Source organism: Sphingopyxis sp. A083, from assembly GCF_001468495.1.
Classification (GTDB): domain Bacteria; phylum Pseudomonadota; class Alphaproteobacteria; order Sphingomonadales; family Sphingomonadaceae; genus Sphingopyxis; species Sphingopyxis terrae.
In genome coordinates, this window is record NZ_LNSK01000002.1 from 623,575 (window position 1) to 667,886 (window position 44,312).

Annotated in this window: 52 protein-coding genes (1 of these 52 running past the window's edge); 13 read left to right on the forward strand and 39 right to left on the reverse strand. The window is 65.9% G+C overall.

Features of this window, described 5'->3' with window-relative positions; translation table 11 throughout:
- The 7 genes from folP to glmM form a co-directional block, all read right to left on the reverse strand.
- Positions 1-888 carry the 5' portion of a dihydropteroate synthase gene (folP, locus tag ATE59_RS07120; RefSeq protein WP_058811750.1) on the reverse strand. Its footprint begins 243 nt before the window's first position, so the window shows 888 of its 1,131 coding nt (coding positions 1-888); its start codon is at positions 886-888; its stop codon lies beyond the left edge, outside the window.
- Between the two features lie 107 nt (positions 889-995).
- Positions 996-2,135: a site-specific DNA-methyltransferase gene (locus tag ATE59_RS07125; protein ID WP_058811753.1), complete on the reverse strand. Its 1,140-nt coding sequence runs from the start codon at positions 2,133-2,135 to the stop codon at positions 996-998.
- Positions 2,136-2,372: 237 nt separating this feature from the next.
- A complete protein-coding gene (locus ATE59_RS07130; RefSeq protein ID WP_058811754.1) occupies positions 2,373-3,266 on the reverse strand; it encodes an oxidoreductase in 894 nt (297 codons plus the stop codon).
- A gap of 16 nt (positions 3,267-3,282) precedes the next feature.
- Positions 3,283-3,840, reverse strand: coding sequence for a ribonuclease HII (locus ATE59_RS07135; protein WP_058811756.1), 558 nt, complete (start codon positions 3,838-3,840; stop codon positions 3,283-3,285).
- On the reverse strand, positions 3,837-4,979 hold the full coding sequence (thiD, locus tag ATE59_RS07140; protein ID WP_058811758.1) for a bifunctional hydroxymethylpyrimidine kinase/phosphomethylpyrimidine kinase: 1,143 nt from the start codon (positions 4,977-4,979) through the stop codon (positions 3,837-3,839). Before thiD ends, ATE59_RS07135 begins: the two co-directional genes overlap by 4 nt.
- Positions 4,976-5,200, reverse strand: coding sequence for a DUF1272 domain-containing protein (locus ATE59_RS07145; RefSeq protein ID WP_003051183.1), 225 nt, complete (start codon positions 5,198-5,200; stop codon positions 4,976-4,978). Before ATE59_RS07145 ends, thiD begins: the two co-directional genes overlap by 4 nt.
- A gap of 126 nt (positions 5,201-5,326) precedes the next feature.
- On the reverse strand, positions 5,327-6,667 hold the full coding sequence (gene glmM / locus ATE59_RS07150; protein WP_058811760.1) for a phosphoglucosamine mutase: 1,341 nt from the start codon (positions 6,665-6,667) through the stop codon (positions 5,327-5,329).
- 107 nt (positions 6,668-6,774) lie between these two features.
- On the opposite strand from glmM, the gene ATE59_RS07155 reads away from it, so the two are divergent.
- Both ATE59_RS07155 and ATE59_RS07160 read left to right on the forward strand, forming a co-directional pair.
- Positions 6,775-8,022: a dicarboxylate/amino acid:cation symporter gene (locus ATE59_RS07155; protein ID WP_058811762.1), complete on the forward strand. Its 1,248-nt coding sequence runs from the start codon at positions 6,775-6,777 to the stop codon at positions 8,020-8,022.
- A complete protein-coding gene (locus ATE59_RS07160; protein ID WP_058811764.1) occupies positions 8,019-9,014 on the forward strand; it encodes an aldo/keto reductase in 996 nt (331 codons plus the stop codon). Before ATE59_RS07155 ends, ATE59_RS07160 begins: the two co-directional genes overlap by 4 nt.
- A 164-nt stretch (positions 9,015-9,178) precedes the next feature.
- On the opposite strand, the gene ATE59_RS07165 is transcribed toward ATE59_RS07160, so the two are convergent.
- The 5 genes from ATE59_RS07165 to petA all read right to left on the reverse strand — a co-directional run bounded on the left by ATE59_RS07165 (position 9,179) and on the right by petA (position 13,183).
- The gene (locus ATE59_RS07165) at positions 9,179-9,829 is read right to left on the reverse strand and encodes a DUF4304 domain-containing protein (protein WP_058811766.1); all 651 of its coding nucleotides are present in this window, start codon (positions 9,827-9,829) and stop codon (positions 9,179-9,181) included.
- A 63-nt stretch (positions 9,830-9,892) separates the two neighbouring features.
- Positions 9,893-10,447: an adenine phosphoribosyltransferase gene (locus tag ATE59_RS07170; RefSeq protein ID WP_058811768.1), complete on the reverse strand. Its 555-nt coding sequence runs from the start codon at positions 10,445-10,447 to the stop codon at positions 9,893-9,895.
- Between the two features lie 37 nt (positions 10,448-10,484).
- Positions 10,485-11,297, reverse strand: coding sequence for a cytochrome c1 (locus tag ATE59_RS07175; RefSeq protein WP_003050484.1), 813 nt, complete (start codon positions 11,295-11,297; stop codon positions 10,485-10,487).
- A 31-nt stretch (positions 11,298-11,328) separates the two neighbouring features.
- A complete protein-coding gene (locus tag ATE59_RS07180; protein ID WP_003050481.1) occupies positions 11,329-12,612 on the reverse strand; it encodes a cytochrome b in 1,284 nt (427 codons plus the stop codon).
- A gap of 13 nt (positions 12,613-12,625) precedes the next feature.
- Positions 12,626-13,183 carry a ubiquinol-cytochrome c reductase iron-sulfur subunit gene (gene petA / locus ATE59_RS07185; RefSeq protein WP_003050479.1) on the reverse strand — a complete coding sequence of 186 codons (558 nt, stop codon included), beginning with the start codon at positions 13,181-13,183 and terminating at the stop codon, positions 12,626-12,628.
- A gap of 214 nt (positions 13,184-13,397) precedes the next feature.
- On the opposite strand from petA, the gene ATE59_RS07190 reads away from it, so the two are divergent.
- Both ATE59_RS07190 and hemF read left to right on the forward strand, forming a co-directional pair.
- Entirely contained in the window at positions 13,398-13,856 is a 459-nt protein-coding gene (locus ATE59_RS07190) for a tRNA (cytidine(34)-2'-O)-methyltransferase (protein WP_058811770.1), read from the forward strand.
- Positions 13,853-14,713: an oxygen-dependent coproporphyrinogen oxidase gene (hemF, locus tag ATE59_RS07195; RefSeq protein ID WP_058811772.1), complete on the forward strand. Its 861-nt coding sequence runs from the start codon at positions 13,853-13,855 to the stop codon at positions 14,711-14,713. Before ATE59_RS07190 ends, hemF begins: the two co-directional genes overlap by 4 nt.
- 60 nt (positions 14,714-14,773) lie before the next feature.
- Here hemF and ATE59_RS07200 read toward each other — a convergent pair whose 3' ends face one another.
- The gene (locus ATE59_RS07200; RefSeq protein WP_156001385.1) at positions 14,774-15,634 is read right to left on the reverse strand and encodes a hypothetical protein; all 861 of its coding nucleotides are present in this window, start codon (positions 15,632-15,634) and stop codon (positions 14,774-14,776) included.
- A 25-nt stretch (positions 15,635-15,659) separates the two neighbouring features.
- Positions 15,660-16,403, reverse strand: coding sequence for a glycerophosphoryl diester phosphodiesterase membrane domain-containing protein (locus ATE59_RS07205; RefSeq protein WP_058811773.1), 744 nt, complete (start codon positions 16,401-16,403; stop codon positions 15,660-15,662).
- 128 nt (positions 16,404-16,531) lie between these two features.
- On the opposite strand from ATE59_RS07205, the gene lipB reads away from it, so the two are divergent.
- Positions 16,532-17,185, forward strand: a complete 654-nt coding sequence (lipB, locus tag ATE59_RS07210) for a lipoyl(octanoyl) transferase LipB (RefSeq protein WP_058811775.1) — start codon at positions 16,532-16,534, stop codon at positions 17,183-17,185.
- A 9-nt stretch (positions 17,186-17,194) separates the two neighbouring features.
- Entirely contained in the window at positions 17,195-17,521 is a 327-nt protein-coding gene (locus tag ATE59_RS07215) for a hypothetical protein (RefSeq protein ID WP_058811777.1), read from the forward strand.
- 23 nt (positions 17,522-17,544) lie between these two features.
- Here the strand turns inward: ATE59_RS07215 and queE are convergent, their stop codons facing one another.
- The 6 genes from queE to ATE59_RS07245 all read right to left on the reverse strand — a co-directional run bounded on the left by queE (position 17,545) and on the right by ATE59_RS07245 (position 22,625).
- Positions 17,545-18,177 carry a 7-carboxy-7-deazaguanine synthase gene (gene queE, locus ATE59_RS07220; protein ID WP_058811779.1) on the reverse strand — a complete coding sequence of 211 codons (633 nt, stop codon included), beginning with the start codon at positions 18,175-18,177 and terminating at the stop codon, positions 17,545-17,547.
- Between the two features lie 3 nt (positions 18,178-18,180).
- Positions 18,181-18,873: a 7-cyano-7-deazaguanine synthase QueC gene (gene queC / locus ATE59_RS07225; RefSeq protein ID WP_058811909.1), complete on the reverse strand. Its 693-nt coding sequence runs from the start codon at positions 18,871-18,873 to the stop codon at positions 18,181-18,183.
- Between the two features lie 185 nt (positions 18,874-19,058).
- Positions 19,059-19,430 carry a hypothetical protein gene (locus tag ATE59_RS07230; RefSeq protein ID WP_231292945.1) on the reverse strand — a complete coding sequence of 124 codons (372 nt, stop codon included), beginning with the start codon at positions 19,428-19,430 and terminating at the stop codon, positions 19,059-19,061.
- A gap of 161 nt (positions 19,431-19,591) precedes the next feature.
- A complete protein-coding gene (hslO, locus tag ATE59_RS07235; RefSeq protein ID WP_003050451.1) occupies positions 19,592-20,506 on the reverse strand; it encodes an Hsp33 family molecular chaperone HslO in 915 nt (304 codons plus the stop codon).
- A complete protein-coding gene (gene argF / locus ATE59_RS07240; protein ID WP_058811781.1) occupies positions 20,503-21,441 on the reverse strand; it encodes an ornithine carbamoyltransferase in 939 nt (312 codons plus the stop codon). Before argF ends, hslO begins: the two co-directional genes overlap by 4 nt.
- Positions 21,438-22,625, reverse strand: a complete 1,188-nt coding sequence (locus ATE59_RS07245) for an aspartate aminotransferase family protein (RefSeq protein ID WP_058811782.1) — start codon at positions 22,623-22,625, stop codon at positions 21,438-21,440. Before ATE59_RS07245 ends, argF begins: the two co-directional genes overlap by 4 nt.
- Positions 22,626-22,797: 172 nt before the next feature.
- Here ATE59_RS07245 and ATE59_RS07250 point away from each other — a divergent pair, with 172 nt between their 5' ends.
- Together ATE59_RS07250 and ATE59_RS07255 are read left to right on the forward strand one after the other, a co-directional pair.
- Positions 22,798-23,226 carry a hypothetical protein gene (locus ATE59_RS07250; RefSeq protein ID WP_156416728.1) on the forward strand — a complete coding sequence of 143 codons (429 nt, stop codon included), beginning with the start codon at positions 22,798-22,800 and terminating at the stop codon, positions 23,224-23,226.
- A complete protein-coding gene (locus ATE59_RS07255) occupies positions 23,223-24,146 on the forward strand; it encodes a cation diffusion facilitator family transporter (RefSeq protein ID WP_058811786.1) in 924 nt (307 codons plus the stop codon). The genes ATE59_RS07250 and ATE59_RS07255 overlap by 4 nt, the downstream gene beginning before the upstream one ends.
- On the opposite strand, the gene ATE59_RS07260 is transcribed toward ATE59_RS07255, so the two are convergent.
- Positions 24,147-25,133: an LLM class flavin-dependent oxidoreductase gene (locus tag ATE59_RS07260; RefSeq protein WP_058811788.1), complete on the reverse strand. Its 987-nt coding sequence runs from the start codon at positions 25,131-25,133 to the stop codon at positions 24,147-24,149. It abuts the gene before it with no gap.
- A 122-nt stretch (positions 25,134-25,255) separates the two neighbouring features.
- Positions 25,256-25,708: an Lrp/AsnC family transcriptional regulator gene (locus ATE59_RS07265; RefSeq protein ID WP_058811790.1), complete on the reverse strand. Its 453-nt coding sequence runs from the start codon at positions 25,706-25,708 to the stop codon at positions 25,256-25,258.
- A gap of 74 nt (positions 25,709-25,782) precedes the next feature.
- Here ATE59_RS07265 and ATE59_RS07270 point away from each other — a divergent pair, with 74 nt between their 5' ends.
- Complete coding sequence (locus ATE59_RS07270; protein ID WP_058811792.1) at positions 25,783-26,373, forward strand: LysE family translocator; 591 nt, start codon at positions 25,783-25,785, stop codon at positions 26,371-26,373.
- 68 nt (positions 26,374-26,441) lie between these two features.
- Positions 26,442-27,458, forward strand: coding sequence for an aldo/keto reductase (locus ATE59_RS07275; RefSeq protein WP_058811794.1), 1,017 nt, complete (start codon positions 26,442-26,444; stop codon positions 27,456-27,458).
- A gap of 124 nt (positions 27,459-27,582) precedes the next feature.
- Here ATE59_RS07275 and ATE59_RS07280 read toward each other — a convergent pair whose 3' ends face one another.
- The gene (locus tag ATE59_RS07280) at positions 27,583-28,452 is read right to left on the reverse strand and encodes a dienelactone hydrolase family protein (RefSeq protein WP_058811795.1); all 870 of its coding nucleotides are present in this window, start codon (positions 28,450-28,452) and stop codon (positions 27,583-27,585) included.
- Between the two features lie 135 nt (positions 28,453-28,587).
- Positions 28,588-29,259, reverse strand: coding sequence for an HAD family hydrolase (locus ATE59_RS07285; protein ID WP_082657343.1), 672 nt, complete (start codon positions 29,257-29,259; stop codon positions 28,588-28,590).
- Positions 29,260-29,321: 62 nt separating this feature from the next.
- Here ATE59_RS07285 and ATE59_RS07290 point away from each other — a divergent pair, with 62 nt between their 5' ends.
- Positions 29,322-29,510 (forward strand): hypothetical protein, encoded by a 189-nt coding sequence (locus ATE59_RS07290; RefSeq protein WP_058811798.1) that lies wholly within the window; start codon positions 29,322-29,324, stop codon positions 29,508-29,510.
- A gap of 10 nt (positions 29,511-29,520) precedes the next feature.
- Here the strand turns inward: ATE59_RS07290 and ATE59_RS07295 are convergent, their stop codons facing one another.
- Genes ATE59_RS07295 through glmU form a run of 7 tightly spaced genes read right to left on the reverse strand, consistent with a single transcriptional unit; the run spans position 29,521 to position 35,215 of the window.
- The gene (locus ATE59_RS07295; RefSeq protein ID WP_058811800.1) at positions 29,521-29,934 is read right to left on the reverse strand and encodes a GFA family protein; all 414 of its coding nucleotides are present in this window, start codon (positions 29,932-29,934) and stop codon (positions 29,521-29,523) included.
- Complete coding sequence (locus ATE59_RS07300) at positions 29,931-30,902, reverse strand: cobaltochelatase CobT-related protein (protein ID WP_082657334.1); 972 nt, start codon at positions 30,900-30,902, stop codon at positions 29,931-29,933. The genes ATE59_RS07295 and ATE59_RS07300 overlap by 4 nt, the downstream gene beginning before the upstream one ends.
- 3 nt (positions 30,903-30,905) lie before the next feature.
- On the reverse strand, positions 30,906-32,729 hold the full coding sequence (glmS, locus tag ATE59_RS07310) for a glutamine--fructose-6-phosphate transaminase (isomerizing) (protein ID WP_003050415.1): 1,824 nt from the start codon (positions 32,727-32,729) through the stop codon (positions 30,906-30,908).
- A 17-nt stretch (positions 32,730-32,746) separates the two neighbouring features.
- Positions 32,747-33,127, reverse strand: a complete 381-nt coding sequence (locus ATE59_RS07315; protein ID WP_003050413.1) for a type II toxin-antitoxin system VapC family toxin — start codon at positions 33,125-33,127, stop codon at positions 32,747-32,749.
- Positions 33,124-33,498: a ribbon-helix-helix protein, CopG family gene (locus tag ATE59_RS07320; RefSeq protein WP_058811806.1), complete on the reverse strand. Its 375-nt coding sequence runs from the start codon at positions 33,496-33,498 to the stop codon at positions 33,124-33,126. The genes ATE59_RS07315 and ATE59_RS07320 overlap by 4 nt, the downstream gene beginning before the upstream one ends.
- Positions 33,499-33,536: 38 nt before the next feature.
- Entirely contained in the window at positions 33,537-33,851 is a 315-nt protein-coding gene (locus ATE59_RS07325) for a hypothetical protein (RefSeq protein ID WP_058811808.1), read from the reverse strand.
- Positions 33,848-35,215: a bifunctional UDP-N-acetylglucosamine diphosphorylase/glucosamine-1-phosphate N-acetyltransferase GlmU gene (glmU, locus tag ATE59_RS07330; protein WP_058811810.1), complete on the reverse strand. Its 1,368-nt coding sequence runs from the start codon at positions 35,213-35,215 to the stop codon at positions 33,848-33,850. The genes ATE59_RS07325 and glmU overlap by 4 nt, the downstream gene beginning before the upstream one ends.
- A 48-nt stretch (positions 35,216-35,263) precedes the next feature.
- Here glmU and ATE59_RS07335 point away from each other — a divergent pair, with 48 nt between their 5' ends.
- A complete protein-coding gene (locus ATE59_RS07335) occupies positions 35,264-35,926 on the forward strand; it encodes an HAD-IA family hydrolase (RefSeq protein ID WP_058811910.1) in 663 nt (220 codons plus the stop codon).
- Here ATE59_RS07335 and ATE59_RS07340 read toward each other — a convergent pair.
- Genes ATE59_RS07340 through ATE59_RS07375 form a run of 8 tightly spaced genes read right to left on the reverse strand, consistent with a single transcriptional unit; the run spans position 35,923 to position 43,481 of the window.
- Positions 35,923-36,936, reverse strand: a complete 1,014-nt coding sequence (locus ATE59_RS07340; protein ID WP_058811812.1) for a nucleotidyltransferase domain-containing protein — start codon at positions 36,934-36,936, stop codon at positions 35,923-35,925. The genes ATE59_RS07335 and ATE59_RS07340 overlap by 4 nt on opposite strands.
- Positions 36,933-37,799, reverse strand: a complete 867-nt coding sequence (locus ATE59_RS07345; RefSeq protein WP_058811814.1) for an HprK-related kinase A — start codon at positions 37,797-37,799, stop codon at positions 36,933-36,935. Before ATE59_RS07345 ends, ATE59_RS07340 begins: the two co-directional genes overlap by 4 nt.
- Positions 37,796-38,083: an HPr-rel-A system PqqD family peptide chaperone gene (locus tag ATE59_RS07350; protein WP_058811816.1), complete on the reverse strand. Its 288-nt coding sequence runs from the start codon at positions 38,081-38,083 to the stop codon at positions 37,796-37,798. The genes ATE59_RS07345 and ATE59_RS07350 overlap by 4 nt, the downstream gene beginning before the upstream one ends.
- Complete coding sequence (locus ATE59_RS07355; RefSeq protein WP_003050400.1) at positions 38,073-38,522, reverse strand: MarR family winged helix-turn-helix transcriptional regulator; 450 nt, start codon at positions 38,520-38,522, stop codon at positions 38,073-38,075. Before ATE59_RS07355 ends, ATE59_RS07350 begins: the two co-directional genes overlap by 11 nt.
- Positions 38,523-38,560: 38 nt before the next feature.
- The gene (locus ATE59_RS07360; protein ID WP_058811818.1) at positions 38,561-40,618 is read right to left on the reverse strand and encodes a TonB-dependent receptor; all 2,058 of its coding nucleotides are present in this window, start codon (positions 40,616-40,618) and stop codon (positions 38,561-38,563) included.
- Positions 40,615-41,247: a maleylacetoacetate isomerase gene (maiA, locus tag ATE59_RS07365; protein ID WP_058811820.1), complete on the reverse strand. Its 633-nt coding sequence runs from the start codon at positions 41,245-41,247 to the stop codon at positions 40,615-40,617. Before maiA ends, ATE59_RS07360 begins: the two co-directional genes overlap by 4 nt.
- A 9-nt stretch (positions 41,248-41,256) precedes the next feature.
- Complete coding sequence (locus tag ATE59_RS07370) at positions 41,257-42,282, reverse strand: SO2930 family diheme c-type cytochrome (protein WP_058811822.1); 1,026 nt, start codon at positions 42,280-42,282, stop codon at positions 41,257-41,259.
- Positions 42,279-43,481: a parallel beta-helix domain-containing protein gene (locus tag ATE59_RS07375; RefSeq protein ID WP_058811824.1), complete on the reverse strand. Its 1,203-nt coding sequence runs from the start codon at positions 43,479-43,481 to the stop codon at positions 42,279-42,281. The genes ATE59_RS07370 and ATE59_RS07375 overlap by 4 nt, the downstream gene beginning before the upstream one ends.
- Positions 43,482-43,592: 111 nt before the next feature.
- Between ATE59_RS07375 and ATE59_RS07380 the strand changes: the two genes are divergently transcribed.
- Positions 43,593-44,123, forward strand: a complete 531-nt coding sequence (locus ATE59_RS07380; protein ID WP_058811826.1) for a DinB family protein — start codon at positions 43,593-43,595, stop codon at positions 44,121-44,123.
- Positions 44,124-44,312: the final 189 nt, after the last annotated feature.

The window sequence follows — 44,312 nt, forward strand, 5'->3', positions numbered from 1 at the left end:
CAGCGCCAGATTGTCGGCGACCCCCTTGCCGAAGCCGATGCCCGGATCGACGATGATCTTTGCGGGGTCGATGCCCGCCGCGATGCAGTCCGCGACACGCTCGGCGAGCATGTCGTAAACATCGAACAGGACATGCGCGTAGGTGCCGCCTTCGTGCGGATCGCTCTTTGCCGATGGCGCGTGCATCAGCACGATGGCGCAGCCGGCGCGCGCCACGACCTCCATCGCACGGTCGTCGTAGCGCAGCGCCGAAATATCGTTGACGATCGTCGCCCCGGCGGCGAGCGCCGCCTCCATGACCGCCGCCTTGCGCGTGTCGATCGACACCGCGGTTCCCCCGCGCGCAAGCGCCGCGACGACATTTTCGACGCGCTTGACCTCATCGCCTTCCCAGACCAGCGGCGCGCCAGGCCGGGTCGATTCCCCCCCGACATCGACGATCGCCGCCCCTGCCGAGGCCATGGCGAAGCCGGCCTCGATCGCCGCTGCCTCGTCGACCGTCTTGCCGCCGTCGGAAAAGCTGTCGGGCGTGACGTTGAGGATGCCCATGATCTGCGGCTCGCCGAGCCTTACCGTGCGCGCGCCCAGCGTGAGCGCGCCGCGCGGTCGTTGGGTCGCGGCCCGCTGCGCGCGCGCTGCCTCGGCGAGCCGGCTGGGCATCGCGGCAATCCAGTCGTCGAGTTCGGCCACCGGCACCACCGCCGAGCGGATTATGTCATTGTCGCGCAGGCTGACATGCCAGGCGGCGAACCAGATCATCGCGTCGGCGAGGCGCAGGCAATGGTCGTCGAGTTCGTGCGGACGATCGACGAAGCAGGTCGGGCGGAGGTAGACGCGCGCATCCTCCCATGTCGTACCGAAGTCCGGCTTGGTGAGTGGAACGAACATGCAATCCCTTTCCCGTCGCCCCCGCGGAGGCGGGGCCGTAGTCGGCTTGTCGCGGCGCGGCAAGGAGATCTGGCCAACGGCCCCCGCGTTCGCGGGGACGACCAGGCTTATGCCTCGTTCGCGAGCAACCAGTCCTGCCGCACCGTGTCGATCACGCGCAATTCCTTGCCCGTATCGACGTGCCAAAATGTCCAGCCGTTGCAGCTCGGCGCGCCCTGCACGCCCGCGCCGACCTTGTGGATCGACCCCGCGGGTTGCCCCTCGCATTCCAGACTGCCGTCGACACGCACCACCGCCTTCCAGCGGCGCTTCGTATCGGTGAGCGTCGTTCCCGGTGCAATCATGCCGCATTCGACCAGCGTGCCGAAGGCGACGCGCGTTGCGGCCTTGGGCGCCATCATCGTCCGCACCGTGCTTTCGTCGAGCGGCAGCGCCATTTCGATGCGCTCCTTTGCCGCTTCGATATAGCCGTCCTCGCGTTCGATGCCGATGAAGCGGCGGCCAAGGCGCTTGGCGACCGCGCCGGTGGTTCCGGTGCCGAAGAACGGGTCGAGGATCACGTCGCCGGGGTTCGAGCAGGCGAGCAGGATGCGATACAACAGCGCCTCGGGCTTCTGCGTCGGGTGCACTTTCGTGCCGCCCTTCTTGAGCCGTTCCTGACCGCCGCAGATGGGGATCAGCCAGTCGGAGCGCATCTGAAGTTCGTCGTTGAGCGTCTTCATCGCGCGATAATTGAAGGTGTAGCGCGACTTTTCGCCCATCGAGGCCCAGATCAGCGTCTCGTGCGCATTGGTAAAGCGCGTGCCCTTGAAATTGGGCATCGGGTTCGCCTTGCGCCACACGATATCGTTCAGGATCCAATAGCCATTGTCCTGAAGCGCGGTGCCGACGCGGAAGATGTTGTGATAGCTGCCGATCACCCAGATGCTGCCATTGGGTTTCAGGATGCGCTTCGCTTCCTTGAGCCACGCATGGGTGAAACGGTCATAAGCCGCGAGACTGTCGAACTTGTCCCAATCATCGTCGACGGCGTCGACCTGGCTGCCGTCGGGACGATGCAGATCGCCGCCGAGCTGGAGGTTATAGGGCGGGTCGGCGAAGATCATGTCGACCGATGCCGCCGGCAGGCTGCGCATCATGGCGATGCAGTCGCCTTGCAGGATGCTGTCCAGCGGCAGATCGAGCGGGGCCGCTTTCGGCGTCCGCTGTTTTGCGGCCGGCGCCTTGACCCGTTCCATAACACCCATGTTTCGCCCCTGTCCTTGTCCGAAAGAAGCCCCTGATGAGTCCGGCGGAGTCCGCCGTCAAGCGCAGGATTCTAGGGATTCCGCCTCTCGAAATGGTTAATGCGTCGAGAACGAAAGGAGTCTGCCACGACATATGGAGTCTCGCGCGACTCGGGGACTCAACCACTGGTGGTGTGGCCGTCAGGACTCAGCGGCGAATTTTTTTCGATTTGGCGCCCAACCAAGTGCCATTCGGGTTCAAATTCCCGGATCGACCCCGGTGAGGTCGACCGAACGCTCCCACAATTCGCGCCCCAGCTTCGGGTCGCGCGCCGCCTTGGTCGCGCGCGCGGGTCCCGACGCGCCGCTGATCTCGCCCAGCCCCTGCGGTCCCAGATAGTCGCCGCCCTGCACATGGGCGCCCGTTGCCGCCTGCAAGGTCGGCCAGGCGCCCTGCGCCGCGCTGTTGAAAAACGGCGTGGCCAGCGGCGTCATCGACCGCAGCGGCCACGGCAGATGGCGTGTCAGCTCGGTGAGCGCGACACCCGGATGCGCGCCGATCGCCTGTGTCGCCCGCCCCGCCGCGCCCAGCCGGCGATCGAGCTCGAACATATAGGACAGATTGGCGAGCTTGCTCGCCTGATAGCGCGACCAGCCATGATAGCCGCGCCGGGCATCGAGATCGCTGAAGTCGATCGTGCCGCTCTTGTGCGCCAGGCTGGCGGTGACGACGATCCGGTCGTCGACATGACCATGTATCAAGCCGGTAAAGGCAAAAGTACCGAGGTGATTGACCCCGAACTGCAATTCGAAGCCCTGCGCGGTCAGCGACCGCGGCGGGATCATTACGCCCGCATTGTTGACGAGGACGTCGATGCGCGGTCCGGCGCGTACCGCGGCCGCCGCCTCGCGAACCTGATCGAGATCGGCGAGATCGAGCCGCACGAAGGACAGGTCGGCGCCGGGAACATCGTCCGCGATGCGCGTCATTGCCGCCTCGGCGCGCGCTGCGTCGCGGCAGGCAAGCACCACCGCCGCTCCGCGCGCCGCCAGGATGCGCGCGACTTCGAAACCGATGCCGGCATTGGCGCCGGTGACGAGGAAGCGGCGACCGGTCTGCGCGGATACATGCTCTGCCGTAAATCCGCTCATCGCCCTCTCCCGTCCGTCAGATCAGCGTCAGCTGTGCGACCGGCGCAAAGCTCGCGCGGTGGAGCGGTGTCGGCCCCAATTGCCGCAGCGCCGCCAGATGCTGCGCGGTGCCATAGCCCATATTCGTCTCCCAGCCAAAACCGGGAAAGCGGCGCGCCGCATCAGCCATGAAGCGGTCGCGATGCTCCTTGGCGATGATGCTCGCCGCCGAAATACAAGGGTGCAGCGCATCGCCGTCGACGATCGCCTGCGCGCGCCAGCGCCATCTGGGCAGGCGATTGCCGTCGACCAGCACCTCGCCGGGCTCGACCCCCAGTGCCTCGACCGCGCGCGTCATCGCAAGGAAAGTCGCCTGCAAAATATTGATGCTGTCGATCTCGGTCACGCTCGCTTCGCCGACGCCCCAGCGGCAACGCGCCTTGATTTCGATCTCCAGCGCGGCACGGCGCTTCGCGCTCAATTTCTTGCTGTCGTCGAGGCCGTCGATCCCGTCGTCGCACAGGATCACCGCTGCCGCGACCACCGGACCCGCGAGCGGTCCGCGCCCCGCCTCGTCGACGCCGACGACGATCATATCCGCCACGGCGGATAACGCCGGTATTCACCCGCCTGATAGAGGCACAGACGATTGCCCGCGGGATCGGTCAACCGCGCCTCGCGCCAGCCCCATTCCTCGTCGCGCGGCATCTGGTCGAAGCGCACCCCGCGCCGCGCGAGATAGGCGACCCAGGCGTCGAGCGCGCCGCTTTCCAGATAGGTGGTCGTTCCGCCCGCGTCGCCGTCGCCGACATGAATCGAGAGGGTGACGCCGTTCGCCGCCTCGAAGCGGGCATAGCCATTTGCGCTGCTATCGACGATCTGGGTCAGCCCCATTTGTTTGTAGAAGGCCACCGAAGCCGCATAATCGGTCGCGGGCAAGGTGAGCTGGTTGAGTGCGGGGCCGGTGAACAGCCCGTCGTTCCGCACCCCCTGCTGCCCCATCGGCCCATGCCCCTCGCCCAATCCAGGTGCATCCATCAGCGCCAACCGCACAAAGTCGCGTGCGCGCGCCACCGCGGGCTCGAGCGGCATACCCTGCGCCAGCCCGGTCGCGATCGCGCTGGCAAGCGTGCAGCCGGTACCGTGGGTGTTCATCGTCGCGATACGCGGGGCTTCCCAGCGCGCCACTTCGCCCGCATCGGCTTCGATCAGCCGGTCGACCACGGTGTCGCCTTCGCCATGCCCGCCCTTGGCGAGCAGCGCGCAGCCATGCGCCAGCACCGCCGCCTCGCCGCCGAGCGCCGCCAGTTCGCCAAGATTGGGCGTCGCCACCGCCGCCCGGTCCAGCAGCGTCTCGAACGCGCGGATCGTGTCGGCGTCAGCAAGCACCGATCCGCTGGTCGCGACCATGACCGGGTCGAACACCACCGCGGCGCCGGCCATGTCGGGCCGGCGAAGCCGTTCGGCGACCGCCGCCGCGGTTGCCGCGCTGCCGATCATGCCGATCTTCACCGCGTCGACGCCGATGTCGGCGACGACGCTGTCGATCTGCATCAACACCATCTCGGCCGGGACAGCGTGGACGCCCTGCACACCCATCGTGTTCTGCGCTGTAATCGCGGTGATCGCGGTCATCGCATGGCCGCCGAGCATGGTGACGGTCTTGATATCCGCCTGAATGCCCGCACCGCCGCCGCTATCGGAGCCGGCGATAATCAGAACGCGTGCGGTCAACGCTTGAACTTTCTCTCCGTCGAAGCGGGGAATTTCGCCAGCGCGGCGCCTTCGCGCAGCGGACGGTCGAGCAGGTCGCCGCCGCAATTGGGGCAGCGTTCGTCGAGCTTGTCGGCGCAGGTCGCGCAAAAGGTGCATTCGAACGAGCAGATGAAGGCGCCGTGGATGTCCGCGGGCAAATCACGGCCGCAGCGTTCGCAATCGGGTCGCATTTCAAGCATGTATATATTCCTTAAAAACCGTTCGCCCCAAGCTTGTCGGAGGGGGCCGTTCTTCCTGCTCCGCTCATAGAGAAGAGAATGGTGCTTCGACAAGTTCAGCACGAACGGGATGAGACTATTCGGTTGTCAATTCGCCGCCGCCGCGCGCACCGCGTCGCAGATCATGTCGACCACCTGTTCAACCTCACCCGCATCGTCGCCTTCGGCCATGACGCGGATGACGGGTTCGGTGCCCGAGGCCCGGATGACAAGGCGGCCGCGGCCGTCGAGCATGGTTTCACCCTCGGCGATCGCCGCCTGCACCGTCGGCGCGTCGAGCGGCTTGCCGCCGGCAAAGCGCACATTCTTCAAAAGCTGCGGGACCGGGTCGAATTGGTGGAGCAGTTCGCTCGCCGGTCGTCCGGCGCGGACGAGTTCGGCAAGCAATTGAAGCGCGGCGAGCGTCCCGTCGCCCGTCGTCGCGTGGTCCGACAGGATCATGTGCCCCGACTGCTCGCCGCCGACATTGAAACCGCCCGCCTTCATGCGTTCGAGGACATAACGGTCGCCGACCTTGGTCCGCTCGAGCCGCAGACCTTCGCCCTCCAGAAAGCGTTCGAGGCCGAGGTTTGACATCACCGTCGCGACGACGCCGCCGCCTTTCAGCCGTCCCTGCCGCGCCCAGCTCGCCCCGATCAGCGCCATGATCTGATCGCCGTCGACGATGTTGCCCTTTTCGTCGACGACGATCAACCGGTCGGCGTCGCCGTCGAGCGCGACCCCGATGTCGGCGCCGCTCGCCACCACCGTTTCCTGAAGCAGCGCCGGTGCGGTCGATCCGCAACGGTCGTTGATGTTGGTGCCATTGGGTTCGACGCCGATCGCGATCACGTCGGCGCCCAGTTCCCAGAATACGGTCGGCGCGCTGTTGTAGGCGGCGCCATTGGCGCAATCGAGCACCAGCTTCAGCCCGTCGAAGCGAACCGAGCCGGGCAGGCTCTGCTTCACCGCGTGAATATAGCGCCCGCGCGCGTCCTCGATCCGTTTGGCACGGCCGATATGCGCGGGTTCGGCAAGCGCCGGCGCCGCTTCGAGCAACGCCTCGATCTGCATTTCATCGGCATCGGACAGCTTGTAGCCATCGGGCCCGAACAGTTTGATGCCATTGTCGTGGAAGGGATTGTGGCTGGCAGAGATCATCACGCCCAGATCGGCGCGCATCGACTGCGTCAGCATCGCCACTGCAGGCGTCGGCATCGGGCCGACCTGTACCACGTCCATGCCGACGCTGGTGAATCCCGCGACCAGCGCATTTTCGAGCATATAGCCCGACAGGCGCGTATCCTTGCCGATCACGACGCGGTGCTTGTGCCCGCCGCGCAGGAAATGCGCGCCCGCCGCCATGCCGACGCGCATCGCCACTTCGGCGGTCATCGGCACCTTGTTGGTCAGGCCCCGGATCCCGTCGGTTCCGAAAAACTTGCGCATGCCGTCTCCGCTTCCTAATCCTCGGGGTTCACGCTCGCCCACCCCGGCAGTCCGGACGGCACTAAGTCACCCATATTTGCTTGGCAAGCAGGCCGGAGGTTTTGAACTTGAAATCGGCATGGATCATCCTGTCGTCGCTGGTTGCGGGCATGCTGCTCGGCATCCTGCTCGACATGGCCGCCCCGGCGGCGGGCACCGCATCGCTTCCCTATGTCGAAACCGTCGGCCTGTTGTGGCTGAAGGCGCTGACGATGACGATCATCCCGCTGATCGTCGCGCTGCTCATCACCGGCATCACCGCAACCGCCGATGCCGCGCGCGCGGGAACGCTTGCGGCGCGGTCGGTCGGCATCTTCATGGTGTCGATCTTCCTCACCGGCCTGATGTCGCTGCTCGTCACGCCGCTGCTGCTCCGCCTGTTTCCGCTGTCGCAGGGCGCCGCGGCGGCGCTGCGCGGCGGGCTCGGCGGCGCGACCGAAGCGCCGCCCTCGCCGACCTTTTCGGATTTCATCCTCGGCCTGATCCCCGCCAACCCGATCGCCGCGGCGGCGGAGACGACGGTCCTGCCGCTGATCGTCTTTACCACCATCTTCGCTTTCGCGATGACGCGCATCGCCCCCGACGCGCGCGCCAGCCTGTCGGGCCTGTTCAAGGCGTTGGGCGACACGATGCTCGTCGTCATCGGCTGGGTGCTTGCGCTCGCCCCGATCGGGGTGTTCGCGCTCGGCTATGCGCTGGCGATCAAGGCCGGGCTCGCAGCATTCGGCGGCCTTCTCCACTATGTGCTGATCGTCTCCGGCGTTGGCGTCTGCTGTATTCTCCTCGGCCTCGCGCTCGCCTGGCTGGTCGTCGGCGTCGCACCGGCGCGTTTCGTCCGGGCGATGGTGCCCACGCTCGCCGTCGCGCTGTCGACGCAAAGCTCGCTCGCCAGCCTGCCCGCGATGCTCCGCGCGACCGAGGATCTGGGCGTCGATCCCAAAAAGGCCGATATCGTGCTGCCGCTTGCGGTCGCGCTTTTCCGCTTCACCAGCCCGGCGATGAACCTGGCGGTGGTCGTCTATATCGCCTGGCTGTTCGGCCTGACGCTGTCGCCCTGGACGATGGCGGTCGGCCTTGCCGTCGCGATGGCCGCGGCGCTGAGTTCGGTCAGCCTGCCCGGATCGATCAGCTATGTGACCTCGATCGCGCCGATCGCGGTGTCGATGGGGGTGCCCGTCGCGCCGCTGGGGCTGCTCGTCGCGGTCGAGACCTTTCCCGACATATTCCGGACATTGGGCAATGTTATCGCCGACGTCGCCGCGACCAAATATGCCGCCGACGGCGTTCGCGACGAACCAGAAGGAGAAGCAGCATGAAATATCGCAAGCTCGGCCACGGCCTCGAAGTCTCGGCGATCGGCGTCGGCTGTATGCCGATGATCAAGGGCGGCAATATCCTCTATGGCGAAGCCGCCGATATGGACGAGGCGACGCGAACGATCCACCGCGCGATCGACATGGGTGTCACCTTCTTCGACACCGCGCAAATCTATGGCCCGTTCACCAATGAGGAACTGCTCGGCGAAGCCATCAAGGGCAAGCGCGACGGTCTTGTCATCGCGACCAAGTTCGGCTTCCGCTTCGACGGCAAGCAGATCGTCGGCGTCGATGGCAGCCCCGACAATGCGCGCCGCGCCTGCGAAGGATCGCTCCAGCGCCTCGGCATCGACACCATCGATCTCTTCTATCAGCACCGCGTCGACCCCTCGGTGCCGATCGAGGAAACCGTCGGCGGGATGATGGAGCTGGTCAAGGAAGGCAAGGTGCGCCACATCGCGCTATCCGAAGCCGGCCCCGAAACGCTGCGCCGCGCCGCAAAGGCCGCGCCGATCACCGCCTTGCAGAGCGAATATTCGATCTGGGAGCGCGACGTGGAGGATGAAATCCTGCCGGTCTGCCGCGAATTCGGCATCGGCTTCGTCCCCTATTCGCCGCTCGGCCGCGGATTTCTGGCAGGCGCGGTGCGCAGCCGCGACGAGCTGCCCGAGCATGACTGGCGCCGCAACGACCCGCGCTATTCGGAGGAAAATCTGCCTGCCAACCTGCGCATCGTCGATGCGATCGGCGCGGTCGCCGACCGGCACGGCGTGTCGAAGGCGCAGGTCGCACTCGCGTGGCTGCTCGCGCAGGGCGACGACATCGTCCCCATTCCCGGCACCAAGCGCCGCGCCACGATGGAAGACAGCATGGCCGCCGCCGACCTGACCCTCAGCGCCGACGATATCGCGGCAATCGACGCCGCCGCGCCGAAGGGCGGCACCAGCGGCCCGCGCTACGGCGAACAGGGAATGCGGATGGTGCGGCTTTAGGGTTTCGGGTTTCGGCCGGAACAAGTCCCGTCGCCCCCGCGCAGGCGGGGGCCGCTGTCGGTTTACGCAGCGCCGCAGAGAAAAGGCCGATTGCGGCCCCCGCCTGCGCGGGGGCGACGTTCTGAAGCAACGTCCGCTAACGACCGATTGCGGTCATTGGGCCGTCAAAGCTGTGACGCGTCCCACGGCGACAGCCGTAAAGTTTCTCTTTGTTGCGCGATCGTCGAAGCCGCTGCCTGCCTTAACGTTGCCGCGTCCGATGCGAGGTTGGACATACGCTCGGCCTTTAGATGAAGCATCGATGTTTGATCCCCGGAGCCATTCAACACACGCCCGAACATTTCGGCTGCTTCATCGTTACGTCCGACTAGCCCTGCTGCGACCCCGGCGTTGTAGAGCATCCAACTTGGGTGCGTCGGTGCCTGTCGCGCTTCGGTCCGCGCCTGTTCCAGGAGAATCTCGGCCGCATCGGGTAGGGAACTAAACATTGCCGCAAGTCGCCGTGCTTCATCGGCCGCTCTGTCGGCGAGGCGCGCGACTGCCACCGCAAATTGTTCGTCCGATAAGTATTCCTCGAAGCCTTCCAAGCGTCCGCCGAAGTCGAAGCTGATCGGCGCAACGTCCATCCAAAGCCAGTGTGCTCCGACGTTAAGATAGCTGCCCTTGCTCCAAGAGCTTGGCTGGAACTCGACAACAGTGAGCCACCAAGAATGATCGAAGAACCATAAGCGCGATTGCCCTTTGCGCTGAAAGCCTAAGGGTCTCAGCGCCGCTTTTGCAGCGTTGGCAATGATCTTGTCGTGTGGGCCCGGCATTCGTCCTCCGCGCCAAAACCTATTCGCGCTTTCGTCCGTTTCCCACCCCAAAACCGCCGTGCCTCAGTCGCCGTCGAAGGCGATCAGCGTTTCGCACGCAAGGCCCGCGGCTTCGAGGCGCTGCGAGCCGCCGAGGTCGGGAAGGTCGATGACGAACAGCGCTGCGGCGACGTCGGCGCCGACGCTGCGCATCAATTCGGCGGTCGCGAGAATGGTCCCGCCGGTGGCGAGCAGATCATCGACCAGCACGACGCGGTGGCCTTCGGTGACGGCCCCTTCGTGCAGTTCGAGCCGGTCGGTGCCATATTCCAGTTCATAGTCGACGCCGATGGTCACGCCGGGCAGCTTGCCGGCTTTGCGCACCGGCACCAGCCCGATACCGAGCGCGGTTGCCATCGCCGCGCCGAACAGAAAACCGCGCGCCTCGACCGCCACGATCAGGTCGGGGCGATAGCGGGCGGCGCGGCCTGCCAGACGGCGGACGCTTTCGGAAAAGCCCGCCGCGTCGCCGATCAAGGTCGTGATGTCGCGAAACTGGATCCCGGGTTTCGGGAAATCGGGGATCGTGCGCACGAGCTCCGACAGGTCAAGGTCGGGACGCGGCGGAAGGGCGATCATCGTCGACCGCCCTTCGCTATGCCCGCGTCCCCGATCCTCAATGTTCCTTGCCGGCCCAGATGTTCCGGTACGACAGATAAGCAAGGATGGTGAAGATCAGAAGGTAAAGGAACACGGCCCAGCCGGTCCACACGCGCTTCACCAGCTTGGGTTCGGCCGTCCACACGAGGAAGGCGGTCACGTCCTTCGCCATGCTCTTGAGGTCGTTCGGCGAACCGTCGGCGAACGTCACCTGACCATCGGCCAGCGGCGGTGCCATCGCGAGGTTGAGGTTCGCGAAATAGGGGTTGTAGTGCAGACCGGTCGCCGGCTGCAGTTCCTTCGGCAGGTTCGCCGGCGGGTTCTGGAAGCCGGTGATCAGCGAATAGACGTAATTCTTGCCGTCTTCGCGCGCCTTGGTGATCAGCGAAAGATCGGGCGGCAGCGCATTATTGTTCGCCGCGCGCGCCGCGGTTTCGTTCGCATAGGGCGCCGGGAAGTGATCCGACGGCAGGCCGGTGCGCGTCGCCGGTTCGCCCGTATCGGGGTTGATCGACGGGATATTGTCATAGCTTTTGGCGAAGCTCTTCACCTGACCCTCGGTATAGCCGAGTTCGGCGATGTCGCGGAACGCGACGAGGTTCAGGCTGTGACAGGCCGAGCACACTTCCTTGTACACCTGCATCCCGCGCTGCAGCTGGGCCTTGTCCCAATGCGGGAACATGCCGTCGCTGGCGAGCGCGAGGTGGCGCGGGTGCTTGTGGAATTCATGCACCGCGTTGGGCTCGTTCGAGAGCGGCGTGGTGAAGATCGCGCACAGCAGCGCCAGGATGAAACCCAGGCCGACGAGAAATCCGAGCGGACGAACCATGGCTGTATCAGCTCCTATAAAAGTCCGGCGCTCAGGCCGTTGCCGGGGCCGACGACGCGTCGGCATTCTTGGCGAGGACCGCCTCGGTGATCGAATTCGGCATCGGAAGCGGCCGTTCGATCCGCGAGATGATCGGCAGGATGATCAGGAAGTGCGCGAAATAATAGGCCGCGCACAGCTGGCTGAGGATCACATAGGGCTGCTCCGCCGGGCTCTTGCCGCAATAGCCCAGGATGAACACGTCGACGACGAGGATCCAGAAGAAGATGCGGTTGAGCGGACGATAGTTCGACGACTTCACCGGCGAGCTGTCGAGCCACGGCAGGAAGAACAGCAGCGCGATCGCCGCGAACATCGCGATGACGCCCCACAGCTTCGCATCGATCCACAGGAAGTTGAAGGTGAAGGCGCGCAGGATCGCGTAGAACGGCCAGAAATACCATTCGGGAACGATGTGCGCCGGCGTCGAAAGCGGGTTCGCCGGGATATAATTGTCCGGGTGACCGAGCAGGTTCGGGCTGAAGAAGGTCAGCGCGACGAAGATCATCAGGAACACGCCAAGGCCGAAACCGTCCTTCGCAGTGTAATAGGGGTGGAACGGGACGGTGTCCTGTTCGTCCTTCACCTCGATACCGGTCGGGTTCGACGACCCCGGGATATGCAGCGCCCAGATGTGCAGGATGATGACACCCGCGATCACGAAGGGCAGCAGATAGTGGAGCGAGAAGAAGCGGTTGAGCGCGGCGTTGTCCGGCGCAAAACCGCCGAGCAGCCAGACGCGGATCGGATCGCCCACGGCGGGTATCGCCGAGAAGAAGCCGGTGATCACCTGCGCCCCCCAGAAGCTCATCTGGCCCCAGGGAAGGACGTAGCCCATGAAGGCGGTCGCCATCATCAGGAGGAAGATCACGACGCCGAGCAGCCACACCATTTCGCGCGGCGCCTTGTACGAACCGTAATAAAGGCCGCGGAAGATGTGCAGATAGACGACGATGAAGAACATGCTCGCGCCGTTCATATGCGCATAGCGCAGGAACCAGCCGGCGTTCACGTCGCGCATGATATGCTCGACCGAGTTGAACGCGACGCCCGCATTGGCGGCATAATGCATCGCCAGCACGATGCCGGTGATGATCTGGATCGCCAGCGCGGCCCCGGCGAGAACGCCGAAGTTCCAGAAATAGTTGAGATTGCGTGGCACCGGATAGCCGGCCCCGATCGCATTATAGACGAGACGCGGCAGCGGCAGCTTCGCGTCGAGCCACTTCATCAGCGGCTGCTGGGGTTCATAGTTCTTGGCCCAGGGAAAGCTCATCTTATCTCGCTCCTCAGCCGATCGTCACGACGGTGTCGCTGTTGAATTCATAAGGCGGCACGAACAGATTCTTCGGCGCCGGGCCTTTGCGGATACGCGCCGCGGTGTCGTAGTGCGAACCGTGGCACGGGCAGAAATAGCCGCCATAATCGCCGCGCGGCTCGCCCTCGGCGGCGCCGAGCGGCACGCAGCCGAGGTGGGTGCAGACGCCCAGCGTGATCAGCCAGTTTTCCTTGCCGGGCTTGGTGCGCTCGTCGAGCGTCTGCGGATCGCGCAGGTCGCTCAGCGGCACCTTCTTCGCCTCGGCGATTTCGACGGGCGTCAGGTTGCGGACGAACACCGGCTGCTTGCGCCAGCTCGTCTTGATCGCCTGACCCGACTGGATCGCGGAAATGTCGATTTCGGTCGACGACAGCGCCAGCACGTCCGCCGACGGATTCATCTGGTTCACCAGCGGCAAAACGACGGTGGCCGCACCAACACCCGCGAAGCTGACCGCCGCGATATTGATGAAGTCCCGGCGCCGCACGCCATCCTCGATGCCGGCGTTGAGATTGGATTCACTGGCCATTCGATTGCCCTTGCGCTGGGTGAACTGACAATGGTTCTCGGAAAACTGGCCACCCCGTTTTACGCGCGCAAAGCGTCGCAAATCCCGGCGGCCCCTCCGGGAATTGCGGGCCTGATAGCCGCACACAACAGCCTTGCCAACAGGCAATTTCCGCTTTGTGACCGCTATGTTGCCCCCTCTCGATTCCGCAGGCGCGCGAAGCTAAGGCGGAGCGATGCAAATCGCCCTGTTTCAGCCCGACATCGCCGGTAACGTCGGCACCATCCTGCGCACCGCGGCCTGCTTCGGGGTTCCGGCGCACATCATCGAACCGTGCGGCTTTCCTTTTTCCGACCAGGCGCTGCGCCGCGCCGGAATGGATTATGCCGCGCGCGCCAATGTGCGGCGCCACGCCGACTGGGCGGGCTTCGGCGACTGGAACCGGGCCGACGGCGGGCGGCTGGTGCTGATGACCACCGCGGGCGCGACCGCCCTGCCCGATTTCGTGTTTCAGGAGGGCGACGTGCTGCTGCTCGGCGCGGAGTCGTCGGGCGTTCCCGCGCATGTCCATGCCGCCGCGGCGGCGCGGGTCGCGATTCCGATGCGGTCGGGCTTTCGGTCCTTGAATGTCGCGGTCGCGGCTGGCATCGCGCTGGCCGAGGCACTCCGGCAGACGAAAGGCTTTGCGTCATGATTTCGCTCGATCCCCAGCAACAGGCGGCGCGCGACTGGTTCGAGTCGCTGCGCGACCGGATATGCGCCGCGTTCGAGGCAATCGAGGCCGAGGCGGGCAGCGACGCGCGTTTCGCCTATACGCCGTGGGACCGCGAGGCCGAAGGTATTGCGGCGGGCGAAGGCGGCGGCGGCGTGCGCGGGGTGATGACCGGCCGGGTTTTCGAAAAGGTCGGGGTCAATGTCTCGACCGTCGCGGGCGAGTTCGCGCCCGATTTCGCCCAGTCGATCAACGGCGCCGAAAGCGACCCGCGCTTCTTCGCCACCGGCATCAGCCTCGTCGCGCATATGGCCAATCCGCATGTTCCGGCGGTGCATATGAACACCCGCTTCCTCACGACGACGAAGCGCTGGTTCGGCGGCGGCGCCGACCTCAACCCGCCCATCCCCTATGCCGAGGACACCGACGCCTTTCATGCGCGGCTGCGCGCCGCCTGCGCGCCCTTCGGTCCCGATGCCTATGCCCGCTATTCGAAATGGGCGGAGGATTATTTCTATATTCCGCATCGCGGCGTCCATCGCGGCGTCGGGGGGATATTCTACGACCATCTCGAATCCGCCGACGATGCGGGCTTCGACCGCAACTTCGAATTCACCCGCGCCGTGGGCGAGGCCTTCCTCGACATCTTCCCGCAGATCGTGCGCCGCCGGATGAACCAGCCCTTCACCGAAGCCGAGCGCGAGGAGCAGCTCGTGTGGCGCGGCCGCTACGCCGAATTCAACCTCGTCTACGATCGCGGCACGCTGTTCGGGCTCAAGACCGGCGGCAATATCGACGCGATCCTGATGAGCCTGCCGCCGCTCGCCAAGTGGAGCTGACGAAAAAGGGGCGCCGCGTCGGCCGCGGGCGCCCCTGATTCTTGCGATATTGACCGTCGATCAGGCGAAAACGCTGCCTGCATCGACGGGCCCGAGCGCGCGGTAGATGCCCGCCGGAATCCCGACCTGCAGATAGGCGACGGGAATGCTCATCACGATGCTGCCGACGATCAGCCCGACCATCGATCCCGCGCCCGGCATCCCGCCGCTCGCAAAGACCGAAAAGCCGACCACCGCGCCAAGGATCATCGCAATCACCAGGAAGGCGATGCCCAGCAGGATGAAATAGGCAAAGATCTTCCACTGCGCCGCGCCGGTGATCCGCCACGATTCGGACAGGCCGGTCAGGACATTGAAGGTTCGCTTGTCGGCCATGATCGGCCCGGTGCAGCACAGCCGCGCCGCGAGCCAGACGATGAACAGCAGGAACAGCGGCACCAGGATCAGCATCGCGAAGCCCATGCCCGCCAGCGCCGATTCGCTCGGCTGGCGGCCGCTGAGCAGCGCCGGCGCAAAGGCACCGCCGAAGAGCAGAAAGCCGATGATCCCAATCACGAACAGGATCGCCGCCGTGAAAAGGAGCACGGGCAGCGCGGCCACCAGCCCATAGCTCAGCGCACCGCCGACATTTTCCTGACCGTCGCTGAAGCCCAGTCGCCACGAAGCGAAATAGCTACCGGTCTGGAGGATGTAATTGACCAGGCCGAGCAGGATCGCAAAACCGCTGAACGCGGCGAAAGCCCCTGCCCCGCTCGTCATCCGCGCCGGATCGAAGGCGGCCATGCCGCCGCCGAGCGCGAGTTGCAGGATCAGCGGCACCGCAATGCCGACGCCGATCAGCGCGATGGCATGCTCGGCGGCGCGGCCGCTGAAAAAGCTGGTCGCATAGGACCAGGCCTGACTGATGCTGATATTATTCACATCCATTCTCCCCTGTTGGACATGGTCAGGCGAAGATATCCCCCGCCTGGGTTGTCGCCAGCTGCCGATAGGCGGCCGCCGAAATCGCGATCGAGATCATCGTCGCGACGAGCCCGAAGCCCGCTTCGACCAGCCCGCCGAGCATCTTGCCCACGCTGCCCGCGCCGCCGATCATGCCGACCAGCCCGCCCACCAGCGATGCCGCGATGATGACGACCAGCGTGACGAGAAACAGGAAGAGGAAAATGCGCCAGCCATTGCCGCGCGTCATCTGCCAGCTTGTCGCGATCACCTCGACCGGATTGCGGATCGCGCGGTCGGCGACCAGCGGCGCGACGAAAGCGAGCCGCCCGATCAGATAAAGCCCCGGAATGATGAGCAGCAGAAAGCCGACGCCCAGCATCAGGCCGGTCAATATCTGCACCGCCAAAATGGTGAGCAGCATCGACGCGGCAAAACCCAGTGCCTCGCCGACGCTGGTGCTCGACCGCGACAGCCACAGCCGCATGATCGCCACCGTCCCGAACATCGTGAACAGCGCAACGCCGATCTGATACGGCAGCATCTGCAGGATATTCTGTTGCATCGCGGCGGTCAGCTGGTCGATCGTCGCTTCGGCGGGCGGCTCGATCGGCGCCGGGCCGAACCAGGCCACCGCAAGCGCCGGCAGGAACAGGAAAACCGCCGCGATGGTACCGGTGAGCGGGCGGTGCGCCTTCAGAAGCTGAATGGCATCGTCCCACGCCGCGCCCATGTCGAATTTTGCCATTGATACCCCGTCATTTATCGCTTCGGATTGGCGTCGAACCTGACCGGCTTCGCGCCCAAAGTCCAGCCCCGTTCGGCGCGGATGCCGCCCCCTTGCGCTTCGCGCCCGCGCGGGGCAGAAGCCGCGCGATGTCCGCGCTTCCGCCTCCCGAATGGACCGTTTCGCCCGGCCTTGTCGATTATCCCGCCGCGCTTGCCGATATGGAGGCGCGCGCCGCCGCGATCCACGCAGGCACGGCGGGCGAGCGCATCTGGCTGCTCGAACATCCGCCCCTCTATACCGCCGGGACGAGCGCCGACCCCGCCGAGCTGCTCGACCCGCGCTTTCCGGTCTATGACGCGGGTCGCGGCGGGCGCTACACCTATCATGGCCCCGGCCAGCGCGTCGGCTATGTCCAGCTCGACCTTGCGCAGCGCGGGCGCGACGTACGCGCCTATGTCCATGCACTCGAAGGTTGGGTGATCGACGCGCTCGCGCGGCTCGGCGTCGCGGCGCGCCGCGCCGAAGGGCGGATCGGCATCTGGACCGATGACCGCGACGGCCGTGAGGCCAAGATCGGCGCGATCGGCGTCCGCGTCCGGCGCTGGGTGACGCTCCACGGCTTTTCGCTCAACGTCGCGCCCGACATGACGCATTTCGGCGGCATCGTGCCGTGCGGTATCGCCGAATTTCCGGTGACGAGCCTGGCGGAACTTGGCCGTCCCGCCGATTTCGCCGCTGTCGACGCCGCGCTCGCCGATGCCCTTCCGGCCTTTCTCGACAAGATCGCGGCCAGCGATTAGGACCGGCACATGACGCGGATCATCCTCACCTCGCTCCTCGCCCTGTCGCTCGCCGCCTGCGGAGGCAGCGAAGGCAGCAAGACCACGACCAAGCTCGACGCGGTCGAGGTCGAACCCGGCACGATCAGCGACTCGATGATCGTCCTCGACGATGCAGCAAGCGATGGCACCGCGGTCGACAGCAGCGTACCGGGCGACGTTTCGAAAAAGGCCGACAGCAAGGCCGACGAGGAAAGCGCCGACAGCAGCAGCGATAGCGCGCCCGCGGATCAGAGCGACAATCCCGACGCCGTCCCCGCTCCGGCGGCAAAGAAGGCCCAAGTCGACAGCCAGTAGGGCGGTAGCCGCAGCCTCTTCGCTCAGCGCAGCCCCAGCGTCTTGTGCGTCTGCAGCGACAGACGCCAGCGCGGATCGCGCATCACCAGATCGATACAGTGCCGGACATTGTCCGCGGCATTGGCATCGTCGAGCGGCTGGATCAGCCGGTGCGCGAAATCGAGTTCCGCCAGCCGTTCGACATCGCTCCCCGGCTGCGGCCACACCAGCTTGAGTTCGTCGCCGCTTGTCTGGACCAGCTCGCTGCCCGCCTTGGGGCTGATGCAGATCCAGTCGATCAGCCGCGGCACCGGCAGCGTGCCGTTGCTTTCGATCGCGACGGTGAAGCCCTCGCCATGCAGCGCCTCGATCAGCGCATCGTCGACCTGCAACATCGGCTCGCCGCCGGTCAGCACGACATAGCGGTCATCTTGCGCCGCCCCCCATGCTTCGCCAATCCGCTCCGCCAGCGCCGCGGCATCGGCATATTTGCCGCCCAGCGTCCCGTCGGTGCCGACGAAATCGGTATCGCAGAATTTGCAGATCGCCTTGGCGCGGTCCTGCTCGCGCCCCGTCCACAGGTTGCAGCCCGCAAAGCGGCAGAAGACAGCGCGACGTCCGGCCTGCGCGCCCTCGCCCTGCAGCGTCAGGAATATTTCCTTGACCGCATAGGCCATGGGTCAGGCCCCGACGGCGTAGCGCGTCGGGTCGGCGAGCCCGGCGTCGGCGAAGCCCTTGCGGCGCAGGCGGCAACTGTCGCACAGCCCGCAATGCAGCCCCTCGGGCGTCGGGTCGTAACAGGACCAGCTCATCCCCGCATCCATGCCGAGCCGCGCCGCCTCGGCCGCGATGTCGGCCTTGGTCATATGCTGCAGCGGCGCGTGGATCGTGAAATCGACCCCCTTGTCGCCGTCGCGCGTCGCGAGCTGCGCGAGATGCTGGAAGCCCGCGATGAATTCGGGGCGGCAATCGGGATAGCCCGAATAATCGAGCGCGTTGACGCCGATGAAGATGTCCTGCGACCGCCGCGCTTCGGCGAGGCCAAGCGTCAGCGACAGGAAGATCAGGTTGCGCGCGGGAACATAGGTGACGGGAATATCCTCGCCCACGCCGTCCTTGGGCACATCGATGTCGGCGGTCAGCGCCGACCCGCCGAAGCGCCGCAGATCGAGCGGCAGCACGATATGCTCGGCCGCGCCCACCGCCGTCGCAATCCGCGCCGCCGAGTCCAGCTCGACGCGGTGCCGCTGGTTGTAATCGACGGTCAGCGCGACAATCCGCGCCCCCGCCTCGCGCGCCAGTCCTGCGCAAACCATCGAGTCCAGACCGCCCGACAGAAGGACGATCACCGCTTTTCCGGAAAGATCCTGCATCGCCGCGCGATACGCCCGCGTCGCGCTTCGCGCAAGACCGCGATTTGTGCGGCGCACCAAAGAAAATGGGCCGCGCGTCGTTCGACGGGCGGCCCAGTGCGGCATGAATGCCGTTAGGGAGAAGGACACACATCGGCGTGTCGCAATCCCCCTTCTAGTGAAGGATGGTTAACAAAGGGTTTGCTTCAGCAGCCGCCGGCGCGGCGCGCCTCGATCGCCTGCGAGAAGGGCTTGCCGTCGGCGATCCCCTGCGTGTCGATCTGGACGAGCCGGTTCGTTTCGCTGCGGATCGTGGTGCGGCCATGCCCGGCGCCGGGGCAGGTATAATGCACCGTCACCGATGTCGGCGTATCCTCGATCACATAGCGCGAGCAGGTCGCGCGCGGATGATAGACCTGGATCAGGCGGCGCGCATCGCCCAGACATACGGTCTGGAGCACCGCATCCTTGCCGCGCTCGCGCAGCTGCCAACTGCCCTTTTCCAGCCGGTCGAGCATGGCCAGCGTCGGCGCCTGCGCAGGCACCGCGCTCGCCGCTCCGGTCAGGGCAAGCGCCATCGCCGATATGCGAAACATGGGAGAGAAGATCGTCATTTGCACCTTGTCCACCGGCCGTTCCGTGTGGAACGGCAACGACCCCTGCACATCACCTAATCATCAAACCCGCGTATTTCAACCATTCAGCGCACGCCTGCCTCGCTTCATCGACGGCCCGTGCGTCAGTGGCGCGTCGCGATCTCGTCGAGCGGGACGGGGAACAGCCGCGAACAAAAGGCACAATCGACCTGGATGATCCCGTCGTCGTCGGCCATTTCCTGCCGTTCGGCTTCGGGAAACTGTGCCAGAACCCGCGCATAATGGTCGATGTTGCAGCGACAGCCGCGCGACACCGCCACGCCGGGTTCGACGCGCACTTCCTCTTCGTGGAACAGCCGCCACGCCAACGTTTCGAGCGAGGCCGCGGCGTCGGTCAGTTCCTCGTCCTTCAGCGTCGCCGCAATCGTGCGCGCATGTTCCCATTCGGGATGATCGGCGCGCGCTTCGATCCGGTCGCGCCCGACCTCGCCGTCGGGCAGATGCTGCAGCAGCAAACCCCCGGCGACGCAGCCCAGCTCCGCGTCGTGCCGCGCGCAAAGCCGGACGAGGCTCGGTATCTGTTCGGACTGCTCGAAATAATGTTCGGCGGCATCGGCGATCGACGATCCTTCGAGCGGGACGATCCCCTGCCAGCGCTCGCCGCTCACCGCCTGATCGAAGGTGATCGCCAGAAAACCCTCGCCGAACAGACCGAACAGCGTCGGGTCGGGTCCGACTTCGGCCAGCCGTTCGGCATCGAACTTCAGATAGCCACGCAGCTCACCAGCGCGATAATCGCAGACGAGCAGATCGACGGGGCCGCCGCCGGTCTGCGCCTGCAGCGTCATCTGGCTTTCATCGTCCTTGAGCGTCGAACCGAGCAGCACGGTCAGCACCAGCGCCTCGGCGAGCAGCTTTTCCATCACCGGCGGATAGCTGTGCGCCGCCATGATGCGGTTGAGCACCGGCCCCAGCCGCACGAAGCGGCCGCGGACATGCCGCTCGGCGATGGTGAAGATCAGCGGTTCGTCGAACCAGGTTTCGCGCGTCTCGCTCACAATTTCCCCAACGCCCACAAAAGAACCGATTTCTGTGCATGGACGCGGTTTTCCGCCTCGTCCCACACGCGCGACTGCGCGCCGTCGATCACCGCATCGACCACCTCTTCGCCGCGATGCGCGGGCAGGCAGTGCAGGAACAGCGCATCGCCCTTCGCCTTGCCCATCAATCGCTCGTCGACCTGATAGGGCGCCATTGCGGCCAACTTGTTGTGGGCATGGTCCTGCCCCATCGACACCCAGGTATCGGTGACGACGATGTCGGCGCCCGCCACCGCCTCGGTCGCGTCGCGCACGATATCGATCCGCGCGCCCTGCGCGCGCGCCGCCTCGACGAAGCGCATGTCGGGGTCATAGCCCTGCGGCACCCCGGCGCGAACATTGAAGCCGAACAGCCCCGCCGCCTCGATCAGCGAGGCGAGCACATTGTTGCCATCGCCAAGCCATGCGAGTTCAAGGCCGGGCAAGGCCTTGCCGCCCTCGACGATCGTCAGCAGGTCGGCGACGATCTGGCAAGGGTGCGACAGGTCGGTCAGCCCGTTGATCACGGGGACGCTGGCATATTCGGCCAGCTCCTCGATCTTTGCATGATCATCGGTGCGGATCATGATCGCATCGACATAGCGCGACAGGACGCGCGCCGTATCGGCGATGGTTTCGCCGCGGCCGATCTGCATCGACCCCGCTTCCATCACCATCGCGCTGCCGCCGAGCTGGCGGATCGCCATGTCGAACGACGCGCGCGTGCGGGTCGAATTCTTCTCGAAGATCATCGCCAGCACATGGCCCGCAAGCGGCGCGTCGGCGTCGACCCGGCCCTTGGGCCAAGCCGCGCGCGCCGTCTTGCGGTCGATCGCATCGGCGAGCATCGCCGCGATGGCATCCCCGCCCGCGTCGGACAGGTTCAGGAAATGCCGCAGCGCAGGTGCGCTCATGCTTCCGGCGGCGTGTAGCTCGCCGCCCCCGCCGACAGTTTCTCGATACATTCGTCGATATGACCCTGTTCGATGTTCAGCGGCGGCAGGATGCGCACGACATTGTCGCCCGCCGCGACCGTCAGCAGCCCGTGATTGTCGCGCAGATGCGCGACGAAGGCACGGCTGTCGGACTTCATCTTGATGCCGAGCATCAGGCCCATGCCGCGGATGCTTTCGAACAGATGATCGTGATTGGGGATAAGCTGTTCGAGCGCGCCGCGCAGCCGCTCGCCCGTCGCCTTGACCTGATCCATGAAGCCATCCTCCAGGATCACGTCGAACACCGCCTGCCCCGCGGCCATCGCCAGCGGGTTGCCGCCATAGGTCGATCCATGCGTGCCGATGACCATCCCGCGCGCCGCCTTTTCGGTGGCAAGGCAGGCGCCGAGCGGGAAGCCGCCGCCGATGCCCTTTGCGGTCGCCATGATGTCGGGCGCGACGCCGAACTGTTCATGGGCATAAAGCGATCCGGTGCGCGCGACGCCGCACTGCACTTCGTCGAACACCAGCATCAGGTCGCGCTCGTTGCAGATGTCGCGCAGCCCCTGCAGGAAGGGTTGCGACGCCGGACGGATGCCGCCTTCGCCCTGCACGGGCTCGAGCAGGAAGCCCGCCGTGCTGTCGTCGACCAGATCGAGCGCGGCGTTGAGGTCGTCGAAGGGCGCATAGGCAAAGCCCGGAAGCAACGGATCGAAGCCCTTGCGCAGCTTGTCCTGATTGGTCGCCGAGATCGTGCCGAGCGTGCGGCCGTGGAAGGCATTGTTGAAGGTGATGAGCGTGTGCTTGTGCGCGTTGCCGGCGCTCGAATGATAGGCGCGCGCGGTCTTGATTGCGCATTCGACCGCCTCGGCGCCCGAATTGGTGAAGAACACCGTATCGGCGAACGTATTGTCGACCAGCCGCTGCGCAAAGGCTTCACCCTGCGGGCTGCCGTAAAGGTTCGACACATGCATCAGCGTCGCCGCTTGATCCTGGATCGCTTTCGTCAGATGCGGATGGCCGTGACCGAGCAGATTGACCGCGATACCGCTCGCGAAATCGAGATAACGCTCGCCGCGCTCGCCGATCAGATAGGCGCCCTCGCCTCGCACCGGACGCACACCGCACCGGGGGTAAACGGGCATCAGCGGCGTGATCGACATATCGGGCACCTTTCCAAAAAGCCTAAAGTAAAAAGGCGACCCCAAAGCGGGCCGCCCTTGCACGGGCCGCCCCTATACCGCCGCCGCCAGAGGCGCGTCAACACGGCGCCTGACCCTGTTCTGTTCGATGCAACCAAGCCCGTTGATCCGCGTTCGCCCAATGATGCGAAAGATGCCCGCGCTTCTGTTGCTGCCCCTGCTGCTCGCCGCATGCGACGGCATGCCGCGTGATGCCAGCGGCACCAGCGAACGCATTTCCCGCACCGGCACGATGCGCGTCATCGTCCTTCCCGCGACACCCGACGCCGCGCCCGCGCTCGACCTGCTCGGTCGCTACGCTGCGGCGCATGGCGCAACCGTCGCGCGCATCGAGGCGCATGGCGAGCACGCCCTCCACATGCTCGAAGAAGGCGATGTCGATGCAGTGGTCGGCCATTTCGCCAAGGCCTCGCCGTGGAAGACCGAAATCGCGCTGTCGAAGCCGCTGACGCATGGCGAGCCCGACGATGCCGACATGCCCGTGCTGCGCATCGCGCGCCGCAACGGAGAAAACGCCCTCGTCCTCGCAACCGACCGCATGGTCGCAGAGGCGCGGCGATGACCGTCCACGGCGGTATTGCTCCCGCCATCGCCGCCGACGTCCGGCGCGGCGAGCGGCTCGAATGTTGGACGCTGTTCTGGATGAGCAGCGTGATCGTGCTGATGTGGCTGACGATGGGCGCCAGCCAGGCGATGAAATCGGCGGTGATCGAAGATTTTCTGAGCCTGGTGCCCGCGATCGTCTTCCTCCTCGCGGCGCGGTGGGAACGCCGCGATCCGAACCGGCGCTTTCCCTTCGGCTATCGGCGGGGCAACAGCCTGGCCTTTCTGATCGCGGCGACCGCGCTGCTCTCGGTCGGTGCTTTCCTGTCCTATGAAAGCATCACCACGCTCGTCCGCCGCGAACATCCCACCGTCGGCGGCGTCACCCTTTTCGGCCACACGGTCTGGCTCGGCTGGCTGATGATCGCGGCGCTGGTCTATTCGATCGTCCCGCCGATCATTCTCGGCCGGATCAAGCAGCCCGTCGCCGAACGCATCAAGGACAAGGTGCTGCACACCGACGCGCTGATGCAAAAGGCCGATTGGCAGACCGGGCTGGCGGGCATCGCGGGCATCGTCGGCATCGGTCTCGGCTGGTGGTGGGCCGATGCGACGGCGGCGCTGTTCATCGCGCTGTCGATCGTCAAGGACGCGCTCGGCGCGCTCGATCAGGCGGTCGCCGAACTGCTCGACGGGACGCCGCGCAAGCTGGCCTCGAACGATCTGTCCGACGACGCCGAGGATCTGATCGCGACGCTGAAGGCCCGCTATGGCGACGTCAGCGTGCGGCTGCGCGAAACGGGGCGCTATATCGATGCCGAGGTCGATTGCCCCTCGCCCGCCGACGTGCCGACCGCCGCCGACCTGATGGGCGACGACACGGCGTGGCGCCTCGCCAGCCTGAGCTTCCGTCCCGAACCGAGCGATCCGCCCGCCTGATCAGAGGCGCTTCGCCGCCTCGATCGCGATGGCGAGCGAACGCTTGCGCGCGCCATGGTCGTACATCGACGACGCGACGATCACCTCGTCGACGCCGGTGCGCGCGGCAAAGCCCTGCAGGCCCGCGGCGATGTCATCGACCGTTCCGACCGCCGAACATTGCAGCACATGGTCGAGGATCGCGCGCGCATTGGGCGGCAGGCTGTCCTTGTAACCCGCCAGCGGCGGCTTCATCTTGCCCGGATTGCCGGTGCGCAGCGCGACGAACGCCTGCTGCTGCGACGAGGCGAGCAATTCGGCCTCCTCGCGCGTGTCGGCGGCGAAGACGTTGAACGCGGCGGCGGCATAGGGCTCGGCCAGCTGCTCCGAGGGGCGGAACTGGCGGCGATAGATGTCGAGCGCCTCGTCGAGCGCGTCGGGCGCGAAATGGCTGGCAAAGGCATAGGGCAGCCCGAGCATCGCCGCGAGCTGCGCGCCGAACAGGCTCGACCCCAGGATCCACAGCGGCACCTTTGTCCCCTCGCCCGGCACCGCGCGGATACCCAGCCGGTCGTCCCCGGCAAGGAACGCCTGCAATTCGACGACGTCCTGCGGAAACTGGCGCTCGTCACTCGCCAGATTGCGGCGCAGCGCCTGCGCGACGCGCCCGTCAGACCCCGGTGCACGGCCGAGGCCAAGGTCGATGCGGCCGGGAAACAGCGCCTCCAGCGTCCCGAACTGTTCGGCGATCACCATCGGCGCATGATTGGGCAGCATGATCCCGCCGGCGCCGATCCGGATGGTCGACGTCGCCTGCCCGATATGCGCGAGCACCACCGACGTCGCCGCGCTCGCGATCCCCGCCATCCCGTGATGCTCGGCCACCCAGTAGCGCGCATAGCCGAGCGCTTCGGCATGGCGGGCGAGATCGGCGGCATTGGCGAGCGACTGGGCGATCGTGCCCGTGTCGGTGACGGGGACGAGATCGAGGAAGGACAGTTTCAGCATGAAACCGATATGCGGTGGCGGACGATGCGATTCAAGGCGTTACCGTCGCCCCCGCGAAGGCGGGGGCCGCTGGCAAGGTAGCGCAAGGCCGACGGCGGCCCCCGCCTTCGCGGGGGCGACGATCAAGCCCGCTCGTCCTTCGGCGAATCCATCAGTACATAGGTGGTGATCGAATGGACCTGCGGCAGCACGCCGAGCACTTCGGTATGGAAATGCTTGTACGCCGCTAGATCCTGCGTCTCTACGCGAAGCAGATATTCGATCGTCCCGGTAATATTATGGCATTCGCGCACTTCGGGTGCGAGCGCCATCGCCGCTTCGAAATCGCCCTGCGACTTCTTCGTGTGCGACGACAGGCCGACGGTCACATAGGCCAGAAAGGTCAGCCCCAGCTTCGCCGGATCGACCACCGCGCGATAGCCCTTGATGACCCCGCTGCGCTCAAGTTCCTGCACGCGGCGCAGACACGCCGAGGGCGACAGCCCGACGCGGTCGGCGAGCTCGATATTAGAGATTCGCCCCTCGCTCGCAAGTTCGCGCAATATCTTGCGGTCAATCTGATCCAGTCCAGCCATAAGTTGCAAAACTTATCGCATCGGCGCCCAAATTTGCAACCCGTCGCGAGAGCATCGCCATTATATTGCGCGGCATGCAACAGACCACCTTCGCCGCGCTTGCCGCCTTTGCCCTCGTCTCGTCGATCACGCCGGGGCCGAACAACATGATGCTGATGGCGTCGGGCGCCAATTTCGGCCTGCGCCGCACCGTGCCGCATGCGCTCGGCGTGGGCTTCGGCTTCACGCTGATGATCGTCCTCGTCGGCGTCGGGCTGATGGGTCTGTTCGACCTGTTTCCGGTGCTGAACCTCATCCTCAAGATCATCAGCGTCGCCTATCTCTTGTGGCTGGCGTGGAAGATCGCCAACGCCGGCGCGCCGAGCGGCGGCGACAGCCCGCGAGGAAGGCCGATGAGCTTCGGGCAGGCGGTGCTGTTCCAGTGGGTCAATCCCAAGGCCTGGTCGATGGCGCTGACCGCGATCGCGCTCTATGCGCCCGATCGCAATGTCGCCGCGGTCCTGCTCGTCGCCGCGATCTTCGGCATCATCAACCTGCCATCGACCAGCCTGTGGGCGGTCATGGGCGTTTCGCTGCGCGGCTGGCTGTCATCGCCCGCACGGCTGCGCGCCTTCAACTGGACGATGGCCGCGCTGCTCGTCGGATCGCTCGCTTTGCTGATCTGATTGCAAGGTTGCGATCCGCAACCTATGCACGGGCCTCCCACCCTCTCTCGAGACCGGAGATCCGCCCCATGAAAACGCGCCGCCTGGGCCAGAGCGCCATCCACGTCACCGACATCTGCATGGGCACGATGACTTTCGGCAGTCAGACCGATGAGGCCGAGGCGCTGCGCATCCTCGACCGCTGCTTCGACGAGGGGATCAATTTCTACGACACCGCAGAAGGCTATCCGGTGCCGCCCGACATCAAATGGGTCGGCCGCACCGAAGAGATCGTCGGCCGCTGGCTCAAGACCAAGAACCGCGACGCGATCATCCTCGCGACCAAGGTGTCGGGGCCGAGCCACATCTGGTTCAAATCGCCGTGCCGCGGCGGCATGACCGCGCTCGACCGTCACAATATCCGCACCGCGATCGAAGCAAGCCTGACGCGGCTGCAGACCGACTATGTCGACCTCTACCAGACGCACTGGCCCGACCATGACGCCCCCTATGAGGAGATGATGGACGCGCTCGACGAACTGGTCCGCGAGGGCAAGGTGCGCATCCTCGGCTGTTCGAACGAGACGAGCTGGGGCCTGATGAAATCGCTCGCTGCCTCGGAAAAGCTGGGGGTCGCCCGCTATCACACGATCCAGAACAATTTCAGCCTCAACAACCGCCGCTTCGAGGACGAGCTGGCGCAGGTCTGCCGTCAGGAGGGCGTCAGCCTGATCCCCTATTCGCCGCTCGCCGGCGGCGTCCTGTCGGGCAAATATCAGGGCGGCGCGACGCCCGAAGGCGCGCGCTTCTCACGCTATCTCGCGATGGAGGGACGCCAGGCCGCGATGGGCCGACGCTTCGTCAACGACAAGTCGCTCGCCGCCACCGAACGCTATCTCGCGATCGCCGCCGAGGCCGGGATCGACCCGGTGACGATGGCGACCGCTTGGTCGAAGCAGCATGATTTCGTCGCCTCGACCATCGTCGGCGTCAGCAGCTACGACCAGCTCGAACCGATCCTCGCCGCGAAGGAGCTGGTGCTCGACGCCGCGCTGATGAAGACACTCGACCGCGTCGGCAAGGATATCCTCTACCCGATGGGGTGAGTTTCCGACCGCGTCATTGCGAGCGGCGGAGCCGCGCGGCAATCTCCAGCTATCATCGTTGAAGGTCGATCGCTGGAGATTGCTTCCCCCGGCTGCCGCCGGTTTCGCAATGACGCGGTAAAAACTACAGCGCCGCCTTGAACAGCTCGAGCATCCGCCCCCAAGCCTTTTCCGCCGCCGCCTCGTCATAGGCGCGGCCGTCGGGCGGGCACCAGCCGTGCATCGCGCCCTTGTACACCTCGACCTCGTGCCACTGCTTGCGCGGGGCCAGTACCGCCTTCAGCCGGGTCTTTTCCTCGGGGTCTTTCGCATCGTCATTATCGGCGATCGCGAAAAGATATCCGGCGTCGCTCGCGGGGATCAACAGATGCGGGCTGTCGGGCTTGTCGGTCGCGACCGACGCACCGTGAAAGCTCGCCGCCGCCTTGACGCGCGCCGGGTTCAGCGCCGCGGTATAGATGACCATCGGCCCGCCCATGCAATAGCCCGCGGTGCCGATCCCTTTCGCCGTATCGACCTCCGCCTGCGCATCGAGGAAGGCGAGATGCGCCTTGGCGTCGGTCTGCACCAGCGTGCGGTTCAGTTGCTTGAGATAGCCGAACAGCGTCTCGCGCACGCCGGGATCGTCGAAATCATGCCCCGCATAGACCACCGGCGCCTTCGCCCAGCGATAGAAGGGATTGACACACAGCACGGCATAGCCCGCCCCGGCAAGCCGGTCGGCCATCTGGCGAAAGGCGGGGCGCAGCCCGCGAATGTCGGGCCACATCAGCACGCCGGGATGCTTGCCCTCGCCCGGCGCGACAAAATAGGCGTCGACGGTGCCGTCGTCGGTCGTGATCGTAACGTCGCGCCCCTTGATCGTCCCGGCGGCACAGGCCGCGGCGGGCAGCATCGCCGCCACCGCCCCGACGCCCATCAGCGCGCCGAAGTCGCGGCGCCGCACGGGCAGACCGGCGCGGTCGAGGTCGGCTTCGGTAAATTCATCGCACATCGCATCTCTCCTCGGGTGGGGTGGGCCGTGAGAAACGGCAGGAAACCGCCGGTCGTCACGCGCGATCAGGGTTCGCGCGGACGGATCGCCGGATTACCCGCAGCCTAACCGGCCTTTCCCTTGCAGGACAGCAATTTATGCGGTGGCTGCAATCGGCAGGCGGTGCAGCGTGGCGAAGTCCTCCGCAACATGGTGGACACCAACGGCGCGCAGCATCGCGCCATGCGCGCCGCGATCGACAATATGCCCGGCGCCGCAAAAGCCGACGACGGTCATCCCCGCGGCAAGCGCCGCCTGCGCGCCCGTCGGCGAATCCTCGATCGCCAGACAGGCGGCGGGATCGGCGCCGATGCCCTTCGCCGCCGCCAGATAGATGTCGGGATGCGGTTTGCCGCGATCCCAGCCGTCGGCGCTGTAGACGTGCGGGCCGAAATGATGCGCAAGCCCGAAGCGGTCGAGCGACATGGCGATATAGGCAGGGCTGCTCGACGAGGCGATGGCGCGCGGCCGGTCGCCCAGCGTCGCCAGAAACTCGGGTGCCCCCGGCACCGGCGCAAAGCCCTCGGCAAAGCGCTCGCGTGCTCGCGCGCGGTGCTGCTCGCGAAAATCGGGCGGCAGCGGCCCGCCCAGCCGCGCCTCGATCCGCCGCTGCGTCTCCTGCCAATTATGGCCATAATAGTCGCGCAGACATTCGTCATAGCTCGTCGGCAGGCCGATCGCGGTCAGGCTTTCGGCAAGCGTCGTGTTCGCGCGCACCTCGCTGTCGGCGATGACGCCGTCGAAATCGAAAATGATGGCGGTGGGCATCACGCGAAACTCATTATCTTCATACTTCACCGATAGAGCGGCCGGGGTCAGGAGACACAGTCATGAAATTCATTACCCTGAAATCGCGCGGCGGCGACTATCTCCTCGTTGCCGAAAATGTCGCCTGGCTTCGCGACTATGAAAATGGCCAGACGCAGGTCGGCATGGTCGGCGGTGCGCCGCTTCTGGTCGCCGGCAAGATCGACGACATTGCGGCATCGATCCTGGCGCAAGCGAACGCGGCGGAGTGAACCGCCGGCCTCAAGGCATCACCGCCGCGTCGCGCGCATAGCCCCACGGCCCCTCACCCGACCAGCCGCGCCCGTCGGGAAAGACGAGCTTCAACCCGCTGAGCCGGTCGGGCGCGAACAGCCGCATGTTGACCCCCATCAGATCGACCGCGCCGCCCATCCGCTCGATCAGCCCCGCGGTCGCCGACCAATGCGTCGAACAGCCGCAGGTCGCACAGAAATGCAGATCCGAATTGGGGTTCGCCCGGTCGGCGCGATTATAGGTCCGCGTTTCGCCCTCGATCGTGACGTCCTTCGGCGAATAATAGGCCCAGAGGATACCATGCGATAAGCAGAGCGAGCAATTGCACTCGGCCACCTCCTCGGGCGCCTTGGCAAGCCGTACCGAAACGGCGCCGCAGTGGCAGGTGGTGTTCCAGGTCATTTCGGGCTTTCCCCTATTCTTATCAGTTCCAGCCCTGCATTGACCAACCCGGCCGCATCGGTCGCTTCGCGCGAGACAGGATAAAATTCGGATACATGGTAGCCTGCACCGATCGCCGGCAACTCCAGTTCGTTCGTGTGCAATAGCGCGTCTCGCACGGCCAGAAAGTGGCGATGCAGGTAGGAAGCACCATTTTCGAGAAGCGTTGCATCATCTACCGGCGCACCATCGCTGACGACCAACAGGATGCGGCGTTGCTCGCACCGCCCCTTCAGATAGTCGGCGCCCCATTGCAGCGATTCCCCGTCAACATTCTCCCGCAGAATGTCCGGATTTAACATCTGCCTCCACGCATTATCGTCTGGCCCGGTGTCGTCGAACGCCTGATATATGACGTGAAGTAGCGCGCATAGTCGTCCAGGTCGCTTGGGCCGCCCAGCGCGCAACCATTTGTTCCGCGCGAAACCTCCGTGCCACCCGGCAGTCGTATAACCTGCAACCCCGACACTGGCGCCTCGCCGCCGCAATTCTTCGGACAGCTTCCGTGCGCCGGCGGCGACCCATGCCATAGGCTGACCGCGCATGGACCCCGACTGATCGATCATCAGCAAAACTGCCGCGCCCTGAAACTCAACAGCCTCCGACCCCATGAGCGGAGAAGGATCGCTCAATCTGCGATAAATATTTTCGGCGTTCTCGATTTGAGCGCGCCATTCTCGATCGTCGACATCGAGATAACCTTTGTCGCGATCGGGACTCCCTTCATACAGTGCGGCGGGAAGGTCCGCGGCGGTCAAAACAAGATCATATTCCCGAGTGTATATGCGATAGGCTTCATTAGTCGGAGTATCTGCAACTGGACGCCTGCCACGACGGCGTATCATGATGCCTGCCACGGCGACCACAAATATCGCGGCCAGCGCGAGGCTGAGGACGACGGGTAACAAACCCGCAGGCTCAGCAGTCATAGGTCACTCCACCGTCACCGACTTCGCCAGATTGCGCGGCTGGTCGACGTCCGTGCCCTTCGCCACTGCCACATGGTACGCCAGCAGTTGCACCGGCACCGCATAGACGAGCGGCGCGATCAGCGGGTGGACCTTGGGCATTTCGATCGTCGCCATGCAGCCATCGCCGGCTTCGGCGAGGCCTTCCGCGTCCGAAATCAGCACGACCTTGCCGCCGCGCGCCATCACTTCCTGCATGTTGCTGACGGTCTTTTCGAAGAGCGGCCCGCTGGGCGCGAGGACGATCACCGGGACCGCCTCGTCGATCAGCGCGATCGGGCCGTGCTTCATCTCGCCCGAGGCATAGCCTTCGGCGTGGATGTAACTGATTTCCTTGAGCTTCAGCGCGCCTTCGAGCGCCAGCGGATAGTCGGGGCCGCGCCCCAGATAGAGGACGTCGCGCGCCGGGGCGATCAGATGCGCCATCGCGGCAATTTCCTCGTCATGCGCGAGCGCGGCGTTCAATGCGGCGGGCGCTTCGATCAGATGCTTGACGATCTCGCGCTCGTCACCCTCGGTCAACTTGCCCTTCTTGAGCGCGAGGTGCGCGGCGAGCGCCGCGAGCACCGCGAGCTGACAGGTGAAGGCCTTGGTCGACGCGACACCGATTTCCGGCCCCGCATGCGTCGGGAGCAACAGGTCGGCCTCGCGCGCCATGCTGCTCGTCGGTACGTTTACGACGACCGCGATCGTCTGGTCGTTCGCCTTGCAATGGCGCAGCGCGGCGAGCGTGTCGGCGGTCTCGCCCGACTGCGAGATGAAGAGCGCGAGCCCGCCCGGTTGCAACACCGGATCGCGGTAGCGGAACTCGCTCGCGACATCGATGTCGACCGGAACGCGCGCAAAGGTCTCGAACCAATATTTGGCGACCATGCCGGCATAATAGCTGGTGCCGCACGCGACGATGGTGATGCGGTCGATCGCCGACAGGTCGAAATCCATCTGCGGCAGCGCCACCGTCTGTTCGAGCGGACGGATGTAGGAGGAGAGCGTCTGCGCGACGACGGTCGGCTGCTCGAAAATTTCCTTCTGCATGAAGTGGCGGTAATTGCCCTTCTCGACCGCCGCGGCGGTGACGCCCGAGGTCGTGATCTCGCGCGTCACCGGATTGTTGTCGGCGTCGTGGATCTGCGCGCCGTCCTTCGTGATGACGACCCAGTCGCCCTCTTCGAGGTAGGAAATCTTCTGCGTCAGCGGCGCAAGCGCGAGCGCATCGGAGCCAAGATAGGTCTCGCCCTCGCCATAGCCGACGACGAGCGGCGAGCCGAGGCGCGCACCGATCAGCAAATCGGGATGCTGGCGAAAGGCGATGGCGAGCGCAAAGGCGCCGCGAAGCTGCGGCAGCACCGCCTGCACCGCCTCCTGCGGCGATTTGCCCGCCTCGACCTGTTCCGAAACGAGGTGCGCGACGACTTCGGTGTCGGTTTCGCTTTCGAACACGCGGCCGCGCGCCTGCAACGCCTCGCGCAGCGGCTTGAAATTCTCGATGATCCCGTTGTGGACGAGCGCCACTTCCTGCGTCGCGTGCGGATGCGCGTTGCTCGTCGTCGGGGCGCCGTGCGTCGCCCAGCGCGTGTGCGCGATCCCGACGGTGCCGGGCGCCGGATGGCCGGCGAGTTCCTTGACGAGATTATTGAGCTTGCCCTCGGCGCGGCGGCGGATCAGCTGGCCGTCCTCGACCGTGCAAACGCCCGCCGAGTCATAGCCGCGATATTCCATGCGCCTCAGCCCGTCGACGAGGCGATCCGCCACCTGGGCCTGGCCGATAATTCCGATGATTCCGCACATGGGGGCTAAGCTTTCTTCTAGAGCGTGTAAGGAACGCGGATGCCCGGCATCGCCGCCGGAAAATCCTTGATGTTTCGGGTCACGAGGACGCGCCCCCTGATCTGGGCCGTCGCAAGTATGATGGCATCGGGCGATTTCAACCGCGGCCGATCGCGGCGGAGCGCCGCGGCGCGCTGGGCGATCTCTTCGTCGATTTCATCAAGCCCGAAGTGCGAGAGGAACGCGGTCGCCTCGCGGACGATGGCGTCATGTCCTTTCGACAGCACTTCGATCCACGCCATGCGGCTGATCCACGGTCGCGAACCATGGCTTACCGCACGTTGAATCTCCGCGCGGGCGGGCGGGTAGCCCGCGAGCGCATCGATCACGATATTGGCGTCGAAAGCATAACCGCTCACGGCCGGGGCGGTGCCTTGGGCGCAGGATATTTGCCTGCAAGCATATCGAGATAGAGCTGGCGCTGCCGATCATCCTCGGCATCGAACAGGTCGGGAGATTCGGCTCGAACCTCCTCATAATCATCGTCCCACGGGCGCGTCCATTCCGCGCGCCGGCGCCGGGCATAATCGGCCGGATCCTCTGCCAGACCATGCCTGGCCCAAAGGCCGAAGCCCTGATCGATCCAGTCGCCACCCTCTAGCGAGGGCTGCGCATTATAGGCCGCCACCGCCTCGCGCAGTACGGCCGCGCGACTTTTGCCCTGCTCGCGCGCGATGCGGTCAAGGCGCTCGATATCCTCGTCGGGCAGGTCGGCAAGTATCCGCGTCATTGATATACTGATATCATATCATGATATCATGTCAATCCTCACGCGCGCCCGAAATTGCGGTCAACGAAGGTCATCGCGAATTGCACCGGATCGGCGGGGCGGCCGTGCGCGGCGGCGAATTTGACGCGGCCGTCGTCCCATATCTTGCGGATCTGCGCCGAAAGGTCGGGCGCGAATTTCATCTGCTGCGCGACCATCTCCTGCCAGCTTCCGGCAAGGCCCAGGCTGTGGCGCAGCGTCGGCTCCATCGCGGCGCAATAGGCGCGCGTCGCCTCGTCGAGATGCCCGATCGCGTCGAGCACCCAGGCGTCGACATAGCGCAGGAAGGGCTTGTCCTCGTACCGGTCGCTCATGCCTTTTTCTCCGCCGCCTTCTTCTTGCGCATCGCATCGTGGAAGCGGTCGGCCCAGCCGGGCTTCACCGACTGTTCGGCGCGGACGAGGCGCAGTTCGCCATCCATCACGTCGCGCGTCACCGTACTGCCCGCCCCGACGATCGCGTCGGCGCCGATCTTCACCGGCGCGACCAGCGCGCTGTTCGACCCGATGAAGGCGCGTTCGCCGATTACCGTCTGATATTTGAAATAGCCGTCATAGTTGCAGGTGATCGTGCCCGCGCCGATGTTCGCGCCCGCCCCGACCGTCGCATCGCCGATATAGCTGAGGTGGTTCGCCTTGGCGCCCTTGCCGAGCACCGCCTTCTTCACCTCGACGAAATTGCCGACCTTGGCCTTGTCTTCCAGCACCGCGCCGGGCCGCAGCCGGGCATAGGGGCCAACCTCGCACCCCGCACCGATGCTCGCGCCCTCGATATGGCTGAAGGCGCGGATCGTCGCGCCGTCGGCGACGCGGACGCCGGGGCCGAAGACGACATTGGGCTCGACCGTCACGTCGCGGCCGATTTCGGTGTCCCAACTGAACCAGACCGTTTCGGGCGCCCGCAGCGACGCGCCGCCCGCCATCGCCTCCTCGCGCTTGAACGCCTGCCACTGCGCCTCGGCGGCAGCAAGTTCGGCGCGGCTGTTGATTCCGGCCACTTCGGCGGCGCTGGTTTCGATCACCCGAACGCGTTTGCCTTCGCCGATTGCCCCCGTTGCGACATCGGGCAGATAATATTCGCCCTGCGCATTGTCGTTGCCCACGGCTTCGAGCAGGCGCCACATATCGGCGGCGTTCGCGACGATGACCCCCGAATTGCAAAGATCAACCGCGCGTTCGGCATCGCTGGCGTCCTTATATTCGACCATCTTGCGAACCGTGCCGTCGGCATCGGCGATGATCCGGCCATAGGCGGCGGCATCGGTCGGACGGAAACCCAGCACCGCAACGGCGGCGCCTTCATCGAGTGCACCGCACAGACGCAGCACGGTCGCTGCGGTCAACATCGGACAATCGCCGAAACAGACGAGGACGATCCCGTCGAAACCCGCCAGCGAATCCTTTGCCTGCAAGGCGGCATGCGCGGTGCCGAGCTGCGGCTCCTGCACCGCGACGACCGCGCCAGTGCCGGCGAGCGCCGCTTCGACCTGTTCGCGCTTGTCGCCCACGACAACCACCGTCGCGGCGGGCGCCAGCCCCGCCAGCCCGCCCAGCAAATGCATCAGCATCGGCCGCCCCGCGATGGGGTGCAGCACCTTGTGGAGATCGGACTTCATGCGGGTGCCCTTGCCTGCGGCAAGGATGACGGCGGCGATGGAATTGCTCATGCCGCGTGCCATGCCAGCAAATCATTGCGGATTCCAGAGCGAGCGGCCATGCGGACCGGCATGAACGATTTTCCCTTCCGCATCGTCGGCTTCGACCTCGACGGCACGTTGATCGATACTGCGGGCGACCTCACCGCGGCGGTGAACTATGCGCTGGCGCGGATCGACCGCGCACCGCTGGCAGTCGAACGCATCAAGCCGATGATCGGCCTCGGCGCGCGTCACACGCTCGAACAGGGGCTGATCGCGACCGGTGGCGTTCCGGACGAAGATTTCGATCGCTTGCTCGGCGAGCTGCTTGCCTATTACGAAGCGCATATCGCGGTCGAGAGCCGCCCCTACCCCGGCCTGATCGCGGCGCTCGACGCGCTGGAGGCGCGCGGGGTGCGCTGCGCGGTGGCGACCAACAAGGCCGAACATATGGCGCGCAAGCTGCTCGGCGAACTGGGTTTGGCCGAGCGCATGGCGGCGATCGTCGGCGGCGATACGCTTGGCGTGCGCAAACCCGCACCCGAACCGGTGCTGGCGATGATCGAGCGGAGCGGCGGCGGACGGGCCGTCTTCGTCGGCGATTCAATCTATGACGTCATGGCGGCGCGCGCCGCCGGCGTGCCCAGCGTCGCGGTGCGTTTCGGCTTTCTCGATCGCCCCGCCGAAGCCTTGGGCGCCGACCATCTGATCGGCCATTATGACGAGCTTCTGCCGCTGCTTGCGGGACTCTAGCCCTTCCGCCATTTCGTCCAAAGGTGCTTCGCCAGCATCACCGGCGGCATGCGCAGCCAGTGCGAGCGGATGTAGAAAGCCTGTTGCAACGCGAAATGCATGGGTCGCCCCCAATCATCGCGCGCCAGCAGGCGGCGAACGAACCAGCCATCGCCCGCCGCGTTCCGGTTCCAGCCGGGCGGCAGCGCCGCACCGTAAAGATCGCGCGCCAACCGGGCGGCGCGCTGCACCGGCGCGCGCAGGCCATGAAGCGCGGCGCGCGCATCGAGCTCGCCCCAGAAGCCCGCATCGGCGGCCGCGAAATCGCGCGTCAGGCAATGGAAATCCCACAGATTGCGCAGGCCGCCCTGCAAGTCGCCGTCGGCGAGCAGGTGCGCGGCGCAGTGGCACGCCATGTCGGTCGGAAACAGCACGGCAAAACCGCCATCGGCCACGACCGCATCGCCGATCATCGCCAGCGCGTCGGGCGTGACGCGGTGCGTGCGCGGCAATATCGTGTGGTGGACATCGATCATCCGGTCGCGCGCCTTGTGGATCAGCGGCGGCAGCTCGTGCATATGTTCGCGATAATAGGCGTCGTCATAGGGATCGGGCTTCACCCATTCCCATCCAGCCTCGATCAGCTCCTTTTCGGCACGGCCAAGGTCGTGCCAGCCGACCAATATGTCGAGGTCGCCGATCTGGCGCCCCTCGGCGCACGACAGGCCCGCCGCCGCATAAGCGGTGCCTTTCAGCAGCACGAACGCGACCCCTTCGGGCGCGAGCGCGCGGCGCGCCATCTCGGCCTCCCACAGCGCCTGCGCCCGCGCGACCGCGGCGGCGGCGCGCTGGTCGGCGAACAGCGCCGCGACGGGCGGCGGCAGCGCCGCGTCCGCAAGCCGGTGCGCGAGCGTCGCGAGCAGCGCCTCGGCGCGCGCGGCGCCGATCACCCCGTCCCAGTCGCGCGGCGCAAGGCCGTCCGCATCGCGCCGCCCCGCGAGCAGATCGACCAGCGTGCGCACCGCGCTCATCGCACTGCCTCCGCCCATAGCTGCTCGACCAGCGCCATGCCGGCCGCGCTGTCGGGATAGCTGATGCCGAAGGCGGGGGTTTCGCGCACCAGCCGCGTCAGCGCAGCAAAGCCTGCTTCGCCCAGCGCGACATAGTTGGTCGATGCTTCGGTCAGGCGGACGAACACTTCGCCCGGCGCCATCGGTTCGATCGCCGCCGCGCCGCCGAAGCGCGGAAACAGGATCAGCGCGGGGCGGGCCGGTTCGTGCATCGCGGCGATCGCGTCGGCGCGCGGGATCAGATGGCGGATATCGCCCTTCGGCGTTCCGGCGAGCAGCGGGCCGAGCCGCGCGGGGTCGACGCGCGCCGCCATTTCGGCGATCGCCGCATTCTTCAGGCTGACCGCTCGCGGAAAGCCCAGCGCATCGCCGCTCGCGGGCTCGATCAGCGTGAATTCGTCGCCCATCAGCCGCCACGCGCCTTCGCCGAGCAGCGCCGCAAGCGTCGATTTCCCTGATCCCGATTCGCCCGACAGAATCACCGCGCGCCCGTCGCGTGCCACCGCGCTCGCGTGGAGCAGCATGTGCCGCCGCCAGCCGAGCGCGACCTGCAAATTCATCCCCATTTCGGCCGCCAGCAGACCCATCGACAGCGGCAGCGGCAGCGCATCCGGAACGATAAAATCGCCGCCGATATGCACCGACGGGCGCAGCCAGCGGCGCCACGGGCGCGCGGCGAACAGCCGCACCGTCGCATCGGCGGGGCGCGCCAAGTCCTTTGGATAGCCCGCATAGAGGCGATCGAGCGCGTCGATCGGCGCGCGCCAGTCGCTGCCGATGCGAAACTGGACCGGCCCCACCGCAATGCGCGTGCTGTGCCTCACGCCGCCGCCACCAAGCCCAGCGCCGCAAGCTCGGCGAGCCGCTCGCGCAAGACCGCCGCGACGTCGTCGCCGCCCGCGTCCGCCAGGTCGAACATGGCGGCGAGCCGCTCCGCCAGCATCGCTGCGTCGCAGGGCGTATCGCCCATCGCGGCAATTATTTCGGGCATCGGCGCGACGACCAGATGCGTCTGCATCGATCGCCGGTCGAAGATCGCGGTCAGGTCGCCAAGCGGCTCGATACGCAGCGCGCCGGCTGCGGGGGCACGATAAAGCCTATCCGCCATAATCTTCCGCGGCGCTCGTCAGCTTGGCGAGGATCGCCATCAGCGCGGCGCGCTCGCCCGCGTCCAGCGCCGCCTCCAGCTTCGCCTCGCTCGCGAGCGCGGCCGGCACGATCGCGTCATAGAGCGAGCGCCCCGCCGCGGTCAGTTCCAGATGGTGCGAACGTCCGTCGGCCTCGTGCGCCTGGCGCGCGATAAGCTGGCGGTCGGCCAGTGCCTTGGCGGCGCGATTGACCGTCACCTTGTCCATTCGCGTTGCGGCGACCAGTTCGCGCTGGGTCAGCGGTCGCCCTTCGCCGAGCACCGCCATCAGCCGCCATTCGGGGATCTTCAGGCCGAAGCGACTCTGATATTCGGCGGCAATCCGGCTCGATACCGCGTTCGACGCGATCGACAGCCGATAGGGCAGAAATTCGCCGAGATTGAGTGTCTTCGCCGCCATGCCCCTATCCTTATCGCCTCTGCGCCGCCTGTGAAATATTATAGCGCCAAACCGACGCCGACCCATATCGATCGCGGCTGTGCCCGCTCGACGATACCGGATGCGCTGATCGCCGCAGGTACAAGCGCATCGAAGATATTGTCTGCCTGAACAAAGGCGGAGAGCTTCTTTCCAAGATCGACGCTCAGCCCCGTATCGACGGTGAAGGCATCCCCAAGTCGCTGACGACCGAGATCGTCTTCATTCTGCGCTCCGATATAGCGCAGCCGCGTCGTCAATGTGGCGTCACCGTTCCTGTACCGCAATCCGGCGTACCCATTATGCCGGGCGACCTGCGCCGGGCGGCGGCCATCGAGCGCGGCGGCAACGCCGCTCGCTCGCACATGCGCATCGACGAAAGTGTAACGCAGATCGATATCGAGACCCTTTGCGATCGTCATCGTTTGGCTGATTTCAATTCCCTTGCTCACCAGCGCGTCCAGATTCTGTCGCTGGGCGTAGCTTGCACCCGCCGCAACAAAGCCGACGCCGGGGAAGGTTCCGGGGCCTTGCCCCAGCGTGACGTTGGCGATCGCATTATCCAACCGGCTGACAAACAAGGTCAGCCGGGGAAAATTGTGATAGCGAAAGCTGAGTTCGCCGCCCCGCAGTCGTTCGGGATCGAGGTTCGCATTCGCCGCAGTCGCGTCAGCACCCACCCGGAACGGGCGATAGAGTTCATTAAGGGTCGGCAAGCGCCAGCCGCTATATGCAGCGGCGCGAAGATCGAAATCACCACTTCGCCAGCGAACGCCGGCGCGTGCGCCGGTTTCCCACCCCGACCGTACGGCGAAATGTTCGTTGGTGCGCAGGCTACCATCGGCGTTGCGTTCGATCAGTTGTCCCGCCCCAAGTCGCCAGTGATCGACGCGCGCGCCAATGGTCCAGGATAATTTGTCGCCGCTCGTCCATTCAGCGAAGCCACCGACGATGTTCGCTGACCCACCTGCGAGGCGGTTGCGCCCCGGAACGAGCCCGGTGAAGAAGAAATCTTCGCGCGTCTCTCCCTCGGTTCGCCGCCAGTCCAAACCGATACGCAACGGGTTGTTCCCGCGCAGCGGTGGCCGCAGTTCCAGGCGCGCGCCAAGGCCGGTTGCTGGAACGCGTTGATTCAATGCCGGGGCCACGCTGTTGCGGTCGGCCGAGACACTCGCAAACCCGCTCTGGAAGTCGCGAAGCTGGATGTAGGCGAGCGCGATCGCCTGCCAACCGTTATTTGGTGTCGGATCGAGGATATAGCGAATGCTCGCATCGACCCCGTCGATCCTGCTGGCGGAAAAGTCCGTGCCGCGGTCGCGGCGGTCGAAAAAGCCGCGGACGCTTACTTCGACCTTGCCGTCGCTGCCCGCGTCGAGACGGGCGCGGAGGCCGCCTCCGCCTTGCCGATAGGCCGCCGGGCGATCGACATTGCCGCGCTGCCCGGCGAGGACCGGCGTGAATCCGTCGCTACGCATGTAGCGCGCATCAAGCGCCACCTCACCGCCCGTCAGCTCCGCGCCCAGACTTCCCGCCATGTCGATACTGTCGAACGAGCCGTATGACACGCTGGACGTCACACCCTCGCCAATGTCCGACGACAAGGCGATGTGCCCGGCAAGCGCCCCCTGTTCGTCGACGCTGGCGCCGGGAATGACGCGGTATCCGCGAAGATTGACGGTGTCGAAACTCGTCCACGCCACCCACCCGCCAAACGGATCGGCCTGCGGAACGCCGTCGAGCGTCACGACCGCGCGGCTGGATGCGGTGCCGCCTAAACCCCGCAACGTCACGCCTTGGCTGGTCGGATGCGCGCTGCGGCTGTCGCTGCGCCGGAACTGCGCCACGCCGCCGCGATCGCGCACATCATTCTCCACCCGCAATCCCGCGCCCGAAGGAACGCCCAGATACAGCGAGCTAGCTACGACAAGATCGCCCTCCGACGGCGCCAGTTCGCCCCCTCCGGTCACAACGATTTCCTCGAAGCCGGGATGATATAGCATGATCGGTCGCTCATCGGCGGGCACAGGCTCGGCGACAGGATTGCTCGCGATGGCAGCAAACAGCAGCGGCAGCATCATCCCGCCTTGACGCTGTCCGGATGCGCGCGCCGGAACGCCTCATGCTCCATGCACGCTGCGTCGATTTCCATGAGGCGCGGATAATGATCCAGCGGCACCTCGAACCGGCGCGCATTGTACATCTGCGGCACCAGACAGCAGTCGGCGATCCCCGGTTCGTCGCCGCCGAGATAGGGGCCGTCGCCGGCCATCGCCTCCAGCGCGTCGAAGCCCTGCAATATCCATTCGGCGATCCAGCGGTCCTTGGTCTGCTCGTTGAGCCCCAGGTCGCGGGTCAGATATTTGAGCACGCGCAGATTGTTGAGCGGGTGGATATCGCACGCGACGACATAGGCCTGCGCCAGCGCCACCGCGCGCGCCATCGGATCGTCGGGGATCAGCCGCGGGTCGGGGTGCGCGCGGTCGAGCCAGTCGATGATCGCAAGGCTCTGGATGATCGGCTCGCCGTCGGCGACGAGCATCGGCACGAAGCCCTGCGCATTTTGCGCAAGATAGGCGTCGCTCTTCTGCTCGCCAGCGATCAGGCTGACCTCGACGCGCTCATAATCGAGGCCTTTGAGGTTCAGCGCGATGCGAACGCGAAAGCTGGCCGACGAGCGGAAATAATCATGGAGGACGAGAGCGGTCATCGGGCCAGCCTAATGCGCGTCTTTGGGCATCGCCGCAATCCATTCCCGCAACAGCGCCGCGCCTTCCTTGTGAACCGTCGAGCGGCCAAGTTCGGGCATCGCGATGCCGGGATCGAGGCTTTCGAGGCGGTAGATCAGGAAGCTGTGGTCGGGATCTCCCGGCTGGATCGCGAAATCCATGCCGCCGCTGCCGCGCCCGGCGGCGGTGGGACGCTTGCCGATGCCGTAATTGACCCCGACCGGGTCGGTCCAGCGCAGGAACAGCCCGCTGTTCGACGCGCTGCCCTCGGGATTGTGGCAATGCGCGCAATTGGCCTCGAGATAGGCGCGCGCGCGGTCCTGCAACGTGCCGCTCGCCGGATCGTCCCAGCGCGGCATCACCGGTTTCAGCGCGGCGGGGTTGGTGAAATAGAGCGCGCGCGTGTCGGCGCCGACCGTATCCGCCAGCACCATGTTGCGCGCCTTGGGGCCGATGGGGACGATTGTGCCCGCGCGGCTGTGGCATTCCTTGCACTGGTTGCGGTTGGGCACGCCATATTGGATCGCATGCGCCGTCCCGTCGGGGCTTTTGAACGCCACCGGCACGCGCCGCCCCGCGATGGCCAGCGAGGCGTCCCTGCCGTCGGCATCCCAGATATAGGGCAGCGCCACCCAGCCGCTCGCGCGGTGGATCAGCAGCCGCGTCTCGACCGGACGCCCGTCGTTGAAGTCGGGCCAGCCGAAGCTTTTGACGATCACCGTGCCGACCGGAAAATCGACCGTGCCGTCCGCCAGCACCGTCGCCCGCTTGCCCGCCGGGATCGACACGAACCGGTGCTTTTCGGCATAGTCGCTGAACAGGGGCGTGCGCAGCGTATAGGCAAAGCTCGCGACCGGCCGCGCCGGATCATTGCCCGCGAACAGGCCGAAGGCGGAAAGCTTCGCGGGCATCGCGCTGCCCTCGATCAAGGCCTGATCGACCGCGGCCGGCGCCGCCCCGCCCCCCGCGCTGGCGCAGAGCAGCGCCGCGATCAGCGCGGCGGCGATACGCTTCACTGGACTTTGGCCTCCATGCCCTCCGGCAGCACGATCGCGGGCAGCGCGGGCGGCGGCGTGCCGCCCAGCTTGACCGGCACCGGCTTCGCTTCGCTCTGCGGCGTCGTCACGTCGGGCAGACCGAGCGACAATATGCCGACATCGTCGAGGACGATCGCGTCGCCTGCGCCGTCCCACAGCACCGGCGGGATCGCCCCGCCCATCGCGGCCGCAATCTCGGCCCCGCCCGGAAAGGCCGGCGCGAAGCCGGCCTTGCCATGCGCATTGTCGCGCACGACGATCTGGCGCGGCAGCGGCTGATATTTGGGGTCTTTCTGGTCGTAGCGATAGCCGACGATCATCACATTGGCGGTGCCATTGTCCTCGAACACATTGTCGAAAACCTCGACATTGCGGTTCGCCATCACCAGCACCCCGGTCCCCGTCGGCACGCTGGCGACGATATTGCCCTTCGGCGCGAAATTGGGCGTGCTGTTGTCGCTGACGACATTGTCGAAGACGCGGACATTATGCCCGCCCTGCTGCGGCAGATTGGGCAGGTCGAACACCAGTATCCCGCCGGTATTCTTGGTCGCGATATTGTCGTGCACATCGGCGTCGAAACAGTTTTCGATCTCGATCCCGGCGACATTTTCGGTCGCGATCGAATCGCGCACGACGATGTTGCGCGACTGGCCGACATAGATGCCGGCGTCCGATGCGCCGCGCACATAGACGCTGTCGATCAGCACATCCTGGCTTTCGACCGGATAGATGCCATAGGCGCCGTTGGTTTCCTTCGGCCCCGCGGTCCATTCGACGCGCAGTTCGTTATAGACGATGCGGTCGGCGCCTTTCGACTTGATGCCGTCGCCGCGCGTGTTGAGCACCGCGAAATTGGCGAGCAGCACATCGTCGGAAGTGACGAGCAGCCCCTCGCCCGCCCCCTGCTGTCCCGAAAAGTCCAGGATCGATCCGCCCTCGCCCGTCCCCGCGCCGCGCAGCGTGACATTGTCGACGTCGAGCGACAGCCCGTCGGTCAGCGTCCAGGTGCCCGCGCCCAGCTGCACGACATCGCCGGGTTCGGCGAGGATCAGCGCCTCCTGCAATTTCTCGTTGGCGTCGGCGCCCTCGGCCGAGACATTGATCGTCTTGGCCGCGGCCGGACTGGCGGCGACCGCAACCATCGCGGCGGCCAGCGACAGGACATGGAATCGCATTGCACACTCTCCCTTGTTTTGCCTGAGCATGCGGCAAGACTTGACGGATGCCAAGCGGCTTGCTGACAAGCATGTCATTGGCGCGGCGGCGCGCGCGCGGGAGACAGACCGATGATCGACAATCGCTTCGTGCAGATGATGGCGCGCTACAACGGGTGGCAGAACCGCGCCGCCTATGCCGCCGCCGACACGCTGACCGATGCCGAGCGACGGTTGGATCGCGGCGCCTTTTTCGGGTCGATCCACGCGACGCTCTCGCACCTTTTGTGGGCCGACCGCATCTGGCTGTCGCGCGTCGACCGCTGCCCGCCGCCCGATTGTCCGGGCAAGGAAAGCGGCGGCTTCGTCGCCGACTGGGACGATCTGAAGGCGCAGCGCACCGCGATGGACACGCTCATCGTCGCCTGGGCCGACGCGATGGCGCCAGGCGCCGTTGCCGGCAATCTCGACTGGTACAGCGGCGCCGCGGGCCGGAACGTCTCCGCCCCGCTCGGCATCGTGCTGCCGCATATCTTCAACCACCAGACGCACCACCGTGGTCAGGTCCACGCAATGCTGACCGCCGCCGGGTGCCGCACCGAAGACACCGACCTCTTCCTGATGCCGCCCGCCGACTGGCTGGGCTTCGATCCCCGAAGCTAGGCCCGGGAGACTCGGCCGCGCGGACAAATTCCAACGCCGCGGGAGCTGCAGATAACCGTCATTTTGTTCGGAAAGCTTCCTTTCCGGACACGACCGATTGCGGTCGATCCAATCGTCGCATAACAATGTAGCCCGATGAACTGGAACGAAATAGCAATCTTGGCCGCAGCGCTAGTGGTCAGCATGATC

Coding starts and splice junctions, on each gene's coding strand:
- ATE59_RS07255 (WP_058811786.1), top strand. CDS start 23,223: ATGACCGTCCACGGCGGTATTGCTCCCGCCATCGCCGCCGACGTCCGG.
- ATE59_RS07380 (WP_058811826.1), top strand. CDS start 43,593: ATGATCGACAATCGCTTCGTGCAGATGATGGCGCGCTACAACGGGTGG.
- ATE59_RS07335 (WP_058811910.1), top strand. CDS start 35,264: ATGAACGATTTTCCCTTCCGCATCGTCGGCTTCGACCTCGACGGCACG.
- queC (WP_058811909.1), bottom strand. CDS start 18,873: ATGCAGGATCTTTCCGGAAAAGCGGTGATCGTCCTTCTGTCGGGCGGT.
- ATE59_RS07300 (WP_082657334.1), bottom strand. CDS start 30,902: ATGACTGCTGAGCCTGCGGGTTTGTTACCCGTCGTCCTCAGCCTCGCG.
- ATE59_RS07135 (WP_058811756.1), bottom strand. CDS start 3,840: ATGATCGTCGTCGGCGTCGACGAGGCGGGGCGCGGACCGCTCGCGGGT.
- glmU (WP_058811810.1), bottom strand. CDS start 35,215: ATGGCACGCGGCATGAGCAATTCCATCGCCGCCGTCATCCTTGCCGCA.
- ATE59_RS07265 (WP_058811790.1), bottom strand. CDS start 25,708: ATGGCTGGACTGGATCAGATTGACCGCAAGATATTGCGCGAACTTGCG.
- hemF (WP_058811772.1), top strand. CDS start 13,853: ATGATTTCGCTCGATCCCCAGCAACAGGCGGCGCGCGACTGGTTCGAG.
- ATE59_RS07355 (WP_003050400.1), bottom strand. CDS start 38,522: ATGGCGGCGAAGACACTCAATCTCGGCGAATTTCTGCCCTATCGGCTG.
- ATE59_RS07125 (WP_058811753.1), bottom strand. CDS start 2,135: ATGGGTGTTATGGAACGGGTCAAGGCGCCGGCCGCAAAACAGCGGACG.
- ATE59_RS07145 (WP_003051183.1), bottom strand. CDS start 5,200: ATGCTTGAAATGCGACCCGATTGCGAACGCTGCGGCCGTGATTTGCCC.
- ATE59_RS07275 (WP_058811794.1), top strand. CDS start 26,442: ATGAAAACGCGCCGCCTGGGCCAGAGCGCCATCCACGTCACCGACATC.
- ATE59_RS07215 (WP_058811777.1), top strand. CDS start 17,195: ATGACGCGGATCATCCTCACCTCGCTCCTCGCCCTGTCGCTCGCCGCC.
- ATE59_RS07270 (WP_058811792.1), top strand. CDS start 25,783: ATGCAACAGACCACCTTCGCCGCGCTTGCCGCCTTTGCCCTCGTCTCG.
- argF (WP_058811781.1), bottom strand. CDS start 21,441: ATGAGCGCACCTGCGCTGCGGCATTTCCTGAACCTGTCCGACGCGGGC.
- ATE59_RS07325 (WP_058811808.1), bottom strand. CDS start 33,851: ATGAGCGACCGGTACGAGGACAAGCCCTTCCTGCGCTATGTCGACGCC.
- ATE59_RS07285 (WP_082657343.1), bottom strand. CDS start 29,259: ATGCCCACCGCCATCATTTTCGATTTCGACGGCGTCATCGCCGACAGC.
- maiA (WP_058811820.1), bottom strand. CDS start 41,247: ATGACCGCTCTCGTCCTCCATGATTATTTCCGCTCGTCGGCCAGCTTT.
- ATE59_RS07290 (WP_058811798.1), top strand. CDS start 29,322: ATGAAATTCATTACCCTGAAATCGCGCGGCGGCGACTATCTCCTCGTT.
- ATE59_RS07375 (WP_058811824.1), bottom strand. CDS start 43,481: ATGCGATTCCATGTCCTGTCGCTGGCCGCCGCGATGGTTGCGGTCGCC.
- ATE59_RS07245 (WP_058811782.1), bottom strand. CDS start 22,625: ATGTCGATCACGCCGCTGATGCCCGTTTACCCCCGGTGCGGTGTGCGT.
- ATE59_RS07320 (WP_058811806.1), bottom strand. CDS start 33,498: ATGACGCGGATACTTGCCGACCTGCCCGACGAGGATATCGAGCGCCTT.
- ATE59_RS07350 (WP_058811816.1), bottom strand. CDS start 38,083: ATGGCGGATAGGCTTTATCGTGCCCCCGCAGCCGGCGCGCTGCGTATC.
- ATE59_RS07180 (WP_003050481.1), bottom strand. CDS start 12,612: ATGAGCTTTCCCTGGGCCAAGAACTATGAACCCCAGCAGCCGCTGATG.
- queE (WP_058811779.1), bottom strand. CDS start 18,177: ATGGCCTATGCGGTCAAGGAAATATTCCTGACGCTGCAGGGCGAGGGC.
- ATE59_RS07205 (WP_058811773.1), bottom strand. CDS start 16,403: ATGGCAAAATTCGACATGGGCGCGGCGTGGGACGATGCCATTCAGCTT.
- ATE59_RS07230 (WP_231292945.1), bottom strand. CDS start 19,430: ATGGCGCTTGCCCTGACCGGAGCGGCGAGCGCGGTGCCTGCGCAGGCG.
- glmM (WP_058811760.1), bottom strand. CDS start 6,667: ATGCGCAAGTTTTTCGGAACCGACGGGATCCGGGGCCTGACCAACAAG.
- ATE59_RS07360 (WP_058811818.1), bottom strand. CDS start 40,618: ATGATGCTGCCGCTGCTGTTTGCTGCCATCGCGAGCAATCCTGTCGCC.
- ATE59_RS07295 (WP_058811800.1), bottom strand. CDS start 29,934: ATGACCTGGAACACCACCTGCCACTGCGGCGCCGTTTCGGTACGGCTT.
- ATE59_RS07250 (WP_156416728.1), top strand. CDS start 22,798: ATGCCCGCGCTTCTGTTGCTGCCCCTGCTGCTCGCCGCATGCGACGGC.
- ATE59_RS07260 (WP_058811788.1), bottom strand. CDS start 25,133: ATGCTGAAACTGTCCTTCCTCGATCTCGTCCCCGTCACCGACACGGGC.
- petA (WP_003050479.1), bottom strand. CDS start 13,183: ATGGCCAGTGAATCCAATCTCAACGCCGGCATCGAGGATGGCGTGCGG.
- ATE59_RS07340 (WP_058811812.1), bottom strand. CDS start 36,936: ATGAGCGCGGTGCGCACGCTGGTCGATCTGCTCGCGGGGCGGCGCGAT.
- ATE59_RS07280 (WP_058811795.1), bottom strand. CDS start 28,452: ATGTGCGATGAATTTACCGAAGCCGACCTCGACCGCGCCGGTCTGCCC.
- ATE59_RS07190 (WP_058811770.1), top strand. CDS start 13,398: ATGCAAATCGCCCTGTTTCAGCCCGACATCGCCGGTAACGTCGGCACC.
- ATE59_RS07160 (WP_058811764.1), top strand. CDS start 8,019: ATGAAATATCGCAAGCTCGGCCACGGCCTCGAAGTCTCGGCGATCGGC.
- ATE59_RS07170 (WP_058811768.1), bottom strand. CDS start 10,447: ATGATCGCCCTTCCGCCGCGTCCCGACCTTGACCTGTCGGAGCTCGTG.
- lipB (WP_058811775.1), top strand. CDS start 16,532: ATGTCCGCGCTTCCGCCTCCCGAATGGACCGTTTCGCCCGGCCTTGTC.
- glmS (WP_003050415.1), bottom strand. CDS start 32,729: ATGTGCGGAATCATCGGAATTATCGGCCAGGCCCAGGTGGCGGATCGC.
- ATE59_RS07165 (WP_058811766.1), bottom strand. CDS start 9,829: ATGCCGGGCCCACACGACAAGATCATTGCCAACGCTGCAAAAGCGGCG.
- ATE59_RS07175 (WP_003050484.1), bottom strand. CDS start 11,297: ATGGTTCGTCCGCTCGGATTTCTCGTCGGCCTGGGTTTCATCCTGGCG.
- ATE59_RS07130 (WP_058811754.1), bottom strand. CDS start 3,266: ATGAGCGGATTTACGGCAGAGCATGTATCCGCGCAGACCGGTCGCCGC.